The sequence below is a fragment of the Phascolarctobacterium faecium genome (genome assembly GCF_003945365.1).
Lineage (GTDB): Bacteria > Bacillota > Negativicutes > Acidaminococcales > Acidaminococcaceae > Phascolarctobacterium > Phascolarctobacterium faecium.
The window spans coordinates 2127501-2185171 of sequence record NZ_AP019004.1; the positions used below are offsets into that span (position 1 = coordinate 2127501).

At 40.6% G+C, this 57671-nt stretch carries 54 protein-coding genes and 1 riboswitch (2 of these 55 cut by a window edge); of the genes, 5 read left to right on the forward strand and 49 right to left on the reverse strand.

Annotated elements, in window-relative coordinates:
• From scfB to PFJ30894_RS10415, 29 genes are all read right to left on the reverse strand, one after another.
• A protein-coding gene (scfB, locus tag PFJ30894_RS10275; protein WP_125669757.1) for a thioether cross-link-forming SCIFF peptide maturase crosses the window boundary here: on the reverse strand, positions 1 to 1280 show its 5' portion. 127 nt of this gene lie to the left of the window's left edge; the window shows 1280 of its 1407 coding nt (coding positions 1-1280); its start codon is at positions 1278 to 1280; its stop codon lies off the left edge, out of view.
• Positions 1281 to 1372: 92 nt separating this feature from the next.
• The gene (scfA, locus tag PFJ30894_RS10280) at positions 1373 to 1516 is read right to left on the reverse strand and encodes a six-cysteine ranthipeptide SCIFF (RefSeq protein WP_113077846.1); all 144 of its coding nucleotides are present in this window, start codon (positions 1514 to 1516) and stop codon (positions 1373 to 1375) included.
• An 84-nt stretch (positions 1517 to 1600) separates the two neighbouring features.
• Positions 1601 to 2443: a polysaccharide deacetylase family protein gene (locus PFJ30894_RS10285; protein WP_125669758.1), complete on the reverse strand. Its 843-nt coding sequence runs from the start codon at positions 2441 to 2443 to the stop codon at positions 1601 to 1603.
• Positions 2436 to 3371, reverse strand: a complete 936-nt coding sequence (whiA, locus tag PFJ30894_RS10290; protein ID WP_021717911.1) for a DNA-binding protein WhiA — start codon at positions 3369 to 3371, stop codon at positions 2436 to 2438. Before whiA ends, PFJ30894_RS10285 begins: the two co-directional genes overlap by 8 nt.
• 34 nt (positions 3372 to 3405) lie before the next feature.
• Positions 3406 to 4764, reverse strand: coding sequence for a gluconeogenesis factor YvcK family protein (locus tag PFJ30894_RS10295; RefSeq protein WP_113077844.1), 1359 nt, complete (start codon positions 4762 to 4764; stop codon positions 3406 to 3408).
• 12 nt (positions 4765 to 4776) lie between these two features.
• Positions 4777 to 5643, reverse strand: coding sequence for an RNase adapter RapZ (gene rapZ / locus PFJ30894_RS10300; RefSeq protein WP_021717913.1), 867 nt, complete (start codon positions 5641 to 5643; stop codon positions 4777 to 4779).
• 167 nt (positions 5644 to 5810) lie between these two features.
• Positions 5811 to 7205: an adenosylmethionine--8-amino-7-oxononanoate transaminase gene (gene bioA, locus PFJ30894_RS10305; protein ID WP_125669759.1), complete on the reverse strand. Its 1395-nt coding sequence runs from the start codon at positions 7203 to 7205 to the stop codon at positions 5811 to 5813.
• Positions 7202 to 7939: a dethiobiotin synthase gene (gene bioD / locus PFJ30894_RS10310; RefSeq protein ID WP_125669760.1), complete on the reverse strand. Its 738-nt coding sequence runs from the start codon at positions 7937 to 7939 to the stop codon at positions 7202 to 7204. The genes bioA and bioD overlap by 4 nt, the downstream gene beginning before the upstream one ends.
• Positions 7940 to 7943: 4 nt before the next feature.
• On the reverse strand, positions 7944 to 9137 hold the full coding sequence (gene bioF, locus PFJ30894_RS10315; RefSeq protein ID WP_113077841.1) for an 8-amino-7-oxononanoate synthase: 1194 nt from the start codon (positions 9135 to 9137) through the stop codon (positions 7944 to 7946).
• 1 nt (position 9138) lies between these two features.
• A complete protein-coding gene (locus tag PFJ30894_RS10320; protein WP_125669761.1) occupies positions 9139 to 9900 on the reverse strand; it encodes a 6-carboxyhexanoate--CoA ligase in 762 nt (253 codons plus the stop codon).
• Positions 9901 to 9918: 18 nt separating this feature from the next.
• Positions 9919 to 10908: a biotin synthase BioB gene (gene bioB / locus PFJ30894_RS10325; RefSeq protein WP_113077839.1), complete on the reverse strand. Its 990-nt coding sequence runs from the start codon at positions 10906 to 10908 to the stop codon at positions 9919 to 9921.
• A gap of 162 nt (positions 10909 to 11070) precedes the next feature.
• Entirely contained in the window at positions 11071 to 11889 is an 819-nt protein-coding gene (locus PFJ30894_RS10330; protein ID WP_021717919.1) for a Cof-type HAD-IIB family hydrolase, read from the reverse strand.
• Positions 11889 to 12236: a hypothetical protein gene (locus tag PFJ30894_RS10335; RefSeq protein WP_021717920.1), complete on the reverse strand. Its 348-nt coding sequence runs from the start codon at positions 12234 to 12236 to the stop codon at positions 11889 to 11891. Before PFJ30894_RS10335 ends, PFJ30894_RS10330 begins: the two co-directional genes overlap by 1 nt.
• A gap of 133 nt (positions 12237 to 12369) precedes the next feature.
• The gene (gene rd / locus PFJ30894_RS10340; protein ID WP_021717921.1) at positions 12370 to 12528 is read right to left on the reverse strand and encodes a rubredoxin; all 159 of its coding nucleotides are present in this window, start codon (positions 12526 to 12528) and stop codon (positions 12370 to 12372) included.
• Positions 12529 to 12745: 217 nt separating this feature from the next.
• On the reverse strand, positions 12746 to 14569 hold the full coding sequence (uvrC, locus tag PFJ30894_RS10345; RefSeq protein ID WP_125669762.1) for an excinuclease ABC subunit UvrC: 1824 nt from the start codon (positions 14567 to 14569) through the stop codon (positions 12746 to 12748).
• Positions 14569 to 17412 (reverse strand): excinuclease ABC subunit UvrA, encoded by a 2844-nt coding sequence (gene uvrA / locus PFJ30894_RS10350; protein ID WP_113077835.1) that lies wholly within the window; start codon positions 17410 to 17412, stop codon positions 14569 to 14571. Before uvrA ends, uvrC begins: the two co-directional genes overlap by 1 nt.
• Complete coding sequence (gene uvrB, locus PFJ30894_RS10355) at positions 17412 to 19427, reverse strand: excinuclease ABC subunit UvrB (protein ID WP_113077834.1); 2016 nt, start codon at positions 19425 to 19427, stop codon at positions 17412 to 17414. Before uvrB ends, uvrA begins: the two co-directional genes overlap by 1 nt.
• A 28-nt stretch (positions 19428 to 19455) precedes the next feature.
• Positions 19456 to 20208 carry an exodeoxyribonuclease III gene (locus PFJ30894_RS10360; protein ID WP_125669763.1) on the reverse strand — a complete coding sequence of 251 codons (753 nt, stop codon included), beginning with the start codon at positions 20206 to 20208 and terminating at the stop codon, positions 19456 to 19458.
• A gap of 179 nt (positions 20209 to 20387) precedes the next feature.
• Positions 20388 to 20660 carry an anaerobic ribonucleoside-triphosphate reductase gene (locus PFJ30894_RS10365; RefSeq protein ID WP_125669764.1) on the reverse strand — a complete coding sequence of 91 codons (273 nt, stop codon included), beginning with the start codon at positions 20658 to 20660 and terminating at the stop codon, positions 20388 to 20390.
• A gap of 142 nt (positions 20661 to 20802) precedes the next feature.
• Complete coding sequence (locus PFJ30894_RS10370) at positions 20803 to 21378, reverse strand: hypothetical protein (protein WP_125669765.1); 576 nt, start codon at positions 21376 to 21378, stop codon at positions 20803 to 20805.
• A gap of 15 nt (positions 21379 to 21393) precedes the next feature.
• Positions 21394 to 22623, reverse strand: a complete 1230-nt coding sequence (locus PFJ30894_RS10375) for a phosphopentomutase (RefSeq protein WP_125669766.1) — start codon at positions 22621 to 22623, stop codon at positions 21394 to 21396.
• Between the two features lies 1 nt (position 22624).
• Entirely contained in the window at positions 22625 to 23401 is a 777-nt protein-coding gene (gene udp, locus PFJ30894_RS10380; protein ID WP_125669767.1) for a uridine phosphorylase, read from the reverse strand.
• A gap of 152 nt (positions 23402 to 23553) precedes the next feature.
• Positions 23554 to 24198, reverse strand: a complete 645-nt coding sequence (locus tag PFJ30894_RS10385) for a lactate utilization protein (protein ID WP_021717930.1) — start codon at positions 24196 to 24198, stop codon at positions 23554 to 23556.
• Positions 24199 to 24210: 12 nt separating this feature from the next.
• On the reverse strand, positions 24211 to 24765 hold the full coding sequence (pyrR, locus tag PFJ30894_RS10390) for a bifunctional pyr operon transcriptional regulator/uracil phosphoribosyltransferase PyrR (protein WP_021717931.1): 555 nt from the start codon (positions 24763 to 24765) through the stop codon (positions 24211 to 24213).
• 20 nt (positions 24766 to 24785) lie between these two features.
• Positions 24786 to 25730, reverse strand: a complete 945-nt coding sequence (locus tag PFJ30894_RS10395; protein ID WP_113077830.1) for an RluA family pseudouridine synthase — start codon at positions 25728 to 25730, stop codon at positions 24786 to 24788.
• Positions 25694 to 26137 (reverse strand): signal peptidase II, encoded by a 444-nt coding sequence (gene lspA / locus PFJ30894_RS10400; protein WP_021717933.1) that lies wholly within the window; start codon positions 26135 to 26137, stop codon positions 25694 to 25696. Before lspA ends, PFJ30894_RS10395 begins: the two co-directional genes overlap by 37 nt.
• A 214-nt stretch (positions 26138 to 26351) precedes the next feature.
• Complete coding sequence (locus PFJ30894_RS10405) at positions 26352 to 27491, reverse strand: acyl-CoA dehydrogenase family protein (protein ID WP_021717934.1); 1140 nt, start codon at positions 27489 to 27491, stop codon at positions 26352 to 26354.
• A gap of 62 nt (positions 27492 to 27553) precedes the next feature.
• Complete coding sequence (locus PFJ30894_RS10410; protein WP_125669768.1) at positions 27554 to 27994, reverse strand: hotdog family protein; 441 nt, start codon at positions 27992 to 27994, stop codon at positions 27554 to 27556.
• Between the two features lie 228 nt (positions 27995 to 28222).
• Positions 28223 to 29401 (reverse strand): phosphoribosylaminoimidazolecarboxamide formyltransferase, encoded by a 1179-nt coding sequence (locus PFJ30894_RS10415; RefSeq protein WP_346265874.1) that lies wholly within the window; start codon positions 29399 to 29401, stop codon positions 28223 to 28225.
• A gap of 39 nt (positions 29402 to 29440) precedes the next feature.
• Positions 29441 to 29517, reverse strand: a riboswitch (ZMP/ZTP riboswitch).
• 103 nt (positions 29518 to 29620) lie between these two features.
• On the opposite strand from PFJ30894_RS10415, the gene PFJ30894_RS10420 reads away from it, so the two are divergent.
• From PFJ30894_RS10420 to PFJ30894_RS10435, 4 genes are all read left to right on the forward strand, one after another.
• Positions 29621 to 30517: a 4Fe-4S cluster-binding domain-containing protein gene (locus PFJ30894_RS10420; RefSeq protein WP_125669769.1), complete on the forward strand. Its 897-nt coding sequence runs from the start codon at positions 29621 to 29623 to the stop codon at positions 30515 to 30517.
• Positions 30518 to 30790: 273 nt separating this feature from the next.
• Positions 30791 to 31576 (forward strand): ATP-binding cassette domain-containing protein, encoded by a 786-nt coding sequence (locus PFJ30894_RS10425; RefSeq protein ID WP_125669770.1) that lies wholly within the window; start codon positions 30791 to 30793, stop codon positions 31574 to 31576.
• 117 nt (positions 31577 to 31693) lie between these two features.
• The gene (locus PFJ30894_RS10430; protein WP_231997983.1) at positions 31694 to 32380 is read left to right on the forward strand and encodes an ATP-binding cassette domain-containing protein; all 687 of its coding nucleotides are present in this window, start codon (positions 31694 to 31696) and stop codon (positions 32378 to 32380) included.
• Between the two features lie 89 nt (positions 32381 to 32469).
• Complete coding sequence (locus PFJ30894_RS10435) at positions 32470 to 33342, forward strand: DMT family transporter (protein WP_125669772.1); 873 nt, start codon at positions 32470 to 32472, stop codon at positions 33340 to 33342.
• A gap of 26 nt (positions 33343 to 33368) precedes the next feature.
• Here PFJ30894_RS10435 and PFJ30894_RS10440 read toward each other — a convergent pair whose 3' ends face one another.
• The 13 genes from PFJ30894_RS10440 to argC all read right to left on the reverse strand — a co-directional run bounded on the left by PFJ30894_RS10440 (position 33369) and on the right by argC (position 49135).
• Positions 33369 to 33776: a DUF3783 domain-containing protein gene (locus tag PFJ30894_RS10440; RefSeq protein WP_021717939.1), complete on the reverse strand. Its 408-nt coding sequence runs from the start codon at positions 33774 to 33776 to the stop codon at positions 33369 to 33371.
• A gap of 137 nt (positions 33777 to 33913) precedes the next feature.
• Entirely contained in the window at positions 33914 to 35743 is a 1830-nt protein-coding gene (glmS, locus tag PFJ30894_RS10445) for a glutamine--fructose-6-phosphate transaminase (isomerizing) (protein ID WP_021717940.1), read from the reverse strand.
• 289 nt (positions 35744 to 36032) lie between these two features.
• Positions 36033 to 37373, reverse strand: a complete 1341-nt coding sequence (gene glmM, locus PFJ30894_RS10450) for a phosphoglucosamine mutase (protein WP_125669773.1) — start codon at positions 37371 to 37373, stop codon at positions 36033 to 36035.
• A 71-nt stretch (positions 37374 to 37444) separates the two neighbouring features.
• Positions 37445 to 39049 (reverse strand): NAD(P)/FAD-dependent oxidoreductase, encoded by a 1605-nt coding sequence (locus PFJ30894_RS10455; RefSeq protein WP_125669774.1) that lies wholly within the window; start codon positions 39047 to 39049, stop codon positions 37445 to 37447.
• Between the two features lie 13 nt (positions 39050 to 39062).
• Positions 39063 to 39977: a CdaR family protein gene (locus PFJ30894_RS10460; protein WP_113077819.1), complete on the reverse strand. Its 915-nt coding sequence runs from the start codon at positions 39975 to 39977 to the stop codon at positions 39063 to 39065.
• Positions 39974 to 40807: a diadenylate cyclase CdaA gene (gene cdaA / locus PFJ30894_RS10465; RefSeq protein WP_044491756.1), complete on the reverse strand. Its 834-nt coding sequence runs from the start codon at positions 40805 to 40807 to the stop codon at positions 39974 to 39976. Before cdaA ends, PFJ30894_RS10460 begins: the two co-directional genes overlap by 4 nt.
• 129 nt (positions 40808 to 40936) lie before the next feature.
• Positions 40937 to 42349: an argininosuccinate lyase gene (gene argH / locus PFJ30894_RS10470; RefSeq protein WP_125669775.1), complete on the reverse strand. Its 1413-nt coding sequence runs from the start codon at positions 42347 to 42349 to the stop codon at positions 40937 to 40939.
• Positions 42349 to 43569 carry an argininosuccinate synthase gene (locus tag PFJ30894_RS10475; protein WP_125669776.1) on the reverse strand — a complete coding sequence of 407 codons (1221 nt, stop codon included), beginning with the start codon at positions 43567 to 43569 and terminating at the stop codon, positions 42349 to 42351. Before PFJ30894_RS10475 ends, argH begins: the two co-directional genes overlap by 1 nt.
• A 128-nt stretch (positions 43570 to 43697) precedes the next feature.
• A complete protein-coding gene (gene argF / locus PFJ30894_RS10480; protein WP_021717947.1) occupies positions 43698 to 44639 on the reverse strand; it encodes an ornithine carbamoyltransferase in 942 nt (313 codons plus the stop codon).
• A 21-nt stretch (positions 44640 to 44660) separates the two neighbouring features.
• Positions 44661 to 45851 carry an acetylornithine transaminase gene (locus PFJ30894_RS10485; RefSeq protein WP_125669777.1) on the reverse strand — a complete coding sequence of 397 codons (1191 nt, stop codon included), beginning with the start codon at positions 45849 to 45851 and terminating at the stop codon, positions 44661 to 44663.
• A gap of 36 nt (positions 45852 to 45887) precedes the next feature.
• Positions 45888 to 46775 (reverse strand): acetylglutamate kinase, encoded by an 888-nt coding sequence (gene argB, locus PFJ30894_RS10490; protein ID WP_021717949.1) that lies wholly within the window; start codon positions 46773 to 46775, stop codon positions 45888 to 45890.
• Between the two features lie 106 nt (positions 46776 to 46881).
• Positions 46882 to 48087 (reverse strand): bifunctional glutamate N-acetyltransferase/amino-acid acetyltransferase ArgJ, encoded by a 1206-nt coding sequence (argJ, locus tag PFJ30894_RS10495; RefSeq protein WP_125669778.1) that lies wholly within the window; start codon positions 48085 to 48087, stop codon positions 46882 to 46884.
• A gap of 13 nt (positions 48088 to 48100) precedes the next feature.
• Positions 48101 to 49135, reverse strand: a complete 1035-nt coding sequence (gene argC, locus PFJ30894_RS10500; RefSeq protein ID WP_125669779.1) for an N-acetyl-gamma-glutamyl-phosphate reductase — start codon at positions 49133 to 49135, stop codon at positions 48101 to 48103.
• Positions 49136 to 49414: 279 nt separating this feature from the next.
• On the opposite strand from argC, the gene PFJ30894_RS10505 reads away from it, so the two are divergent.
• Positions 49415 to 50245 (forward strand): transglycosylase domain-containing protein, encoded by an 831-nt coding sequence (locus PFJ30894_RS10505; RefSeq protein WP_113077815.1) that lies wholly within the window; start codon positions 49415 to 49417, stop codon positions 50243 to 50245.
• A gap of 38 nt (positions 50246 to 50283) precedes the next feature.
• On the opposite strand, the gene PFJ30894_RS10510 is transcribed toward PFJ30894_RS10505, so the two are convergent.
• The 7 genes from PFJ30894_RS10510 to csaB all read right to left on the reverse strand — a co-directional run.
• Positions 50284 to 51168: a ComEC/Rec2 family competence protein gene (locus tag PFJ30894_RS10510; RefSeq protein ID WP_125669780.1), complete on the reverse strand. Its 885-nt coding sequence runs from the start codon at positions 51166 to 51168 to the stop codon at positions 50284 to 50286.
• Positions 51169 to 51218: 50 nt separating this feature from the next.
• Entirely contained in the window at positions 51219 to 52664 is a 1446-nt protein-coding gene (locus PFJ30894_RS10515) for a glucose-6-phosphate isomerase (protein ID WP_125669781.1), read from the reverse strand.
• Positions 52665 to 52763: 99 nt separating this feature from the next.
• On the reverse strand, positions 52764 to 53912 hold the full coding sequence (locus tag PFJ30894_RS10520; protein WP_125669782.1) for a S41 family peptidase: 1149 nt from the start codon (positions 53910 to 53912) through the stop codon (positions 52764 to 52766).
• Between the two features lie 30 nt (positions 53913 to 53942).
• Entirely contained in the window at positions 53943 to 55076 is a 1134-nt protein-coding gene (locus PFJ30894_RS10525) for a murein hydrolase activator EnvC family protein (RefSeq protein WP_125669783.1), read from the reverse strand.
• Positions 55077 to 55091: 15 nt separating this feature from the next.
• On the reverse strand, positions 55092 to 55979 hold the full coding sequence (ftsX, locus tag PFJ30894_RS10530) for a permease-like cell division protein FtsX (protein ID WP_021717957.1): 888 nt from the start codon (positions 55977 to 55979) through the stop codon (positions 55092 to 55094).
• Positions 55969 to 56655 (reverse strand): cell division ATP-binding protein FtsE, encoded by a 687-nt coding sequence (ftsE, locus tag PFJ30894_RS10535; RefSeq protein ID WP_021717958.1) that lies wholly within the window; start codon positions 56653 to 56655, stop codon positions 55969 to 55971. Before ftsE ends, ftsX begins: the two co-directional genes overlap by 11 nt.
• Before the next feature lie 69 nt (positions 56656 to 56724).
• A protein-coding gene (csaB, locus tag PFJ30894_RS10540) for a polysaccharide pyruvyl transferase CsaB (protein ID WP_021717959.1) crosses the window boundary here: on the reverse strand, positions 56725 to 57671 show its 3' portion. It continues 157 nt past the right edge of the window; only the last 947 of its 1104 coding nucleotides appear in the window; the start codon falls outside the window, past its right edge; the stop codon is at positions 56725 to 56727.

Sequence of the window (57671 nt, forward strand, 5' to 3'; positions counted from 1 at the left end):
CAGCCATATTGATATGGCTTGCTGATGTCACCATTGATAAGATCAGCATTAGCATGACAGCCTCCACTACAGAAAAATCTAGCCCAACAAGTACTGCATTCTGTCTTAGTCATCACATGAGTATGTCTGAATTTTTGTACCAGATCAGGTTTTACGACACCTGTTTCCAACGTTCCTAATTTGTATTCTTCTCTGCCTACAAACTGATGACATGGATAAATGTCGCCTTCGGGCGTTATGGCAAAATATTCATGCCCAGCACCGCAGCCTGCTAAACGTTTAGCCACACAAGGTCCGTTATCAAGAGCGACATTAAAATGGAAAAAATCAAAAGCATCGCCTTCACGGCGCTTTTGCAGATAAGCCCTTGCCAGTTTATCATATTCTTCATATAGTACAGGCAGATCAGCTTCGGTAAGTACATAAGGTTCGTCAATTCCTACAACAGGTTCTACAGAAAGTTCTTTCCCGATCTTTGTCATATCGAGAGTATCTTCAGCAAAATGCGGATTAAAATGAGTATAAGTACCACGCAGATAATAATTTTTTCCATTCCGGCTTTCAATAACTTTTTTAAACCCGCGAACAGCTGCATCATAACTGCCCGTTTTATTTGGGAACGGCCTCATATTATCATGAGTTTCTTTTTTGCCATCCAAACTAAGAACAAGCATGACACGATTATCATTTAAAAATTGAATAATATCATCATTCAAAAGTGTTCCGTTAGTAGTGAGTGTCAATTTGATATTTTTGCCGGTTTCAAATTCACGACGACGCACATAGTTTATGACATGTTTGACAACCTCAGGATTCATCAGCGGTTCACCGCCAAATAGATCCAGCTCTAAGTTATGACGCATTTTACTGCCAGCTATAGCAAACTCCACAGCCTTTTCAGCTGTTTCTTTGCTCATCATTGCACGATATCCTCCAAAATCACCTGTCCCTGCAAAGCAATATCCACAGCGCAGATTGCAGTCATGAGCTATATGCAGACATAACGATTTTAGTATTGGTGTTTCTGCAAAAGTCTGGGGCACTTCAAATTCAGGAGAAAAAAGTAATCCTTCTGCCTGTAACTGATGAAGTTCTTCTAAAGCTTCACGCAAATCTTTTTCCGGATAGCTTGTTTGTAAGGCCGCAATGGCTTCATCATCATTAGTTCCATCAAAAACATCAAGCAAATCATAGATGACATCGTCTACCAGATGCACAGCTCCACTGTTAACGTCAAGTACAGCCATATATTCATCAAGACGCATTTTATGAATAAGCATGTATTTCCACCTTTCATAGTAAAACAGCCCCCTGTAAAACAGGGAGCTGCAAATTAAACAAATATACTAGTTAAATAAAGCCACAGCCTGAATTATTTTTGCTCACAAACCTGATTGCCAACAGTGCAGGAAGTTTTGCAGGCAGATTGGCAGGAAGCAGGACATTCGCCGCAGCCGCCGGTTTTTAAAGTTTTGTTCAGAATTGCTTTATTCACGGTTTTAATGTGTTTTCTCATTTTAAGATACCCCCAATATGTTTTGCTTACTGATTTATTTTACCGTTTTTTGCAGATTTCTGCAAGTGTTCTCCTGATATTTTCTTATAAGCTCTTGAAAAAATGTATGTTAATGCCTCGTTCTTTCAAGTATCCAACCCAATAAGAATAACGCAATCTTTCTTTAAAAGTATTGATATTTGAATCGTCAATATAAATACGTCCTAATTCCAACGGCTTTTGTTCCATAGTTTTTTTACTGACAGTGCCGGCATTCCCAGTAACAGCCCAGTAATAACCGTATTCTTTTACCGCCGCTAAAATTTTTGAATTATACATACCATTAGGATATGAAAGTGAACGAACTACATAACCATTATAATCTTTTTTCAGAAAATACCGCGAAGTAGCAAGCTCCCAACTCAAATACTGAGAATCTATATCCGTAAGTATCTGATGATTGATTGTATGAGAACCAATTTCCATCCCATTATCTATCAAAGACTGTATCTGATCGTGTGTCATATATCTGTAATGCCCTATTTTACTATGAACAACAAAAAAGGTCGCTGTAGCGTTATATTTTTTTAAAAGCGGCAGAACATTAGTATAGTTATCAAGATAGCCATCATCGAAGGTCATAACAATTGTTTTTTCTGTAGATTCACCATTGGCAAACATCTCTGCCATTTTTTTCACTGATACCATTTTATAACCATTGTCATGCAAATATTGCAAATGCGTTTCAAAAGTTTCTTTAGAAACAAACAGTTCTTCCATCCAGCCATCTGCCGACCCGATGCCATGATATTCCAATATCGGCACAGCCTCTTCACAATACTGTTGATAGTCATACCTTACATAAAAAGCTGTTAAAGCAAGTAATACTATTATACTAATACCAACGGCAGCCATATATTTTTTATACTTTTTCCAAAGATCACTCATTCTTTATCATCCCTAGTTCTTCAGCTAAATGCTGTATTTTTTTCAAGCGGTGATTAATTCCTGATTTTCCTATTTTCCCTTCGGATAGATCAGCTAATTCATTTAGAGAAGCGTCGGGATGATTTAAGCGTAATTCTGCCGTTTCACGTAATGTCAGCGGCAATTTTCCCAATCCCAGATGTTTTTCTATATAACGTATGCTTTCAAGCTGTTGTACAGCCGCCTGCACAACTTTATTAAGGTTTGCCGTCTCACAGTTAACTACTCGATTAACATTATTGCGCATTTCTTTAACAATACGTACATTTTCAAATTCCAACAAAGCATTATGTGCTCCGATAACTGATAAAAACGAGGTGATACCATTTCCTTCTTTCAAATAAACGATATAATCATTTTTTCTGTCTGTTATTTTTACAGGCAATGAAAATCCTTGCATAGTTTTCATGATCATTTTCGCAAAATCCTGGTTCTCAGTTACCATTTCCAAATGGTAATCACTGGCAGGTCTGCTGATCGAGCCACCCGCTAGAAAAGCTCCGCGCAGAAAAGATTTGCGGCAGCAAGGAGTTGTTAATAAAGATGTTTTGCCTCCTTCATTTTCTGCCGGCAAAAGCTGTAATTCTTCCAAAGCTTTACCAGCCTCTGGTGAAGGTACTACTTTTACCTGATAGCGATTGTTTTTTTTAAGGCGACGTGATCTTGTTATTACTACTTCTGTTTTAACATCGTAGTTATTTTTAAACAACTGAAGCACACGCCTGGCTAAAGCAGCATTTTCGGTCGAAAAATGAATACCCATATTTCGGCCTCTTAAAATAATAGCACCACTCATTCTCAGCAAACCAAACAGTTCGGCTTTTTCACAGCACTGTTTACCGTTTTCAAGCCGGGCTAATTCGTTTTTCACTTCGTTAGAAAAAGACACCGGTCATTCTCCTTCTATAAAATAATTGATATATCTATTTTTTCTTTAATTCACGCATGCTTTGCCGCATAAAGAAGTAATCAAAAAATTGTATACCTTTGCCAAATAAACGTAAACGATAAACTAAAGAAATAATAACCTGCGCCAGTTTCTGCGGATTATGCCGCACTAAATCTTTATTACTGATAAGACGCGTGGGAATAACCTGGATCCCAAGCCGTTCTATTTTTTTGATATCGGGCGTAACAGGCATAGAACCTTTTTCGTTATATTGCGCTAATTGCGCCGCTGTAACCCGCTGGTCATTAACAATAACATAATCTAGAAACTGGGTTCCAGCCTGCTGAATAAGTGCCTGTACATGTTCAAAAGCCCCATAACCATCTGTTTCTCCGGGCTGCGTCATTACATTGCATATATAGATTTTCACAGCTTCTGATTTGATAACGGCATCACGAATACCTGTTACCAATAGATTAGGTATGACACTGGTATAAAGACTGCCCGGACCAAAAATCAGGATATCAGCATTTAGAATAGCCTGCACTGCACTGGCAGTTGCCGGTGCATCGGCTGGTTCCATAGCCATCGTTCTGATTCTTTTATGTGCTTTTGGTATCTCCGATTCACCGTTAATAATACTGCCATCCGTCATTTCTGCTTTCAGTCTGATATCACGCAGCGTTGACGGAACAACTTTACCGCGCACATTCAAAATCTGACTCGTGGCAGCAAGGCCTGCTTCCATACCGCCTTCAGCTTCAGCCATGGCAGCAATAAACAGATTGCCAAAACTGTGTCCCGCCAGCGGCGAATCGCCTTTAAAACGGTACTGCATGATCCGTTCCATCAAAGGTTCGCGATCCGCCAAGGCAACCAGGCAGTTGCGCAGATCACCGGGCGGTAAAATCCCCATTTCTTTCCGCAGCCTTCCTGAAGATCCGCCGTCGTCACCTACAGTGACAACAGCAGTACAGTTATTCGTAATATATTTCATACCGCGCAGCAGAGTTGAAAGTCCAGTGCCACCACCAACAACAGTAATTGCCGGACCGCGTGTCAGCTTGCGCTGCGTAAAGATTATTTCCATCAGCGACGCATTATTATCTGGCATAACAGCCTCAACTACAGAACGAATAATTTTACGAGTTGCATAATACATAATAAATAATCCAGCACATAGGGAAATAAAACCTGTCAACATCGAGACGGTATTAGAATATTTACCAGTAGTAAGATATGACATACGAAAAAGCATTTCTTCAACAAAACCCATAAATTGGTAATTGAAAAATAGTGCCAGCCCAATAGCACAGCACAGCACGCCCCCTGCAAAAAGCAGCAACCAGCGTTTCAGGTTTATTCCCGGACATAACCAACTGATCCAGCCCATAGGAACCTCCTCTTATTTGTTTTTCCGCTGCAGATCACGATGAGTAAGCTGTACGGCATAGCCCTGTGTACGCAAAAATTCATACAATCGATTTGCTATAAATACCGAACGATGCTGTCCCCCGGTACAGCCTACACTTATAACAAGCTGGCTTTTGCCTTCGGAAATGTACTGTGGCAACAAAAATTCAAGCATTTCTTCTTCTTTTTTCAGAAACTGAAACGTTTGAGGGAAACGACAAATAAAATCGGCAACCGGCTGGTCATTGCCAGTTAAACGCTTTAAATCTTCTTCATAAAACGGATTGGGCAAAAACCTGACATCTAAGACCATATCACTATCTAATGGCAGTCCGTGTTTAAAACCAAAGGACTGTACTAAAACAATCATGCGCTCTACACCGCCATTGCCTGAATACAACTTCCAAATTTTTTCTTTCAGCTCTGCTGTAGGCATATCAGTAGTATCGATAATGTGTGTAGCCCTGTTGCGTACTTCAGTCAATCTCTCACGCTCTACAGCAATATTTTCACTGAGGCTTTTACCCTGCCCGAGCGGATGACGGCGACGTGTTTCTTTATACCGCCTGATCAAGCTATCATCCGATGCATCAAGATACAACAATTCATATTCATGTCCCATAGCTTTCATTTCGTCCAATATTTCTATCAACTCGTCAAAAAAACGACCACCGCGTACATCTACTACCAGAGCAGTATTACGGGCCTGCGTTTGACGACATAATTCGGCAAACTTAGGAATAAGTGCCGGTGGCAAATTATCAATACAGAAAAAATTCATATCCTCCAACGTCCGCACAACTTGTGTTTTACCTGCACCGGACATCCCTGTAATGATCAGAAACTTTGATTCTTCCATAAGCTCACCTCCATATATACTAAAACCATAATAAATGACCCTATAAGGTTTATTATACCACAAGGGTATATATTCTCAACAGAATCGAAAATACCTCGTCAAGTTATCATATTATATCACAGTAATCAAAAAAGACGCCCATTTCAGGGCGTCTTAATCAGCAAAACTTAAAATGCGCAGGGATCAGAAAATTTAATGTTACTATGCAGATCGAGTTTCTCAAAAACTTCCTGCATTGCTTGTTCCAGTATACTCAGCATTTCTTCTATCTGCTGTACCGTACTTACCAGCGGCGGCATAAAAATAATAACATCACCAATATTCCTTACAATAAGGCCATATTTCCTGGCTGTCTGGCAAATTCCCCCTGCCATCAAAAGAGTTGAGTCAAAGGGTATTTTTAAATTTTTATCATGCATCAGCTCAATACCGGCAAGCATACCGCATTGGCGCGCATTACCAACATATTTCATAGTATTCATCTTCTGTATATGTTCTGCAATAACTGCCATTTTGGGCGGCAGATTTTCAATAACATCGTCTTTTTCAAAAAGCTCCAACCCGGCAACACCAGCTGCACAAGCCAAAGGATTACCGGTATATGAATGTCCGTGGTAAAAAGTTTTATATTCGGCTGCTTCACCTAAAAAAGTATTGTATATCTCATCAGTCACCATTGTAGCACCTAATGCCATATAACCTGCGGTAATACCTTTGGACAAGCACATCATATCCGGACAGATACCTTCATTCTCACAGGCAAATAATTTCCCGGTACGGCCAAATCCAGTCGCAACCTCATCAATTATCAGAAGCACATTATATTTTTTGGTAAGTTCACGTACACCTTTGATATACCCCTTAGGCTGCATCAACATTCCTGCAGCTGCCTGTACAAGAGGTTCTATAATCATTGCAGCAACTTTATCACTGTTTTCTTTCAAATAATCTTCCAACTCCTGCAGCAAAAAATCCCGGAATTCTATTTCACTGTTTATCCCCTCTATACTGCTGTGGTAAAACGACGGGCAAGTCATTTTTTTAGTATTAAAAAGCAAAGGTTTGTAGACTTTATGAAAAACATCTATATTACCAACGCTAACCGCACCTACCGTATCTCCATGATAAGAATCTCCCAAATTGATAAATTGCTGTTTTTCAGGCAAACCTTTATGCTGCCAGTATTGAAAAGCTATTTTTACTGCCGCTTCCACAGCTGTAGATCCGTCATCTGAATAAAAAACTTTATTCAATCCTTTAGGCGTTACCTCAACTAATTTTTTCGCCAATTCAGCAGAAGGCTTATTAATAAGACCAAGCAAAGTAGTATGGGCTATTTTATCAAGCTGTTTTTTTACAGCTTCATCAATTTCCCGACGGCGATGTCCATGTATATTAACCCATAAACTGGAAATACCGTCATAATAAGCGTTTCCTTCAACATCATACAATTTGACTCCTTCGCCATGATCAATTACCAGCTGCTTATTTTCGTTCCATCCTTTCATTTGTGTAAAAGGATGCCAGATATATTCTTTATCCATAAATTCCCATTGATTCATTTTACAGTACCTCCTGCTAATGATAATATTCTATCAATATCAATGTTCGCCTCTGTAATTTCAGCTAATTCACGACTATTAAATTCATCAAGCAAATGCTGAGATAGGACTGGCAATTTTCCTAAAATTGGTAAACCGGTTAATTTCTCATAATAATAAAGATTGCTTTGCTCCAAGGCACCAGCTTTTTTTCTGTCCCAACCATTAACTATCAATCCCACTACTTTCAAACCATGTATCCTTGCATATTCAGCCGTCAATACAGCATGATTAACATTACCTAGAACAGCTTTAACCACTATAACCAAAGGCAGCTTCAGTTCACTGAAAAAATCTTTAACCAAATATTCATCAGTCAAAGGCGCGGAGATTCCTCCTACGCCTTCAACTATACTGATTTGACTGCCCAAAAGCATCTCCCTTGCTCCTGCCAGCATTACACACGGATCTATTTTTATACCAGCAAGACGGCTGGCTTCAGCAGGAGCCAAGGCAGCCTCCAATACATATGGTACGACCTGATCATGTTTTTCCACATTTAGCCCCGCGCAGTGCAGTAAAAACTCGGCATCTGTAGAAATCAACTTCCCGTCACTATTCTTAACACATCCTGAAGCAGCAGGTTTGTAAACGCCAGTTTTATAACCGCGGTGCCGCATAGCTGCCGCCAAGGCTCCACTTACTACTGTTTTACCTATTTCAGTATCCGTTGCCGTAACGCCTATTCCCAACATTTATTCAGCCTTCTTTCTTTTCACCATGTTTTAGTTCCTGCCAAAGCGCAGTAATTATTTGAGCCGCCTGACGCAACTGCTCTTCGCAATGAGCAGCTGTAACCGTTATCCGAAGGCGGCTTTCGCCACGAGGGACTGTCGGCGGGCGAATACCTGACACTAAAATACCTTTCGACTTCAACCTGTCAGCAAATTGCATCGTAAGCCCAGCCTCCCCAATGACAACTGGTATAATCGGAGTAATACCTTCAACAACATTCAATCCACCTTCCAATAAAAGCCGGCGCATTAGTCTTGAGTTTGCCCGTAAAGAATCAAGGTATTTTGAAGCCTGAGTTTGTAAAAGTAACAACGCTGCATTAGCTGCCGCTAAAGTAGCAGGAGCTAATGCTGTTGAAAAAATAAACGGTCGTGACCTGTTAATAAGATAGTCAATAAGTATTTTTTTACCAGCTACATAACCTCCTTCTGCTGCCAACGCCTTGCTCAATGTTCCTACCTGCAGATCTATTACATCCGTTAAACCGTAATGAGACGCCGTTCCGCTGCCATCATTTCCAATTACGCCCACTCCATGCGCATCATCAACTATAAGGAAGGCATTGAATTGTTTTTTCAGCACCGCCAAAGAAGGCAGATCAGCAATATCACCATCCATACTGAAAACTCCATCTGTAACGATAAATCGCTGACCAGTAACAATTTCCGTCTCTAAAAGCCGCTGTAAATCTGCCATATCATTATGTTTATAAACAACCACTTTGCAACGGCTAATACGGCAGCCGTCAATAATACTTGCGTGATTAAGTTCATCACTGAAAACAACATCACCAGTTTGCAGCAAACCATACAAGACTCCCAAATTGGTCATATAGCCTGTATTAAAAACCAAAGCACTTTCACTATGCTTAAAATCTGCCAGTCGCTTTTCCAGTTCACTTGCTATGAAGGTCCCTCCAGTAGTCAGTCGTGAACCACTGGAACCAGTACCAAATTTTAAAGCCGCTTGGGAAGCTGCTTCAATAACTTCCGGAGCATGAGTAAAACCAAGATAATTATTACTTGCCAATACCAAGTAAGTCTTACCGGTTCGATCCTGTGCCTGAGCTGGATTTACAAAATACAGCTCAGTAATTCTACGCGCCAGCCCTGCTTGACTGATATAAGCCAACTCTTTTGCGATCCTTGTCTCAAGCATCTTATTTATCCTCCGGTCTGATCAATACTACCTGATCCTGTAAATAGGTGATAAGTTTCTGAACATCAGTTCCCTGCTCTACAAAAAAAACTCTGCCACCAATCGGGTTGCCATATTCTTTCAATACAGGAATACGTTTATATCCATATTTTGCCGAAGCTACATAACCAGTCACATATTCAGGATCATCCGACCAGCATAATTCAGCGACAACCCCAACAGCACTGGCCACTTTAGATGCCAATACCAAAGCCTCACGGACATGATCCCCCAAAAGCCCTTTTTCTAAAAGTCTCGCCTCATATCTTTCTGAATTGTCACAATCCATTTTACTGACTCTCACACCACGTTCACCTAAAGAGTCCACTCTTAGCCCTGTATCCGCATCCAAAAGCATCGCTCCGCGCATACTGTCCCGCAGATTGATTATACGGGAAATCCCAGCCGCTACAGCTTCAGTACTCACTCCGGCTTTAACAAGTTCCTCCACAGCCGCTTTCCTGCCTGCCATAACACAATCTGCCTGACAGCTTGAAAGCGGCAGCAACGGACGATAAAAAATATCTGCAGTTTTTACCGCTTCTACTTTTAAGCTTATAAAATCCGCCATTCCACGCTGATGCTTTTGTGCCCTATGCAGCATTGCAACAATCGCCTGTTCTATTTTTTCTTCACTTAAAATACGTTCGGCACCAGAAATATGGCGTCCGCCTTGTTCATGCGGACCTCCTTGCGCAGAACGCATTTTGACACTGTAAAGCATATTCTCACCTTCTTGGACTTACAGTACCGGAACAGTAACTTTACGTCCCAAATCTTTAATCATCTGTTTATCAGCATCTGTACTGCGTCCGCCCGTAGTCAGATAACCGCCTATCATAATTCCGTTAAGGCCGCCGTTAAGTGCCAAAGCCTGCAAATCACGTAAATTTACTTCGCGTCCTCCGGCTGTTCTAATCAGTGCTTTAGGCAAAATGAACCGAAACACTGCATAAGCACGCAATATTTCTAAAGGAGTTAAAGTTTTATTATCGGCAAAAGGAGTACCGGGGATGGGAGTAAGTAAATTAAGCGGCACTGAATCTATTCCCAGTCTCTTCAATTCGAAAGCCATTTCAACACGCTGTTTTGCTGTTTCATTAAGTCCAAAAATACCGCCGCTGCAAACTCTTAATCCTGCTTTCTGAGCATTCCGGATCGTAAACATTTTATCTTCATAAGTATGAGTACTGCAGATATCCGGAAAATGGCTGGGTGCAGTTTCAATATTAGAATGATATCTGGTGACACCTATTTTTTTTAATTCAAAAGCCTGTGCTTCTGTTAATATTCCTAACGACGCACAAATTTCAATACCAACTTCCTCTCTAATTCGAATAAGCGTTTTACAAATATTATCAAAATCGTCTGCTTTACTTTGTCCGCGTCCACTGGTAACTATGGAAAACCTTACAGCACCTGCAGCTTTAGCCTTTTTTGCCGCATCAACTATCTCATCTTCCGCTAGCAATGAATATTCTTCAACACCAGTATTATAATGGGCTGACTGAGCACAAAATTTACAATTTTCAGGGCAGCGGCCGCTGCGGCCATTGATGATAGCACAACAATCTACAGCATCCCCTGTAAACTTTTGTCTGATTCTATCTGCCATAGCTAAAAGCAGCATCGTATCATCATCGCTAACATCAATAAGCTGTTCAGCTTCTTGACAGGTTATTGATCCACCCTGAAGAACTCTATCCGCTAAGCTTAAAATTAAATTTTTCATTTCTCTAGCTCCTTCGTAAACCTTTATTTTTTTTTAGTTAACAATCAAATTATAGCTCGTCAACGCTTTTTAGTCAACTAGTTAACTTAAGATGGTTAACGTATAATAAAAGGCACCGCTGTAAAAACAGCGGTGCCTTTTATTATTTTTCTGTAAATTATCTTATTGTAAATTTATCTCAGCCTGCCTGGTAAGTATATTTTCGATAGCCAATGCCACGCCATCATTATCATTACTAGCAGTAATCAATTTTGCCGCCTGCTGGACCTGAGGTTTTGCGTTAGCAACAGCAACTCCGATACCAGCATTGGCAATCATCGAAATATCATTATTTGAGTCGCCTATACACATGATTTCATCCGGTTTAATACCAAAACTTTCCGCCAATTCTTTAACAGCAACCCATTTATTAACCGCAGGCTCCATCAGCTCCAAAAAATTGTCCTTAGAACTGGTTACGTCAATACGTCTATCAAAACGATTCGCCACATCTTGCCAAGCCGCTGCAAAATCACTGCTTTCAGTCATCAGTAATAATTTATACGGAGCTTTGGTTATATGATATACAGCTTCACCAACAGCAGTCGTAGGAACACCGGAAATACGGCTATACATACGAGAATATTCATTTTCTTCCTTTACAAGCAGTTCATCATCTATATATACCTGAACATAATAGTCTTTTTCTTTGCAATAGGACAGAGCATCTAAAGCTGTTTGCAGCTGCATTGGTTTCCGAGCGTATACTTTTTCTGAAAGCGCACCCTTTACCAATGCTCCATTATAAGCGATCAAAGGAACATCCAATTGTAATTGTTCAGCAAAGGGCTTGATAGATCTGTACATTCTGCCCGTTGCAAGAGTAAAAACAATTCCTGCAGCTAATGCTCTTTTAATAGCAGCAAGGTTACGCGGAGATATTTTCCGCTCATTATTGAGCAATGTATCATCCATATCACTGGCAATCATTTTGATTTTCATTATTTGATCTCCTTTTTAACTGTTAGTTCAGTAACACCTAATACCATCAGACAAAATACCGCCAGCAAAACTAACGCACCAAATTTATCAGTCACTGTGTAACCTGGCAGCAAACGCATAATATCCATAGTTAGACAGCTGCTGCCCACAAACAGCAAAGCCCGCTTCCGTAAGATAGAACCACCAAGTTTCCATACTAAAATCTGGACTAAGGCACTGCCAATACCAGCAATACATGCCCCTGCTATCAGACCGCCCAATGTGACGACCTCCATAACATCAGTCCAGTAAATCAAACAAAAATAAAGCACGCTCAAAGTTACGGCGCGCAGAAAAAATGCATACATACCATCACCCGAGATATATTATACCACAAGGGTACGTATTCTCAACAGACTAGAAAGCACCTCGTCAAGTTTTTACACAGTACTATAAAATAAAAAGAAGTTTCGCTATGCGAAACTTCTTTGATATTATTATTTATTGTTTACTGAACTGGTCTTTGCCAACACCGCACAAGGGACAAACCCAATCTTCCGGTAAATCTGCAAAAGCAGTGCCTGCCGCTATCCCATTATCAGGATCTCCTATTTCCGGATCATAAATATACCCACAAACATCACATACCCATTTTTCCATTTGTTTCAACTCCTTAAATTGATATTTTCAACTACATCAGCGACCTGCTGTAAAACAAAACCTTATTTTTTCAAGCTCTGTTAATTAAGCATTAACTACGACATCAAAAAGCAAGTCCTGTTTTACCACAAAATTACCGCTAATTGTTCTTTAATAATATTATACCATCAATACAGCAAAAGTCATCAAACAAAATTTACATAAATGACGATTTAATTTATTTAAGCACTTCTCGCTTTTCTGGCAAATCTAAACGAAAAAAATCATAAATACGCTGTGCTGTTGGATAATTCATACCTTCTACTTCTGCTAATTCTTCTACACTGGCAGCTTTCATCGCATCCAGCGACTGAAAGCGTTTCCATAAAGCCTGACGTCTTTTCGTGCCAATACCTTCAATATGATCAAGTACCGAAACCAAATTCCGCTTACTACGCAATTTACGATGATATGTTATGGCAAAACGGTGTGCTTCATCTCGAATCCGCTGTATCAAATGAAGAGAAGCAGAATCTCGATCCAACAAGATACTTTCAGACGAACCCTCTGTAAATATTTCTTCTTCCCGTTTAGCCAAGCCAATAACAGGAAGTTCATGCAGACCTAAGCCACGAATAACTTCCAGCGCTGAACTCAGCTGTCCTTTACCACCGTCGATAATGACAAGACTTGGCAGTTCCTCATAATCTTTATAGCGTCGGTAAACGACTTCCTGCATTGATTTAAAATCATCTGGTTTCCCTTCTGTAGATTCAATTTTATAACGGCGGTAATCTTTTTTACAGGGTTTCCCATTACGAAAAACCACCATTGAAGCTACCGTTTCTGTTCCCTGAGTATGCGAAATATCAAAACAATCTATTCTTTCTAATGCATTTGGCAATTGCAGAGCTTTCTGTAATTCTTCTGCCGCCTGTTCCTCTGTTTTCAGCGAAACCTGACCTTTGCGCAGCCTCTCTTCAAGAAGTTTGGCTGCATTTTCAACCGCAAGATGCAATAATTCACGTTTAGTTCCCCTCCGGGGCTGTAAAAACTCAACTTTACGCCCGGCTCTTGCTGTCAGCCACTCTTCCAGAACGAACAACTCATCCGCCGCAGGAAGAACTGGCAAAAGTATTTCCCGCGGAACAAAAGATACCTCGTTATAATATTGTTTAATAAAAGCAGTCAAAATTTCCTGATCGCTGTCATCATCATTTTGTAAAAAGAAATTATCACGACCAATCAACTTGCCGCCACGAACAAAAAATATCTGCAAACAAGTTCCGGTACTATCTTTGGCAAGACCTACTACATCAAGATCACCACCGCTTGTTACAGCCTTCTGCTGTTCGTTCAGTCTTATTACAGCCTGCAGTTGGTCACGTACCCGGGCAGCTTCTTCAAAAGCATAATTTTCAGCGGCCTGCTGCATCTGCAACTTTAGTTCACGTTCAAGTTCAGACGTACGCCCATCTAACAGTAAACACACGGCTCTGATCATTTTTCCATAATCTTCTCGGGAAACATACCCCGCACATGGAGCAAGGCAACGTTTAATATGATATTGCAGGCAGGGCCTATCGGTATTCATTTTTCGGCAATTGCGCAAAGGAAACATTGACCGCAGCAGTTTAACAGTAGCGTGCATTGCCCCAGCATCTGCATAAGGACCATAATATTTAGCACCGTCACGAAGCTGTTTGCGCGTAACATAAATACGCGGGAAATCTTCCTGCATCGTTACCTTCAAATAAGGATAAGTTTTATCATCCTTAAGCATAATATTATAGCGCGGACGGTGCTTTTTTATTAAATTGCATTCTAAAATAAGCGCTTCAACTTCGCTGTCTGTAACAATGGTTTCTATTTCAGCAACTTTTGCGACTAATGCTTTAACTTTTACAGTATGTGATGCCAGATTACGAAAATAACTGCGTACACGATTTTTTAATACTACCGCCTTTCCGACATAGATAATTTTCCCATGTTCGTCACGCATTATATAAACGCCAGATTTATCCGGCAGTACAGCTAAAGTTTTAGCAATAGATTCATTCATTACTGATACCACCCATGTTTTTTAGCCTGAGCCAAAGCTTGTTTAATATATTGACCTGTATATGATTTCTTGTTTTTAGCTACTTCTTCAGGAGTACCACAGGCAAGCAGAGTACCTCCCTTGTCACCGCCCTCAGGACCCAAATCGATAATATAATCGGCAGTTTTGATAACGTCAAGATTATGCTCAATAACAACGACGGAATCACCTGCTCCGACCAGTCTTTGTAATACCTCTAATAATTTATGTACATCTGCTATATGCAGGCCGGTTGTAGGTTCATCTAAAATATACAGAGTTTTCCCTGTGCTGCGCCGTGATAATTCTGTTGCCAGTTTCACGCGCTGCGCCTCACCACCGGAAAGTGTTGTTGCAGCCTGCCCTAACCTAATATAACCTAAACCAACATCTTCAAGAACCTCAAGCTTACGATAAATACGTGGCAGATTTTTAAAAAATTCACAGGCTTCCGTTACAGTCATGTCTAAAACTTCGGCAATAGTTTTTCCTTTGTAATGTACCTCCAGGGTATCACGATTATAGCGGGCACCATGACATACCTCGCAGGGAACGTATACGTCAGGCAGAAAATGCATCTCTATTTTATTCATACCATCGCCGCGGCAAGCTTCACAGCGTCCGCCTTTAACATTAAAGCTGAAGCGCCCTGGCTTATAACCGCGCAGTTTTGCTTCATTTGTCTGGCTGAACAGTTCACGAATAAAATCAAAAACTCCGGTATAAGTAGCCGGATTTGAACGAGGGGTCCTTCCAATAGGAGACTGATCAATATTAATAACCTTATCGATCTCACTCAATCCCAAAATTTCTTTATGGTCTGCTGGCCGCAGACGTGCCCCATGCAGTTTCGCAGCCAATGCGTTATAAAGAATATCGTTAATCAGCGTTGACTTGCCACTACCGGAAACACCAGTCACAACAGAGAAAACACCTAAAGGAATTTTTACATCGATGTTCTTAAGATTATTTGCCTTGGCTCCTTTAATTTCAATAAAACGACCGTCATTACTTCTGCGTTTTTTCGGTACAGGAATAAATTTGCGTCCGCTAAGATACTGACCGGTAATTGATTGCTCTGACTGCTTGACGACTTCAGCAGTTCCCTGTGCTACTACATTACCGCCATGCTCACCGGCTCCAGGACCAATGTCAATAATCTGATCAGCAGCATACATTGTCTCTTCATCGTGTTCAACTACCAGCAGCGTATTTCCCAGATCACGCAAATGCTTCAATGTCTCAAGTAATTTACTGTTATCACGCTGATGCAGCCCAATACTTGGTTCGTCTAAAATATATAATACGCCTACCAAACCAGAACCAATCTGTGTTGCCAGACGAATACGCTGTGCCTCACCGCCAGAAAGCGTTCCGGCAGCACGATCCAAAGTAAGATAATCCAGTCCGACATCATTCAGAAATTTTAGCCGGGCCAGAATTTCTTTTAGGACTTGTTTTGCTATAATCTGCTGTCGTTCAGTAAGTTTCAACGCATTAAAAAATTCTATTGCATCACGTACGGTCAACGCTGTGACCTGACAAATATTTTTACCGCCAACAAGAATGGCAAGAACCTCTTTTTTCAACCTGGCACCATGACACACAGGGCAAGGAGTACTTGTCATAAACCCTTCAATATCCAAACGCATCCGTTCGGAAAAAGCTTCTCGATGGCGACGGCGCAGCATAGGAATAATACCCTCAAAAGCAGTAGTATGTTTTTTTACTTCTCCCTGCATATTTTCATAGACAAAAGAAAATTTTTCTTCACCGCTGCCATACCAGAGCAAGTCTTTTATTTTTTCCGGTAAATCGTTCCAAACCGTACCAAAATCATATCCATAAGCCTTCAGAACCGCTCCCAGCTGTTTCATATGATAAGCTTCCATATTCGTGCTGAGTGCTGCAATTGCACCTTCCGCAAAGGGTTTAGCGCCATCTGGAATAATCAGCTCTTTATCCAATTCCATATTCATGCCCAACCCAGTACATTCAGGACAAGCACCATAAGGGTTATTGAAGGAAAAGAGACGCGGCTCGATTTCAGGCAAACTTATACCACAATCACTGCAGGCAAAATGTTCGCTGTACAATTGCGTTTCACCATTAATAACATTTATTTCCACCAAACCATCAGCCAACTTTAAAGCCGTCTCTATAGAATCTGATAACCTCTGAGCGATACCATCACGTACAGCCAAACGATCAACTATCACGGATAAGTCGTGCTTTCTTTTCTTATCCAGAGATATTTCTTCATCTAATGTGCGCACCTCACCATCAATATACATTCTGGCGTAACCAGCTTTGCGCATAGAATCTAAAATTTTCTGATGTTCACCCTTACGGCCGCGCACCAAAGGTGCCATAACCATAAATTTAGTATTTTCAGATAGTTCCAGAACATGATCGACAATCTGCTCAACTGTCTGCCGTTCAATAATTTTTCCGCAATTTGGGCAATGAGGTTCTCCAATACGGGCAAACAACAAGCGCATATAATCATATATTTCAGTTACTGTGCCCACTGTTGAACGCGGATTACGACTGGTAGTCTTCTGGTCGATGGAAATGGCAGGGCTGAGCCCTTCAATATAATCCACATCCGGCTTATCCATCTGTCCTAAAAATTGACGCGCATAAGCGGACAGCGATTCGACATAACGACGCTGCCCTTCCGCATAGATAGTATCAAATGCCAAAGAAGATTTACCGCTGCCAGATAAACCGGTAACTACAACCAGCTCATCACGCGGTATCTCAACTGTGATATTTTTCAGGTTATGCTGCCTGGCACCTTTTACAATTAATTGTTCTTTCATTACTTACTCCTGTTTTTAGGTTTAGGCGACAATTTCTGGCCTAACTGTCCTTTAATTACGATCAAACGGTCCCTTAATTCTGCAGCAAGCTCAAAGTTAAGTTCCTTGGCAGCAACAGCCATACGTTTTTCAAGTTCTTTCGCCATTTTCTGCAATTCTTTTTCCGACCGTTTTTTTATCGCATTATCACTGTAATCTTCCGTCCCGTCATCCTCGGCAATCTTCGTCAGTTTTATCAGCTGACGTTGTTCTTTATAGATAGTTTTTGGTGTAATCTGATGCTCTTTATTATAATCTTCCTGCAGTTCCCGGCGGCGGTTTGTTTCATCAATGGCACGCCGCATTGAATCCGTAATACGGTCAGCATACATTATAACCCGTCCGTGCTCATTACGGGCAGCTCTGCCAATGGTCTGGATCATAGCAGTATCACTGCGTAGAAAACCTTCTTTATCGGCATCTAAGATAGCAATCAGAGAAACCTCGGGTAAATCCAGGCCTTCCCGCAGCAGATTTATTCCAACCAGTACATCAAACTTACCATTACGCAGATCATCAATAATTTCAGCACGCTCAATAGTAGCAATCTCAGAATGCAAATAACGGACTTTTACCCCAGCTTGTTTCAAATATTCAGTCAGATCCTCAGACATCCGCTTAGTCAGAGTTGTAACTAAAGTACGTTCTCCTGCTTCAGTAACTTTATGTATTTCATTCAGCAAATCATCAATCTGACCTTTGATTGGCCTGATTTCTACCTGCGGATCTAATAAACCAGTAGGTCTGATAATCTGCTCTACCACCTGCTGCGTCTGCTCCATTTCATATTTTGCAGGAGTTGCGGAAACATAAATCACCTGATTTATCTGCTGCTGAAATTCATCAAAGGTAAAAGGCCTATTATCAAAAGCAGAAGGCAGCCTGAATCCATGTTCTACAAGCATCTCTTTACGCGAACGGTCACCAGCGTACATCGCCCTGATCTGTGGTAATGTCACATGTGATTCATCAATTACTAATAGGAAATCCTTGGGAAAATAATTAACTAAAGTAAATGGAGGTTCTCCTGCCTTACGATTAGCTAAATGCCGTGAATAATTTTCGATTCCGGAGCAGTACCCCATTTCATTCATCATTTCCAGATCATAGTTAGTACGTTGTTCCAGACGTTGTGCTTCCAGCAATTTATTATGTGAATTAAGATATTCAAGTCGTTCTGCCAATTCTACTTTAATGTCTTCCATTGCCCGATCCAGGTTTTCACGAGAGGTTACATAGTGAGAAGCAGGGAAAATAGCAACATGGCTGCGTTTAGCCAAAATTTCTCCAGTCAGTACATCAACTTCCAATATCCGCTCAACTTCGTCATCAAACATCTCAATGCGTACTGCTTTTTCATTATAGCCAGCAGGAATAACTTCGATAACATCTCCGCGAACACGGAAAGTACCACGTTGAAACGCAATATCATTACGATCATATTGAATCTCGACTAATTTGCGTAAAATAGCTTGTCTGTCAATCTTCTGTCCTACACGCAGAGACAGCACCATATCATAATATTCCTGTGGCGCACCCAATCCATAAATACAAGATACACTGGCCACAATAATTACGTCACGGCGTTCAAATAAAGCGCTAGTAGCAGAATGTCGGAGTTTATCTATTTCATCATTGATCGATGCATCTTTTTCAATATAGGTATCAGATTGTGGAATATAAGCCTCCGGTTGATAATAATCGTAATAACTTACAAAATATTCCACTGAATTTTCAGGAAAAAAAGCTTTAAACTCACTTGCTAACTGTGCCGCCAATGTTTTATTATGCGCAATAACCAATGTTGGTTTATTCACTTTATTAATAACCTGCGCAATAGTATAGGTTTTCCCAGTTCCGGTAGCCCCGAGCAAGACCTGTGTCCGCAGTCCTCTTTCTATACCTTCTGCCAACTTCTCAATAGCCTGAGGCTGATCTCCATCCGGCTCAAAAGGTGCTGTTATTTTAAAATCCATATTTTGACCTCTTGTCATTACTAAAAATTTATTTCAAAACTAATCCGACTGGGCAATGGTCACTGCCCGTGATATCAGCATAAATCACGCTGTCTTCTATTCTGTCAGCCCATCTGTCAGAAACAAGCCAATAATCAATACGCCATCCCGCATTCTTTTCGCGCGCTTTAAACATATACGACCACCAGGTATAAGCACCTTCTTTTTCGGGATAGAGATGGCGAAACGAGTCAGTAAACCCCGCCGTTAACAACTCCGTCATTTTTGCTCTCTCTTCATCAGTAAACCCAGCATTATTACGATTAGTTTTCCAGTTTTTCAAATCTATCTCACGATGAGCAACATTAAGATCTCCGCAAACAAGCACCGGTTTAATTTGGTCAAGCTTCAACAGATAATCACGAAATGCATCTTCCCATATCTGTCTGTAATCCAACCGTTCCAGCCCGCGCTGTGAATTAGGCGTATATACATTTACCAGATAAAACTCCTTATATTCGGCAGTAATAACACGCCCTTCTTTATCATGTTCTTCAATTCCCAAACCATAGGTGACAGTAAGAGGCTTGACTTTAGAAAAAACAGCCGTACCGGAATACCCCTTTTTTTCAGCGCTGTTCCAGTACTCCTCATATCCAGGAAAAACAAACTCCGCCTGCTCACGCTGCATTTTTGTTTCCTGAACGCAAAAAACATCTGCGTCGACGCTGTCCATAAATTCTTTAAAGCCTTTATTCATACAGGCCCGCAGCCCATTTACATTCCAAGAAATAAATTTCATCTCAACACTTCCCATCTGCAGTTTTTTTGACTAAAAAAATTCTTTAATAGTAATATTTTATCATTTATCATAGCTTTTTTAAAGAGACTTCACCGAACAGGATTTGACAATTCTGCAAACAAACGTACACCCAAATAAAAAACCTCGACCATATCAGGTCGAGGCATTAAAACTTAATTTCATTGAATATGAGAAACTCTATCAGCGGCTTCTTTTTTCTTAGCATCGTTAAAACGCGGCAAAGTACTGAGATAACCGGTAATACGGCGTACACGCACTATGGTGTCATAATGTGGTTTAACAACTACATTATTACCGTCAAGCCCTAAATCCAAAGACAACAATGTTTTATGCGGCATTACCTGTAATTGATTATTGAGATAAATGGCGGCTTCTTCTTGCGAGATCCCATCCGCGCAATTAATTTTTATACCATGCAGTTCATAGGTCATGTTAACCAGCTCCTTAGATAAAATTCCATGACCTAATTATAAATCAATAATAATTATTTGTAAAGCCCTTTCTACAATATTTTGTGTTTATTTCACTTATTAACTTTTCCATATACAATATTTAGTACATCATTTTATGACTTCAATTAATAACAGGACGATTTTCCATGATATTTACCTGTTTGCTGATTGCCCATTTCATAGTTTCTTCCGGAGCAGTCTGATTCCCCAATTCTTTTATCTCATTTTCCCTAATCCGTTTTTTAGAGAATCTATCACCATCTTTTCGGTAAACATAGATATCAGCATTTAAAACCGTTCTTACATAGGTTGAACCGTCTTCATTACGCCATATCATTCCCTGCACCATCTGCTCGTACATGTCGTGCACAATGACCAAAACTAACGCTTCCGCTGGTATTTCTTCTGCTATCTTCCTCGTAACAGATTGGTCGACAACGCTTTTTCCATGTCCCGTAAAAATATTTTCTGCAGTCACCTTTTTAGTCCGATCTGTATCAACCAGCTTAAAATCAGGGAAATGATACGCCCAACGTACAGGCTCACGCCACATTTTATAAACCTGCTGCGTTACGTTACCACTGTTATCAAAAACTACAAAGGCTACAGGCTGATCAGCAAAAGCGGCAGCCGTATTAGGAACAATTGCCACTATTGTTAATAAAACAGCCAACAACAGCCCGTTAAATTTTTTCATTAATACTCCCTCCTATCAGCGTAATTCAGCAGCTTTACCATTGGCAAGCCGCTCTATACCTAAATGAACAGCTATTGTCTGACCGATATCAGAAAACGTCCGCATGGGTAGTAAAGCCTTACTAACAATATTTTTACCAAAAAACAAGACCGGAATTTTTTCACGTGTATGGTCACTGCCACTCCAGGTTGGATCACATCCATGATCTGCAGTAACCAGCAACAGGTCATCTTGCTTTAATAACCTAAGCAGTTCAGGCAAACGATCATCAAAATATTCCAATCCTTCCCCATAGCCTTCAACATCACGCCGATGCCCGAAGGAAGAATCAAAATCCACAAAATTTACAAAAACCAGGCTATTATCAGGAGCTTCTTGCACAGCCTGCAATGCAGCGGCAAATAATTTATCAAGACCACTGGCAGGATAATGCTTCGTAATTCCGCGGTGAGCAAAAATATCAGCAATTTTACCCACCGCATAGACACTGCCGCCTGCGGCTACCAGTTTGTCCAGCAACGTATCAGCAGGAGCAGGCACAGCATAATCATGCCTGTTGCCAGTCCGCACAAAATCTTCTGCACGAGTGCCCACAAAAGGACGCGCTATAACGCGCGCTATATGGTAAGGCTTAACTAGTTCATAGCAAATCTTACATAATTCATATAATCGTTCAAGACCAAACACTTCTTCATGCGCCGCAATTTGCAAAACACTGTCTGCGCTGGTGTAAATAATTGGCTTGCCAGTCTTTAGATGTTCTTCACCCAGTTCTTTTATTATTTCAGTTCCAGATGCATGCTTTTCCCCCAATACCCCCGGCAAATTTCCCTGTTTAATAATTTTCTCAACTAATTCCTTTGGAAAACATTTTAGCTGCTGCGGAAAATACCCCCAGTCAAAAAGTACCGGGACGCCTGTAATCTCCCAGTGCCCGCTCAGAGTATCTTTACCATGGCTTATTTCCTCTGCATAAGTATAAGCAGCATCGATTTTACTATCGTCACTGCTTAGAGGATACGCCAGCTTTTGACCACGGCTGAGCTCTGCCGCACCTGCCAGTCCTAACCTTGCCAGATTAGGCAGATGTAAATACCTGGGACTTCCATCCGCACTTTTGCGGTTTGCAGCCATCCACTCACAAATATGCCCTAATGTATCTGCACCGCTGTCACCAAACTTTTCAGCGTCATGGGCATAGCCAATACCAAAAGAATCCAATAATAAAATAATACTTCTTGCCATGTTATTTACCTGCCTTTATTAAATCCTGCAAAGTCTTTTTTACTACTGCCTGAAATCTTTGCGAAGCCAATTCGTAAAGATCCGGCGGCGCAACCAGTTCGCTGTCAGTCCTTTTAGCAACGACGCCGCAAATTGAAGCCGCTTGCAAACCAAAACTCTGAGCAACTATAAACAGCGCCGCAGTTTCCATCTCATAATTTAAAGCTCCTAATGCCTGCCACTCTTGTAGACTCCCCTGCAATGATTTTCTCACATAGCCTGTATAGCTGTCATAACGTTCCTGACCAGGCCAAAAAGTATCACTGGAAACAGAAATACCAGTATGATATGGAATTGACAGACTTTCTGCTGCCTGCTGCAGGGCCAGAGTTAACTCAAATGAAGCCACTGCAGGAAAATTCAAAGGCGCATAGTGCTGTGACGTTCCGTCTAAACGTACTGCCGCTTTATTGATAACAAGATCACCAAGTTCTACATCTTTCTGAATAGAACCAGTTGTTCCGACACGAATAAAATTCTTTATGCCAAGACGTGCCAATTCTTCCATTCCTATGGCGACAGAAGGTCCTCCCATGCCTGTAGAACAAACCAATACCGATGTTCCTTCAACATCCGCCAGCCAGCTTGTATATTCACGATGACAACCGACAGGCTCAGCGGTGCCAAGAGCTCTGGCCAACGCTTCTACACGCCCTGGATCTCCAGGCAGCAAAGCATACTCTGCTCCTTTAATCATTTCTGCTGAAATACCAATATGATAAAGAACTTCATTAGGCATTACTTTATTCCCCACGCTACTGCCTCGCTTTCTTAAAATTATACTTCTACTTAATCTATATATTCGCCATTTTCATACTTGCTCCTGCTAAAAGATATTACAGCAATGTGAAATAAAAAACTGCCGCAGCAAATGCTGAGACAGTAATATTTTTAATAACCCAAACTCTCGCCAACTAAAATCACTTTGATTTTTCCTTTAGGTTTACAGCGTCTGGTAGTCAATATATAATTGCAAATACAGTCAGGTGCGTTACAATCTGCACAAAGCCCTGTTTCCATACAAGGAGTTTTTAACTGAGGAAAACGCTGAACATTAATAGGCGCCGCCAACATTCTCACACGTGCCAAAGCATCATCCTGGGTTTTGACGATTTTATTGATCCCTGCAATAACAATTACACTTTTAGGACCATACACCATAGCTGCCACACGATTTCCAGTACCATCAATATTTACCAGCTGTCCATCTTCACTAACAGCATTACTGCTCATTAAAAAAGTATCACACAACAGTGCTTTACGCATCAGCTCCGTTCTCTGCGCAGGTGTTTCTGCCGTGTCACGGTCAATAACCTTATAGCGTCCGCTTCGCATTACATCTAACAGTCCAATTTCCTGTATGGTAACGGAACCGCCCCAGGATACAACGTCGTCTTCAGATATAAGTTCTAATGCTTTGTCTAAAGCCGCAGGCTTATCCGAACAATAAAAAGCTTCAAAACCACGTCTTTCCAAATTTTTCAAAACTGTTTTACATGCAGCTTCACTGCGTAATTGAGTAGGAGTTTTTGCCATTCTGCTCACCTCTTATTCTGCAACTACTTCCCCTATGAATACTTCATCAGTTTCATCATGTTCTTTTAAAGTAACTTCAATAGTTTCCTTATGAGCAGTTGGTACGTTTTTACCAACAAAATCAGCGCGAATAGGCAATTCCTTATGTCCTCGATCAATAAGCACTGCTAATTGGATAGACCGTGGGCGTCCCATGTCAATGACAGCATCCAGCGCGGCTCTAATCGTACGACCAGTATAGAGAACATCATCTACTAAAACGATATTCTTCCCATTCAGATCAAAATCAATATCAGTTCCATGTACGATCGGATTATACCCCAAGGTAGAAAGGTCATCACGATATAAGGTAATATCAAGCATACCCACTTTTACTTTTACGCCTTCAATAATTTCAATTTCCTGTGCAATCCGTTGTGCCAACGGCACTCCTCTGGTTCGAATACCAACAAGCACAACATTATTGACACCCTTGTTCTTTTCGATGATTTCATGTGCGATACGTACCAACGCACGACGCATTGCATCACTGTCCATAATAACATTTTTCTTAACTACTTTACTCATACAGCTCACCTCAAAATATTTTAGAATTGTCCGTTACGTAAACGGGTAATAATTTTCTGCATATCTTCCGGCAGCCCCGCCTCAAACCGCAGCCGTTCTCCTGTACGCGGATGTGTAAACTCCAGTTCCTGTGAATGAAGTGCCTGCCCATGAATCGCAAATGGAACCTTCATCGGAGAATATTTAGGATCTCCTACTAAGGGATATCCCAAATAGTCCATATGGACACGTATCTGATGTGTTCGACCTGTTCTCAAACGGCAGCGTACAATAGTAAAACGTCCAAAACGCTCAAGCACTTCATAATCAGTTACTGCGGTACGCCCACCCTCTTGTACTACCGTCATCTTTTTACGGTCATTTTTATCACGAGCTATCTTCGCCGAAATTGTCCCGGTATCCTCTTTTATATTGCCCCTGACAATAGCAATATATGAACGTTTGGCAGTTTTGTTTTGAATCTGTTCCGATAAAGATATATGTGCAGCATCATTCTTAGCTACAATCATGATGCCTGAAGTATCCTTATCCAAACGGTGCACAATCCCCGGCCTGATTACATTATTTATCCCTGATAAATTTTGGCAATGATGAAGCAGTGCATTAACAAGAGTACCGGTATAATGGCCTGGTGCTGGATGCACCACCATCCCACGACTTTTATTAACAACAACTACATCTTCATCTTCAAAAATAACATCCAAGGGAATAGCCTCAGAACGAATTTCTAAAAGTTCCGGCTCTGGCAGCATAACTGTGAACACATCGCCGGCCTTAACTTTATAGTTGGCTTTAAACACTTTTGCTCCACGAAATACACGCCCTTCCTCCAAAAGTTTTTGCATATTGGAGCGCGACACCTCTAGTTTTGCAGCCAGATAAATATCGAGTCTTTGACCAACATCATTTTCTGCAGCAGCAATATTTTCTACTTCTTCAGTATTTCTGTCTGTATTAAATTCCATATAATAAAACCCACCCCTACACAAATAGCAATATCTGCCACATTAAAAATAGGCCAGATACGAAAATCAAAAAAATCTACAACCATACCATTTTCAGCTCTGTCTATCAGATTACCGACAGCCCCACCAATAAAAAGTGCTGTTCCGGCCCGCACACACAAAGGTTCTGCTAAGATTTCTTTTCTAAACCACCAAACTATGACCAGCACCAGCAAAGCTACACAAATAAAAAAAGTTCTGTTATGAGCAAACATTCCAAAGGCAGCCCCTGGATTCAAAATATAAGTTAAATGGAAAATGTTAGGAATGATGGGAATACTTTGTCCTTCAGCCATCATAGCTACAACTATATTTTTTGTCAATTGGTCAAGCAAAACGACTAACGCCGCCAGCCAAATCAAAATCATAAGTTACTCCTATATTTATAAAAATTACTCTTATTATTATACCTGTAAAATTATCTTTTTTCAATGCTTCTTTGCCATAGTGTAATGAGAATCACTTGAGTAATCAGTCTTAATAATTAAAGTATATATTTTTTTACATTTATGCATAAATAATTTTGACAGTCCTATATAAAAAACCCGGCACCAAATAGTACCGGGTTTTATAAATAAACTATTAGTACAGAATTTTATTAGCTATAACCAAACGTTGAATTTGGTTTGTGCCTTCATAAATCTGCATGATCTTAGCATCACGCATCATTTTTTCAACCGGATATTCACGGGAATAACCATAACCGCCCATTACCTGAACAGCATCAGTAGTCACCTGCATAGCCACATCAGCAGCATAACATTTAGCCATAGCCGCCTCTTTGGAAAATTCCAGCCCCTGGTCACGCATCCAGCATGCTTTCAGTACCATCAATCTTGCCGTTTCAACCTTCATAGCCATATCAGCAATCATGGACTGGATCATTTGGAAAGAAGCAATCGGCTGGCCGAATTGTTTTCTTTCTTTAGCATATTTTACAGCACAATCTAAAGCAGCCTGAGCCAGACCAACGGATACTGCTCCAACAAAAGGACGTGCAGAATCCAAAGTATTCATTGCTATACGGAAGCCCTCGCCTTCACGGCCAACACGGTTAGCTTCTGGAATCACGACATCCTGTAAAATCAATTCACAGGTATTAGAGGGGCGGATGCCCATTTTATCCTCTTTTTTACCAACAGTAAAGCCAGGTGTTCCTTTAGGTACGATAAATGCAGTCAAACCACGGATACCACCGGATTTGCGGGTATTAGCAAATACAAGATAAGTATCTGCAATTCCACCATTAGTAATAAACGCTTTAGTACCATTAAGAGTATAAGTTCCGGCTTCCTTGTTTTTTACAGCTGAAGTAGCGACACCACCGGCATCTGAACCTGCACCAGGTTCAGTTAATGCAAACGCAGCCAGTTTACCATCATTAAGTAAATCACAATGCGCTTGTTTCTGTTCTTCAGTGCCGGCAATCAAAATAGGATAAGACGCCAGGGAGTTCGCAGCCATTGAGGTAGCAACACCTGCACAGCCTTTGCCCAGTTCTTCATAAATAACGGCAACTGTAACGCTGTCCAGTCCAGGTCCGCCATATTCTTCTGGAACAATAACATTCAAAAGCCCCATATCAGCAGCTTTTTCAAGCAGCCCGGGCATAGATTGATTATTTCTGTCCATTTCGGCAGCGTAAGGGGTAATTTCTTTTTCTACAAAATCCCTCACCATTTCCTGTAATTCAAGTTGTTCTTCATTAAGTGCAAAATCCATTTTGTCCTCCTTGTGTTAAGGCTTAAGCCAAATTGCTTGTTAAGGCGACTTGCCGTCAGCCTTTACCATTTACGGGGTATATCCTTAATTGTTTCCACAACAAACAAAGTCGTCAGTACCGTTGCCAACAGAGTATCATTTTCATCATATACCTCAGCTTCGGCCACAAGAGTCATTCGTCCGCAATGGCAAATCTTACAGACAGCATAAAGTTTTTCAGCTGCTGTGTATTTTACAATGTTACAACAAAAATTTAATGTTTCAGCTTCGACACCAACGCTGACAGCGCTGATTTGCAATACAGATTCAAGAAGACGATAAATAACGCTGCTACGGACCTTACCACGATGATCAAGGTCAATACCGGCCGTCAGAGAAAAACTTATCCGTATCTGGCCGCAGTTTAACTGTTCTATACTCAGCGCCGGATCATCTAAAAAGCGCCTTTCCAGACAAGCCGATTGCACTAAGAAAAGTATTCCCGATACATTTTCAGTACTCACGAACTACTCATCTCCTACTTGCCATAATCTTACTAAAACATAAACATATTTTGGACATTATACCTTGTGTATTTTACCACAAAAAATTTACTAACTCAATAGTTTTCAGACAATTTTATGCGATTTATGTAAAAAAAATACCACAACAGCTTCCAACGCCCACAAAACTGACTTGTCAGTCATTTTTGTTCAAAAAAATCCGCCAAAGTTTTCTTTGGCGGAAAGTTATTAATGATGGAACAAACGTAAACCAGTAAATGCCATTGCGATATTATATTTATCACATGTTTCAATAACATTATCATCTCTGATACTTCCGCCTGCCTGAGCAATATAATCTACACCGCTGCGGTGAGCGCGTTCAATATTATCACCAAACGGGAAAAAAGCATCACTGCCAAGAGAAACTCCGTGCAGCTTATGAAGCCATACTTTTTTCTCTTCACGTGTCAGCGGAGCTGGTTTTTCGGTAAAGAACTGTTCCCAAATTCCATCTGCAAGTATATCTTCATAATCGTCAGAAATATACACATCAATAGTATTGTCCCGATCAGGACGTCGAATACTGTCCTTAAAAGGCAGTTCTAAAACACTGGGGTTCTGGCGCAGCCACCAGTTATCAGCTTTATTTCCGGCAAGCCTTGTACAATGAACACGAGACTGTTGCCCCGCACCAATACCAATCGCCTGTCCATCTTTAACATAGCAGACGGAATTCGATTGCGTGTATTTCAAAGTAATCAACGCAATCAGAAGATCACGTACTGCATCCTCAGGAATTTCTTTATTGACAGTCGGACGATTTACCAGCAGCTCTGACGTAATTTTAGCCTCATTACGGTCCTGTTCAAAAGTTATACCAAATACATCTTTCGTTTCCTGTATCTCTGGAATATAAGACGGATCAATTTTTATAATATTATAAGTGCCCTTACGTTTAGTTTTTAAAATTTCCAAAGCTTCCTCTGTATAGCCGGGGGCAATAACGCCATCTGAAACTTCTCGAGCCAGCATAGCTGCAGTCTCCTTGTCACAGATATCTGATAAAGCGACAAAGTCTCCGTAAGATGACATACGGTCAGCACCACGAGCCCTGGCATAAGCAGTAGCCAACGGAGTCAGAGCTAGATCGTCAACATAATATATTTTTTTCAGTACATCGCTCATCGGCAATCCAACGGCAGCACCGGCTGGACTTACATGTTTAAAAGATGCTGCTGCAGGCAGGCCGGTAGCTTCCTTTAATTCTTTTACTAACTGCCAGCTGTTAAAGGCATCCAGAAAATTAATATAACCAGGGCGGCCGTTCAAAACCTCAATTGGCAGTTCACCTATTTTACTATAAATACGCGCCTTACTTTGATTTGGATTACAGCCATACTTCAATAGCAGCTCTTTCACGACTATTCCTCCTTAAAAATATATAAAAAAACCGACACTTCTGGGGTAAAACGCCCAGACGGTCGGCAACACCGGTCATACTCCACGTGGTTAATCCACTTCCGTCAGTTATATGACCTACTTCTGCTTTAGATTATACTTTTTACCGCTCTTTTTGTCAATTATCCTTTTATCTCTTGTCCAACTATGCTACAATTTAGAAAATACTCCAAAGGAGATGTTTTAATGACTTACTGTTACGTCTGCCCACACCGCTGCGGAGTTGACAGGGCAGAAACAATGAACAGTCCAAATGGTATTTTCGGTTCCTGCGGCTGCGGTATGCAGCCAATAGTTGCCCGTGCGGCACTGCATATGTGGGAAGAGCCATGCATAAGCGGCACCAAAGGTTCAGGCACTGTTTTTTTTAGTGGCTGCAATTTACATTGTGCATTCTGCCAAAATTACGAAATCAGCTGTTTAAATAAAGGACAGGAAATATCCGTTGAAAGATTAAAAGAAATTTATTTTGACTTAATTAAACAAGGAGCCCATAATATCAATTTAGTTACAGCAACACATTTTACTGAGGCTATTATCGCAAGCTTACAGGAACCATTGCCAGTCCCTGTAATTTATAATACCAGTGGTTTTGAAACTGTCGATACAATACACAGATTGAAAAATAAAATACAAATATGGCTTCCCGATCTAAAATATAGTGACGATTTAGCCGCAATAAAGTACAGTAATGCGCCTAATTATTTTAATACTGCTACAACGGCCATAAAAACCATGTACAAACAAGTCGGGCCCTACCAAATCGATGAAAATGGTTTATTAAAAAGTGGTGTAATTATCAGGCATCTGCTGTTACCGAATATGTTAGAAAATACACTAAGAGTAATAGACTGGATCGCTGACAATTTTGAACCGGGGCAAGTCCTGTTTAGTCTGATGCATCAATATATTCCATGCGGCCGAGCCGCTGAATACCCTGAAATAAACCGTGTTGTTACTGCAGAAGAATATCAAAAAGTTGAGCAGTACCTTTTCAATTCCGGTATTGAAGACGGCTTTATTCAGGAAGATACCGCTGCCAGCGCTGATTTTATTCCCATCTTTGATGGGACTGGAGTTTAGTTGACAAAGATTTTATAATCCTATATTATAAAAATATAATTATGAATATTGAAAGGACACTTGAACGAATGAAAAACTGATCCAATTTCGCACCTTATCTGAAAAAGACACAAAAACAGCTTAAAACCAAAAGCTTTGTTAAGTGTTGTCTTTTATCAGTAAGTCAGAATGGATCATTTTCTGCGATTTGAGGCTAAGTCTACCTTTACACCTCCCATTCTGTCTTGAATCGGGAGGTTTTTATTGTCTTCGAAAGTTAGGAGTTGAAATTATATGTACATCCTCGAAACCAATTCATTTAAATATTATTTAGGCGAAAGACTATTATTCAAACTGCCTGCTTTAAAACTACATACAAAAAGCCGTATAGGCCTGATCGGGCTGAACGGAAGTGGAAAAACAACTTTATTAGAGTTATTAGCAGGTATAAGACCAATTCCTGCAGCCGCAAAAATCATTTGCAAAACAACAATGACTATACTACCGCAATTAAAAGAAAGACTCTCCAAAAGCGGTGGCGAAACGACTCAAACCTACATCCTGCAGGCGCTCAAACAACAATCCGGTTTGCTGCTGGCAGACGAACCAACTAATAATCTTGATATGGACCATTTGTTATGGCTTGAAAAGGAACTTCGGCATTACTCAGGAGCCTTAATATTAGTTTCCCACGATCGTGATTTTTTAGATGCATTATGCAATGAAATCTGGGCTTTGGACGATAAACAACTTCAAATATATCAAGGTAATTACAGTAATTATCAGCAGCAAAAGATAATTTCTGAAAAAACTCATGATCAAGCTTATCGTAAATATATTATGCAAAAAACTCATTTAGAAACAGCTTTTTCTGCCAAACAGCAGCAAGCGCAAAAAGCTGTTAAAACCACGAAGATATCTTTATCAGAAGCCAGGATTACCGGAGCTAAACCCTACTTTGCTAAAAAACAGAAAAAGTTACAGCAAACAGGTCAATCCATACTGACGAGGTTAGACAAACTTAAACAGATAGAAAAAAGACAATCCTTACCAATAATAAAAATGAATTTACTGTCTTAAAAACTATGGCAGGGACAAATTTTAGTAAGAGCACATAACTGGTCTTATATTATTGATAAAAAACCGCTCTGGCAAACAGCAAGTTTTTCAGTAAAATCCGGCGACAAACTTGCCATCATCGGACCAAACGGCTGCGGGAAAACAACTTTACTCAAACAATTTTTAAAAGCACACAACAAACACTTGCCAAATGTGCAAATAGCCTGCGGAGCAAAAATAGGTTACTTCAGTCAGGATATTGATATTCTTGATCCTGATAAAAACCTGCTCCGTAACCTACAGTCAACGTCTTCACAAAGCGAAGCTTTATTACGTACTGTTTTAATAAGACTTCGTTTCAAACGCGAAGATTTTTTTAAACCAATACAGCTTTTAAGCGGCGGTGAAAAAGTCAAAGCTGCTTTAGCAAAAATATTAGTCAGTGACTGTAATGTACTTATGCTAGACGAACCAACCAATCACTTGGATCTGGATGCTGTAACTGCTTTAGAAGAATTATTATGCAATTATCCAGGAACTTTGATTTTTACAACCCATGACCGCCGCCTGCTTAAAGCCATTGCTAAAAATTTATTAGTCTTTGATGGAACAAAACTGAACTTTTTCCCTGGGCCATATGACGACTACTCAAATAAACAAATAAGCACTGAGTATATTGAAGCAACAGCAGATATTTTACTTATAGAAAATAAACTGGCTGAAATTATCAGTCACCTTAGCCTCAATCCAACTGAAAAATTAGAAGCAGAGTTTCAATCATTACTGGCAAAAAAACGCCTTTTATTGTCAAAGCAATCATCTTGATTTACAAAATAGTTTGCATTAGTCGAATTTAGCTGTTAAAATATAACTCACAATGTATTTTATTTTGCAATTTGTATTCAAGGAGAAAGATGATAAACAATTCACATAATAAATATATCATTTTCATATTGTTGCAAAGTTTTCTATACGGCTTAGGTAATCCACTCACTAAAATTGCTTTTGCCAGTATCACACCTTTATGGTGTCTGGCCTTTCGTTTTGGTCTGGCTTTTTCTCTCTTCGCAATTTTCTTTGCAACACGCTTAAGGAAACAGCTGCAGGCACTTTCTGCAAGCCAATATCTGCCAGCAGGATTATGTATGGCTTCAGCTTATATTTCATGTAATCTGGCATTAGAAGGAACTACGGCAACGAATGTTGGCTTTATTATGTCCTTATCAGTAATTTTCGCACCGCTTTTGTCAATAATAGTCTTACAGCGACCTTATAAACTTTCACATCTTCCTATACAACTATTGGTCATTCTCGGTATGTATCTACTCTGTAGTAATGGAGGAACGTTTTCTTTTAACCAGGGAGATTTATGGGCATTGCTTACAGCAGTCAGCGTCGCAGGAGCACTGGTCTTTGGAGAAAAATCTCTGAAAGCAACAGATGCTATCACTATTTCTGCTATTCAAACCTTTATTACGGCAGTTATCAGCATCGCAGGAGCTTTATTATTCGACGATATTAGCACTATCACTAAAATTCAACCAGAAGCCTGGGCTGTTGTTATCTATCTGGCTATTACATGTACCTGCCTGGCTTATTTTCTGCAAAACGCTGCCTTGAAATTCTTATCTTCCTCCTTAGTATCAATGCTGCAATGTACTCAACCTATTTTAACTGCTGCAGCCTCATACTTTTTACTTAATGAAAAATTAACTTTTACAGGTATGAGCGGAGCTGTAATAATTTTAGCTTGTATAATTTCTGAAAATATTTTAGAAAAAAAGTAAAACCGCGGTAAACCGCGGTTTTACTTTTACTTTTGTACTTTATTACGTCTTTCAGCTTCCATCTTCTTAAAAGCTTCTCTTTCCTGGCAAAGTTCCTCATATAAAGCCAGGCCATTCCAACTTTTATTATTTTCCGTAATCATCGCTTTTAACTCTATTCTTCCTACCCCTACACGCTGCAAAGCAATTAAAAATTTTTGTAACTTGCTGCCGTCAAATCCATGCAGCACCAACATTTCTTCCTGAAATTCTTCTCCCTGATAAACTTCTCCGTGATTTTCTATTCCAGAAATTCCCAATAAAGCTCCCAGCGGCTGCTCATACTCTGCTCTTGCAACCTCTTTAAACCTCACCTGCATCATCATACAGACCATTTTAATCATTTTTAACTTTTCTTCATTGAAATTATATAATAAAGCAACAGAATTGTTCATACAATACTCCTTTTCGATAATAATTATTGTTACCACTATTATAGCATATTTTTCGCACTATTAGCTAACTCTACCAAAATAACTTTCAAGACGGACACAAAAAGACGCCTGCCAAAAAATTCCGGCAGGCGTTATTTTTATTCAACTGTTACTGATTTAGCAAGATTCCTAGGCTTATCAACATCACAGCCACGAGTTAAAGCAGCATAATAAGCTAACAGCTGCAAAGGTAGGACAGCAAGCAACGGAGCTAGATATTTATCTGTTCTGGGAATGAAAATAACATGATCAGCATATTTTGCAATACTGTCATCCCCTTCAAAAGCAATTGCAATGACCATCGCTTCACGCGCTTTTACTTCCTGCAGATTGCTGACTGTTTTATCATAAACATCAGGCTGTGTAGCTAAAACGATTACCGGCACACCTTCAACAATCAAAGCCAAAGTACCATGTTTCAGTTCTCCCGCTGCATAAGCCTCGGCATGGATATAAGATATTTCTTTAAGCTTCAAAGCACCTTCCAGCGCAACAGCATAATCAAGGCTGCGGCCCAGGAAAAATGCATCTTCACTGCTGCCATAACGGGTTGCAAAAACTTTAATCTGATCTACATTTTCCAGTAGCTTATGAATCTGCTCAGGGATATCGTGTAACCCTTCCACAAGCTTATGCGCTTTGGCAATATCTAAAGTACCGCGCAAACGTCCAACATAAATAGCCAGCATCAGCATTACTAAAAGTTGTGTAGTATAAGCTTTAGTAGAAGCTACAGCAATTTCTGGGCCAGCATAGGTATAAACAACCTGATCAGCTTCTCTGGAAATAGAAGAACCTACGACATTTGTAACCGCCAAAGTACGGGAACCAAGGCGCTTAGCCTCTTTCAAAGCAGCCAAAGTATCGCTGGTTTCACCTGACTGACTGATAACTATCGTCAAACTGTTGCCATCAACTAAAGGACTGCGATAACGGAATTCACTGGCAATATCGACTTCTACCGGAATCCGTGCCAGCTGTTCCAAATAGTATTTTCCAACAATACCTGCATGATAAGCAGTGCCACAGGCAACAATAAAAATCTTATTGATACCTGCCATTTCTTCTTCTGTCCAGCCAAGTTCAGTAAATTCAATTCCGTGAGAATCTTTCGGTACGCGCCCAGTCATTGTATCACGGATAGATTTTGGTTGTTCGTAAATTTCTTTAAGCATAAAATGTTCAAAACCGCCTTTTTCAGCAGCCTCTGCATTCCAATTTACTTCAAAAACCTTTTTACTGATCGGTGTTCCATTTATATCCTGTACCCAGACACTGTCTTTAGTGACAGTAGCAATTTCACCATCACTCATAATAAACGTACGGCGTGTCTTAGCAATAATAGCCGGTATATCGGAAGCAATAAAATTTTCGCCTTCACCAAGTCCAATAACCAAAGGATTATCTTTTTTTGTGCAAATTATTTTCTCCGGTTCTTTGGCACACATAAACACCAGCGAATAGGATCCCTCAATAACACGCAAAACTCTTTTTACAGTTTCTTCAAAGTCTCCATCATAATATGCAGCCATTAAATGTGCCACAACTTCAGTATCTGTTTCAGAAACAAATTTGTGCCCTTTGGCAATCAAATCTTCCTTCAGAACCAGATAATTTTCAATAATACCATTATGCACAACAACAAACTCCCCGCTGGCATCAGTGTGCGGATGAGAATTACGGTCGGACGGACGTCCATGCGTAGCCCAACGGGTATGTCCTATACCCATGGTGCCTTCAGGCATATGACCATCCAATTTTTGACGCAAAGAATCAAGACGGCCTACACATTTCTCAACAGTGATCTTACCTTTTTCATAAACAGCGATACCAGCGGAATCATAACCGCGGTACTCAAGCTTGCTCATGCCGTCCAGTAAAAACGGCGCTGCTTGATTATTACCAATATAACCAACGATACCACACATAGTTGTATCCTCCTAAATGTATATTGCCAATTCTGCCACAGACATTTTGTCACCGTCGTTACCGCCGGAATTTGTAGTCTGCTTACGGCCTGCAGCTAGCCGAGAGGTACCCGCTGACTGATCGATAAACCTCTCCCTCGTCTGCCGCCAAAGGCGGCACTTGCGCTTATAGTAACAAGTGTATGCTGAGCACACAACATGCCGCGCAGGCTTGGCTTGTCCCACGCGGCACGTCCTTGTAACCATTGTTATTGTACTATATTTTGACTCTTAGGTCAATGCTGACCAGTTATCCCAGTTCGCTGTTGACAACTTCGGCAATAGCACTTGCTATCTCTTCTAAGCGTTCTTGCTGTGGTCCTTCAGCCATAATACGGATCAAAGGTTCGGTTCCAGATGCCCGTACCAAAATCTGGCCGTTGTCACCAAGCTCTTCCTGATATTTTTTTATAATATTCTTTATAGATTCTTTTTCTTCCCAGCCATGCTTGTCAGCAACACGTACATTAAGCAGAATCTGAGGATATTTTGTCATCATCGCCCCCATTTCTGAGAGTCGTTTGTTATTTTGAACCAACGCCCCGAGAAGCTGTACGGCGGTTAAAATGCCATCACCAGTTTTTGCAAAGCTTGAAAAAATAATGTGCCCGGACTGTTCCCCGCCCAAACTATATCCATTTTTCAACATTTCTTCTAACACATAACGATCACCAACAGCTGTTTTTACACAGGAACCGCCATATTTTTTCATAGCTTGATGCAACCCGACATTACTCATAACAGTTGTAACGAGCACATTATCTTTCAGCTGTTTCTTTTTCATCAGTTCCAGTGCGCAAATCAACATCATTTGGTCACCGTCAAGAGCTTCCCCCTTTTCATCTACAACCAAACAACGGTCTGCATCACCATCGTTGGCAATACCAACATCAGCACCAACCTCAACTACTTTAGCCTGTAATGCTTCAAGATGCGTTGATCCACAGCCATTATTGATGTTAATGCCGTTAGGCTGATTAAAAATCGTTACAACCTCAACCCCTAAAGAGCGTAAAATAACCGGAGCAATGACACTGTTGGCACCGTTAGAGCAATCCATCACAACCTTCAGTCCATTAAGTTTACATGGAGCAGCTGCAATAACATGATCTATATACAGCTTATCAAGGCCTTCTTCCACAATAACCTGCCCAACAGAAGAACCGCGGGGATTCTTACTGCATTCTACAGGCAGGCTTACCAGTTCAGCAATCTCATCCTCTACTGCATCCGGCAGCTTATGTCCAGTTTTAGAGAAAAATTTAATGCCATTATCTTCAAAAGGATTATGCGAAGCAGAAATAACTACTCCAGCATTGGCCTTCACTTCCGGTGTCAGAAACGATACTGCCGGAGTAGGCATAACGCCTAAAAGATGCGCGTTACCACCAGCAGAGCAAATACCAGCTGCTAAAGCAGCTTCCAGCATCGTACCTGATAAACGCGTATCACGACCAATAATGATTTTCGGTGTAGTAGTTTCCCTTCCAAAATAAGTTGCCGCAGCGCGCCCTAATTTAAAAGCGAGTTCCGGCGTTAATTCAACATTAGCGACTCCACGCACACCATCAGTACCAAACAAACGAGCCATTTCAAGACCTCCGAACAAAGGATTTTTATTATCAGCTTATTATAAACTTTTTATCACCAAGTGACAAGCCTTTAAAAAAATGGTGTAAATTTTGCCATTACAGCCCTGGCGACATGATAACCATCTAAGGATGCACTCATAATTCCCCCCGCATAGCCGGCACCTTCACCACACGGATATAATCCGTTATGAGTAATTGATACTTTAGTATCATTATTACGCATAATTCTTACCGGCGCAGAAGTCCTTGTTTCGATACCTGTAAGCAAAGCGCCGCCATCCGCAAAACCTTGAATTTTTTTGTCAAAAGCAAGTATTCCCGAACGTAAAGTATCTGCAACAAAGTCAGGAAGAACGCTGTCTAACGCACAAGCGGTCAATCCAGGTCTGTAAGTAGCTTTAATATTACACCGTAAATCAGGCTGCAAATATTTCAAAAAGCTTGCAACATTCTGTGCCGGCGCATTATAACAACTTCCGCCAGCCTTAAACGCCAGCTTTTCATAATACCGCTGAAACTCCATCCCGGCAAGCGGATCCGTACCAAAATCCTGAGGACCTACATTTACAACAAGTGCACTGTTGGCAATCCCGGAATCACGCTGATACATACTCATACCATTTACTACTACACCACCTGCTTCAGATGCTGCCGCAACGACCATACCACCAGGGCACATACAAAAAGAATATGCAGTTCTACTCTTATCCGGAGTATGATGGACTAATGCGTAATCTGCTGCCCCCAGACGTGGATGTCCTGCAAAATCACCATACTGTGCCTTATCTATAAGTTCCTGCGGATGCTCAATCCGTACCCCTATGGCAAATGGTTTTGCTTCAATACCAATTCCAAGCTGCAGCAATCTGGAATAAGTATCACGCGCACTGTGACCACATGCTAGAATAACCGCATTGCTCATGATTTTTTCACCGTCAGAAAGAATTACTCCGCTCAAACTATTTTCTTTAACTATAAAATCAACGACATGGGCATTATAACGTATTTCACCGCCAAAGGCACGTATTTCATTTGTCAAGCCCATAACCATCACACGTAATTGATCTGTGCCCACATGCGGCTTATGTTCGTATAAAATTTCCTTAGGAGCACCCGCCTGCACAAAATCTTTTAAAATTCTTCCCATCACCGGATCATTGACACGAGTGGTCAATTTACCATCGGAAAAAGTACCGGCGCCTCCCTCACCAAACTGGACATTAGAATCTGGATCAAATTTTCCGTCTTTCCAAAAACGCTGCACATCATCCACTCTTTGTGCTACAGGTTTACCACGTTCCAGTATCAAGGGCCTATAACCATACCGAGCTAACTCCAATGCAGCTAACAAACCAGCCGGCCCCGCTCCAATAACCAACGGCCGTCCAACTATTTTTTCCACACCCAAATCAGGTTCAACAAGACTTTCTTCTGCCAATAAAGTGACATCTTTATCCTTAACCAATCTACCTAACTGCTTAGAAGATATTTCTAAATCAATCAAAACATGGTAATTTAAGGAAATATTATTTTTACGGCGGGCATCAACTGCCCGCCGTACTATTTGCAAATTATCAATATCCTGTTTTTTTAATCCCAGTTTTTTAGCGGCTGCCTCTTTAACAGATGTTTCCTCCAAAAGCGAAACCCTGACATTATTCACCTTTAACCTCATTAGTAATCCTTTCTCATTCCGCCTCAATATGTACCTTTACCGTATGAGTATCAGCCATTGTTTTTTCAGGCAACAAAAGTACTGCTTCTACATTGCCATTAGCACTGAATTTACCTAAATCTACTGGCTGTGTCTTTACTTCTGTTATACTTTGCAAAATGGAAGGTTCGGCTGTCAATTTCACTGTTGCAGGTTCACAGACTGCACGTTTCATGGTCATTCCGCCAGTTAATGCTCCAGTAGTTTCTACAACTACCGGTACTTCAACTGTAATCATCTGACGTACTAATGAAGCTTTTACCTGTGCTTTAGCAGGTGAAATCTGCAAATCAGGCATTTCCAAACCATTAGCGCTCATAGCTATCAATGTACTTTCAACTTGAAAATCATTTTCTCGCTCACTGACATCAACAGGTGCCACAACTCTAGCCATCTCATTGATACGATGCGTAGCACCTTTTACAGTTACACTGTCAGGAATGACCTCTCGTTTACTTAAAGTAAAATCAGAAGCAGGTATACCGATAACACGCGTATCAACCTCCATTACCTTTTCTGTAACAGAATCAAGATAAGCATAAATATTATTGGGATATACTTCCAACACGGTCCCCTGATTAAACTGTGCTTTAACAGGCAAGGCCTGCTGTCCTATATTTTTGTCAGCAAAATCAACATAGGCCGTAACTTCTTTTTCCGTTATATCACCTAAAACCGTTCTTTGAGCCTGAACCTTAACACGCACTTTATCAGGAGTATTAAGTACAATCATACCTTCCGGGACATTACGCAGTTCCAAATTAACCACATAATTACGTTCTACAAGTGGGTTCTGTTCATTCATAACATACATCCATAACGCACAGGCAATAAGAAACGCGATGACCCGTGCCAACATATTTTCACGATCAAAGAAATTCCCCATCATTTGCCACCCCGAATCTCTTTGATTTTATCATTGATAACCTGTTTCCAATTCAGAGAAGGCTGTACTACAGCAGCTCTTAATAAGCTTTTAATATCTTCGCCGGTCAGATAGCGATGCAATTCACCGTTACGGGCCAGAGAAATCGTGCCGGTCTCTTCGCTGACGACTAAAACCAGAGCATCTGACTGTTCGGAAATACCGATAGCAGAACGATGGCGCGTTCCCAACTCCTGGCTCAGATTACGTGCTTCTGTTAAAGGAAGCAGGCAGCTTGCTGCTACGATACGATTACCGCGTATAACAACAGCGCCATCATGTAAGGGTGTATCCGGTTCAAAAATATTGAGCAGCAAACTATCTGAAATCAAACCGTCAATCGGCACGCCGGTTTCAATTCTCTCTTCCAAACCTGTCTCCCGTTCAAAAACCATCAATGCGCCTATTTTTCTACGACTCATAATTTCCGTAGCATTAGTAACGGCATTCAGCATATCTTCCAGTTCTTTTTCATCAAGTTCGTTATGCTTATGAAATAAACGCCCGCGACCAATCTGCTCAAGCGCACGACGCAGTTCCGGCTGAAAAACTACAGGCAGCGCGACCATGACTACTGTCATACTTTTTTCCAAAAGCCAGGTAATAACATGCAGATTCAGCCATTTACTGATAAATAAAATAACAGCTAAGACCAAAAGACCTTTGACTAAAGTTGCGGCCCGAGTGTTTTTTAACATTAAGTATATACGGAAAAGGAAATAAGCAACAACTAAAATATCCAAAACATCTAAAATGCTTATCGTTTTTAATAATCCCTGCAGCTGCAATAACAAACTCTTCACCTGTTTCCTAAGTATTTTTTAGACAACAATATTCTAATATATATTATAACAAAAAACTCGTGTACTTCGCTATGCGAAATGCACGAGTTTAATATATTTTGCAAAAATTTCTTAAATTAATTATATTCTTGCTTTTAAATCATCTAATACTACCTGCTGTTCTGCCAACAGTACGTCTCCGCGTGAAAATTGTTTAGCATTTTCAGAAAAAGCAGGTCCGCCATAAGAAGTTCTTGCCGCAACACAGTTTTCCGGCTGCAAAGCCTCTAGTAGATCTTCTTCAAACAACGCTGAAAAAGTTTTATATTCTTCAAGCGAAATCTCCGGCAAGAATTTTCCCTGATGGATAGCATAAGCCACACACTTACCTACAACTTCATGGGCCTGTCGGAAAGGTAACCCCTTCCGAACGAGGTAATCAGCAAGATCAGTAGCATTAGAGAAATCTTTGCTGACAGCCTGCTCCATTTTTTCTACATTGACAGTCATCGTAGAAATCATATCGCTGTATACTGCCAGACTGAATTTAACAGTATCGACCGCATCAAAAAAACCTTCTTTATCCTCCTGCAAATCCTTATTATAAGTCAGCGGCAAACCTTTTGCTGTAACCAGCATCGCTTGCAGATGCCCATAAACACGACCTGTTTTACCACGCACAAGCTCGGCAATATCCGGATTTTTTTTCTGCGGCATCATCGATGAACCTGTAGCAAATGCATCATCCAGTTCTATAAACCCGAATTCTGTACTTGACCACAGACAAATCTCTTCACTCAAACGGCTCATATGCATCATCAAAACGGAAGCAAATGACAAAAATTCGATAATATAATCGCGATCGCTGACAGCATCCATGCTGTTGGCATAAACACTGCCGAAATTCAGCTGCTCAGCCACATCAAAACGATCAATAGGGAATGTAGTTCCAGCAATGGCTCCTGCACCAAGAGGCATCATATCAGCGCCAGACCACACCCCCTGCAACCTGCGAAAATCACGCTGCAGCATATTAAAATAGGCCAGCAGATGATGTGCAAAGGTTATAGGCTGAGCACGCTGCAGATGTGTGTAACCAGGCATCAGCGTTCTGTCATGTTTTTGGGCAACTGCCAAAAGCGCCTTCTCAAACTGCAGCAGCAATTCACCGATCTCTACAATCTCACGTTTCATATACATGTGCATGTCTAAAGCAACCTGGTCATTACGGCTGCGGGCAGTATGCAAACGTGCCCCAGCAACGCCAATCCGCTCAGTAAGGCGTGCCTCAATGTTCATATGAATATCTTCTAAAGCCACTTCAAAACTAAAATTACCGGCTTCGATATCAGCAAGAATAGTTTCCAAGCCGGCTACAATCTTTTCCACATCTTCAGCAGGAATAATACCGCATTTGCCCAGCATTTGCGCATGGGCAATACTGCCTCGGATATCTTCATGATACAGCCGTTTATCAAACTCAATAGATGCATTAAATGCATCTACGAGTTCATTGGTATTTTTACTAAATCTGCCGCCCCAAAGCTTAGCCATTATTTCAGTTTTCCTTGTTTCATCAATGCACGTACAGTCAAAGGCAAGCCAAACAGGTTAATAAAGCCGCTGGCATCTGCCTGATTATAGACTTCATCAGCACCAAAAGTTACATATTCCTGGCTGTATAAGGAATACGGAGATTTAGCGCCTGCAGAAATGATATTGCCTTTATACAGTTTCAAACGTACTGTACCTGTAACAGTTTTTTGTGTTTCATCAACAAAAGCTGCCAAAGCTTCGCGCAGCGGAGAGAACCACATACCGTCATAAACGAGTTCAGAATATTTAATGCCTACCATTTGTTTATAGCTCATAGTAGCACGATCAAGGCAAAGATTTTCCAGTTCATTATGAGCATAATAAATAATAGACCCACCAGGAGTTTCATAAACACCACGGGATTTCATACCAACCAGACGATTTTCAACCATATCACAAATACCAACACCGTTACGGATACCAATCTCATTAAGATTTTCAACGATAGTGGCCGGACTCATTTTTGTACCGTTAACAGCAACCGGCACACCCTGTTCAAATTCCAGTTCTACATACTCAGCTTTGTCCGGCGCAGTTTCAGGAGTATTAGTTACAATAAAAAGTGCGTCCTTAGGAGCATTCCAGGGATCTTCGAGATCTGAACCTTCATGGCTCAAATGCCACATATTACGGTCCATAGAATAATCATGTTCCTTGGTAACAGGAATAGGAATATTATGTGCTTCCGCAAAGTCAATGGCATCTTCACGGGAACGGATGCTCCATTCGCGCCAGGGAGCAATAATTGCCAGCTGCGGAGCCAGTGCTTTTACAGAAAGTTCAAAGCGAACCTGGTCATTACCTTTGCCCGTAGCACCATGAGCAACAGCATCAGCACCTTCTTTTTCAGCGATCTCTACTAATCTTTTAGCGATCAGAGGACGTGCAAAAGAAGTACCAAGTAAATATTTCTTTTCATAAACTGCGCCGGCTTTGACAACAGGCCAAACATAATCAGCAATAAATTCTTCCTTCAAATCTAAAATATAACATTTGCTGGCACCTGATTTAAGTGCTTTATCATGTACGGGATCAAGTTCGTCACCTTGACCAAGATCTGCCGTAACTGCTATAACTTCACAGTTATTATAGTTTTCTTTGAGCCAGGGAATAATTACCGAGGTATCCAAACCACCAGAATAAGCAAGCACGACTTTTTTAATGTCTTCTTTTTTCATTGTAGATACAGCCTCCTAAGATGTTTAAATATGTAAGATTTCATGCATAAACTTGTAACGACGAATATGATTATACCACATTTTCCAGAAAATGGAAGAGTTTTTATGAATGTATACCGTATTTTTACTTATAACACTTCATCACTCATCAAAAGTGCCATAATCGCTTTTTGTACATGCAGACGATTTTCTGCCTGATCAAAAATTTTTGATTGCGGTCCTTCCAAAACATCCTCAGTTATTTCCTCCCCGCGATGTGCAGGCAAACAATGCAAAACCATAGCGTCAGGCCGGGCCACTGCCAGCAATTCTTTATTGATCTGATATTCACCCAAAGCTTCCTGACGGATAGATTGTTCTGACTCTTGACCCATACTCGCCCAAACGTCAGTATAAAGTACATCAGCACCTTTCGAGGCTCTGAACAGATCATCGTCAACCTCAATCGTACAGCCTGTATGGACTGCATCTTCCTGGGCTGTCTTAACGATAACAGGATCTGGCTGATATCCCTGCGGACAAGCACAGACCATATTCATACCAACTTTTGCACAGGCATACATCAGTGAATGAGCCATATTATTACCATCACCTACATAAACAAGTTTCCTGCCTTTCAGGACCTCTTTATACTCCATAATAGTAAATAAATCAGTCAAAGCCTGACAGGGATGCAGCATATCCGTTAAACCGTTAATGACCGGAATACTTGCATATTTAGCCAATTCTAAAACAGATTCATGTGAAAAGGTACGAATCATGATCCCGTCAACAAAACGTGATAAGACTCTTGCCGTATCACGTACTGGTTCACCACGGCCAATCTGAGAAGCAGAATCGTTCAAATAAATCGGGTGACCGCCAAGCTGCCAGAAACCAACCTCAAAAGAAACACGTGTACGTGTTGATGCCTTGGAAAAAATCATCCCAAGAGTTTTGCCTTTAAGATATTGATGCGGCTCGCCATTTTTTTGTTTACGCTTTAACTTTTTAGCGACATCTAAAATAGTCGCAACTTCACCCACCGATAAATCGTGAATAGAAATCAAATCTTTATTTCTTAAACCCATTCTCCACCCTCACAAACTTGGTTAAAATTCAGCCAATGCCGCATCTAAAGCAGCTACTGCCTGATCTATTTCTTCTTTTGTAACGATCAAAGGAGGAACTAAACGAATAACGTTACCAGCCGTACAATTAACAATGACCTGGCGCTTAAGACAAGCTTCGACAACCTCTTTGCCATCTTTAGCCAACTCCATGCCTAAAATCAAGCCGCAGCCGCGTATTTCAATAACCTTATCTGGATACTTAGCCATCAGAAATTCCAGTTTCTTTTTGAAATAAGCTCCTTTTTCCGCCGTCTGTTCTACAATATTTTCATTTTTTATTGTAGTTAAGGTCGCATAAATAGCCGCGCATGCTAAAGCATTACCGCCAAAAGTACCACCATGATCACCAGGCTTAAAAACATGCGCCAACCTTTCTGTGACGACAAAACCACCAACAGGAAAACCACCGCCTATCCCTTTGGCAAAAGTCATAATGTCAGGTTTTACACCACTATGCATATACGCAAACCATTTTCCTGTACGCGCGACACCTGTTTGAATTTCATCAAAAACAAGCAGTGCGTCATATTTATCGCACAATAATCTTGCCTCACGCAAGTATGTATCACTGGGAACATGAACGCCGCCTTCCCCCTGAATAGGCTCGAGCAAAACACAGCAAACATCTTCATCCATTGCTTCACGCAACGCTTCCAAGTCACCATAAGGAACATAATCAAAACCTGCAGGCAACGGCTCATATCCTTGCTGATATTTAGGCTGACCTGTGGCAGTAACAGTCATCATAGTCCGACCATGAAAGGAATGTACAGCCGTTATAATACGATATTTCCCCTCATTTTTTTGATGACCGTATTTACGCGCAAGTTTTATGGCGCCTTCATTAGCTTCAGCACCGCTATTTGCTAAAAACACCCTGTCAAAACCTGTAGTTTCAATGATTTCTTTAACAGCTTTTGCCTGAATATCAGTATAGTAAATATTAGAACAGTGCATAAGTTTCGCAGCCTGTTCACTAATAGCTTTTACCAGTGCAGGGTGTGCGTGTCCCAAAGAATTAACTGCTATCCCTGCTAAAAAATCCAGATATTCATTACCGTCAGCATCATAAAGCTTACAGCCTTTACCATGGGTAAGTGCCAGCTGATATCGACCAAAGACCGGCAAATAATATTTTTCTGTTTGGTCGATAATTGTTTTTGCGTCCATTGCGATCCCCTCTAATCCTTTTATTCTCAGCAGCCTTTACAGCTCTTTTACTACTTCTGTCCCCACGCCTTCATCACTGAATATCTCCATTAAGATTGTATGCTCAGCACGTCCATCAATAATATGCGTTTTTTTCGCACCGCCGGAAAGCGCCGTGATGCAGGCCTTCACTTTTGGAATCATACCTCCGTCGATGTTGCCGCGGATGATCAGTTCCTGTGCTTTTTCAAAGCTCAGCGTCGAAATAAAGCTTGCTTCATCACGATAATCCGCATAAATACCTTTAACATCAGTTAGAACCAGTAATTTTTCAGCTTTCAGTGCACCTGCGATCTCACCGGCAACACTGTCTGCATTAATATTATAAGTTTCTCCATTAGCACCCACTCCAGTCGGTGCAATAACCGGTATAAAATCATTATCAAGCAGTACTTCTAAAAGCTCTGTATTGATTTTTTCGACATTGCCGACATAGCCAATATCAACTAAATTTACCTCACCATTTTCATAAACATCTGCCAAATGCTTTTTAGCACGGATAAGTCCGGCATCCTTACCATTCAAACCAACTGCGCGGCCACCCAGAACATTTAAACGGGCAACAAGGTCAGTATTGATCTTACCAACAAGGGCCATTTCAGCTATCCCGACGGATTCTGCGTCAGTAACGCGCAAACCACTGACAAATTGTGTTTTTTTGCCAGCCTTGCCAAGCATAGCAGTGATTTCAGGACCGCCTCCATGTACAACTACAGGACGTAATCCGGCGCATTGCAGGAAAACAATATCCTGCAGCACTTTAGTCTTAATATCATCATTAAGCATAGCGTTACCGCCATATTTTACTACTACAGTTTTTCCTTTAAAATCGCGCAGATATGGCAGCGCTTCCACTAAAGTTTTAATTTCTTCGTTACGTAACATTGACAGTTCCTCCTGTTTTTACGGCAGTACCGGGCCCTGGACTGCCTTTTGTTATTTTTATAAATTTGAGGCGGCCAAAGCTCCCGACTCAGTACGTCAACAAATCTCAGGTATGGTATTCACCATTAATTTTGACATATTCATAGCTGAAATCACAGGTCCAGACTGTAGCACACTCATTCCCTGCCGCCATATCAATGGTCATTGTGATATCATGTTCACTCATGATATCAGTCAAGCTTGTCAGCGGTATATTACAGTTCATACCATTTTCAACTAAACGTACGCCGCCGATTGACAAATTAACTTTATCTGCATTCATTACTGCACCACTATAACCTGCGGCGCAAACAATGCGTCCCCAGTTCGGGTCTTCGCCAAAAAAAGCAGTTTTAACAAGCGGCGATTTGGCAATTGCCATAGCCGCTGCTTTGGCATCTTTCCATGTAGCCGCACCAACAACATTAACTTCCAAAAATTTTGTAGCTCCTTCACCGTCTCTGGCAATCAACTTAGCGAGATCCTGTGCACAAGTTACCAAAGCTTCAAAAAAAGCCGGATAATCTGGATGTTCCTCTGAAAATATAATTTCATTTTCAGCCAATCCGTTGGCCAGTACGATCATACTGTCATTGGTACTGGTATCTCCATCAACGACTACCATATTAAAAGATTTATCAGCAGCAGCCTTAACAGCTCTTTTTAAAACATCTGGAGCGATTGCCGCATCAGTAGTTAAAAAGGTGAGCATTGTCGCCATGTTAGGATGGATCATCCCTGCACCTTTAGCAATTCCAGCAATCCTTGAAGTCTTCCCTCCAACCTCAAATTCATAAGCAGCACGCTTAATAAACGTATCAGTTGTCTGAATTGCCATAGCACAGCTTTCACCTTCGTTTTCATCCATAACATCGACAGCATCGGCTAAACCATTTTTTATTTTATCCATAGGCAAAAAATGACCTATAACACCAGTACTGCAAACATAAACATTCTGCGGTTCAATACCAAGTAAATCAGCTGCAAAAGCCTGCATTTCTCTGGCATCAAGTAAGCCCTGTTCACCTGTACAGGCATTCGCACAACCGCTGTTGACTATAATAGCCTGAGCCACAGCCTCTTGTGCAACTTCTCTGCTTACTAAAACAGGAGCCGCACACATTTTGTTTTGAGTAAATACAGCACCGGTAGCTGCCGGAACTGTACTGTAAATAACAGCCACATCATGATTGCCACTAGCTTTAATACCGGCTTTAACCCCGGCAGCAAGAAAACCCTGAGGCGCTGTTACCCAGCCATCAATTTTCTTCATTCTTCACGCCTCCTCATGGATAGATAGGTAATTGAGTCAAACCAGTATTTTCCGGTATCCCAAACATCACATTCATATTCTGCACAGCCTGACCTGCCGCACCCTTCACTAAATTGTCCAGCACACTCATAACGATGATACGTCCAGTACGCTTATCAATCTGCCAGCCAATATCCACATAATTAGATGCTCTGACATTTTTTATTTCCGGGCAAGCACCCTGACCGCGCAAACGAATAAAATACTCATCAGCATACATTTCTGCAAAAGCTTCCTGAACCTGAGCTTCGCTGACGTCATTTTTAAGAGAGGCATAGCAAGTCGCTAAAATACCACGATCAACAGGCAACAAATGTGGTGTAAATTGAATCACAACATCTTTTCCGGCATATTCACTATAAACCTGCTCGATCTCAGGAGTATGCCTGTGATCAGCAACACCATAAGCGTGAAAATTTTCATTCACAGAGCAATAGAGACTACCCAGCTTCAAACCCCGTCCTGCACCCGTTGTTCCAGATTTCGCATCTATAATAATTCCCTGGGTTTCAATCAAGCCTGCTTTCAGTAAAGGTACCAAGGCTAAAATACTGCAAGTTGTATAACATCCTGGGTTCGCTAAAATTTTAGCATCCTTTACCTGTCCCCTATATAATTCGGTCAGGCCATAGACTGCCTTAGTTTCTGGATCTTCGTGCTTTACTTTATACCATTCTTCAAAAACTCGTATATCCTTAAATCTATAGTCTCCGCCCAAGTCTATTATCTTTGTATCGTGCATTTTCAACTGCCTGCCGATCTTCATCGCATGACCATGCGGCAAAGCAATAAAAATAACATCGCTTTTATCAGCAATTTGCTCAATATCCTGTAAACTGCCCAATGCAGTTTCAATTCGTACAGACAGATGAGGATACATAGCAGCAATATTCTCACCGGTACTGCTTTCAGATGTTATCGCAGCAAGTTCTACTTCCGGATGTCCATCCAATAATCTCAACAGCTCGGCTCCGGCAAAACCTGTAGCTCCAATGACACTTGCTTTCATATCCAGCCTCCCTAAAACTTATGATTTGTAATTATACAACTTTATCGCATAAACACGCAAGTATTTCTCTGAAAAAATTTTTTAAATATCCTACTAAAAAAAAATCTGTCTATTATTATAAACACTAACCCTATTATATTTAATATTGTACTACTTTAGAGGCCTTTTTTCAAAACATTTTTCAATTTTTTATTCATTGGTAAGTGTTTTTTATTTTATTATTTCTAAAATCTCTGATACAATATAATCAATAATTATAATAATTTAAAGAGGTACCTTATGTTCAAAATATTCGTTATCATCATTATAGCTGTAGGTATCTTTTTTTGGTATCCTACCAGTGGTGACCCCATCAAAAAAGAGATTCTATCGCCAACTACACAGCATTCTGTGCAACTGCCGCCTGCTGAACACAGTAAGGCAACCGTTTTTTTACTTTCTATCTTACCTCCAAAACAAACTTGGCCAGATCCGATACAAAAAATCTGGCTAAGCCTAAATATTGAAGAAGCTGTCCAAGAACGCACTAACGATATTGAGTGGGTTCCTATCACAGATATCCCTATTGAAATGCAGCAAGCCTTACTGGCCATTGAAGATCACAATTTTTACAATCATGGCGCCATAGATGTTGACGGTATCCTGCGTGCTACATTAGTAAATATTACTGCCGGAGAAGTAGTTCAAGGCGGCAGTACAATTACGCAACAGCTCACAAAAAACCTTTTTCTGTCACAAGAGCAGACTTTGATCCGTAAAACTGAAGAAGCGCTGCTTTCTCTGGTTATGGAACAGCATTACAGTAAAGACCAGCTTTTAGAGATTTATTTTAATACAACTTATTTTGGTGCCGGTGCCACTGGCATCAAGTCTGCAGCACTTACCTATTTTGATAAATTACCTCAGGAAATGCAGCTTGCCGAATGTGCTATTATTGCGGCTCTTCCTTATGCACCATCTGCACTCAATCCACTAGAAAATCCTGAAGGCTGTAAAAAAAGACAGCGTTTAGTTTTGCAGACAATGGTAAAACGAGGTTATATTGGCACAACTTTAGCAGAAAAAACCTCTGCCGAACCAGTATTCCTTGCAAATGGAGCAACATTCTAAATAACAAAAACGTCATCTTAAATTTAAGATGACGTTTTTTATTTATCTGTCATAATCTGATATTTTTCTCCGTCAGTCCTCAAAGTAATTTCACCATTTTGACTGGTGACTTTAACAGGAATCTGTAAATACTCAAATGTTCCCAATACCTTTTTATTAGGATGATTATATTTTTCTTTATCGCCACAGCTTATCAGTGCCAGCTGTGGCTGTACCGCTTTTAAAAAATTATAAGTGGAAGACGTACTGCTTCCGTGATGTGCTACCTTCAAAACAGTGCTCTGCAGTTTTTTTCCATATCTACTTACCAAATCATTTTCGGTCTTTGCTTCAATATCTCCTGTAAAAAGCATTGAAAATTCACCATACTGCAATTTAAAAACCAAACTATTATTATTTAAATCTTTTTCAGGGAAACCATTTTTACTAGCAGGTGCTAAAAACTTTAAATTTATATTGTCTGCAAACTCCAGTTTTTGCCCAGCACTTAATATTTGGCGGCTTAAAATTCCGTTAAGAATCAATTTCTCTACATCTTTAGAAATTTCACTTTGAGGATTTACAATACCGTTGTCATAAAAATTTTTAACATCAAAATTATTTAATATTTTTATTACTCCTCCTAAATGGTCTAAATGATGATGTGTAATAATCAAAGCATCCAGTTTTCTAACCCCTAAAGTCTTCAATCTGCGAACAAGTATATCACTATTTTTATAATCACCTGTATCCACAAGTATTGCAACAGCCTGATTTCTCAATAAAATTGCATCCCCCTGCCCAACATCCAACAATTTTACCTCAAGCTGGCCTTGCAAAAGTGAAATAGCTTCATGAGCTTCTGACCCAAAATCATAAGCTTCATAGCCATACGCTGCGACTGTTATGATAATCGTTAAAATAAATTTCCAAAACTTTTTCATATTTCCTCACAAAAACAAAACGTGCCGTAAAATATCGGCACGTTAAAATTCTACTGGTGGGACATTTTCTGCTTCATGATTTGCTTATAAGTTTCAACACCCGGTTGATCGTAGGCGTCAACATCAGCCAACTCACCTTCATATGCTACGGAAAGCATCAGAAAATAAAGCAGCTGTCCTAAATAATATTCGTCTATCCGAGGCAAAATATATTTCGCATTTAACCGCCCGTCGCTATTCAAAGCCTCTTCATTAGCAGCAAGTGCAATTTTCAGAGCATGGTCAACAGACAAGCCGTCATATTTTTTTAATGAGCTGATATGAGTAAAGGGATTGTTTAAAACAATCTGCTGCTCACGTTCCAATATTTCAACAAACTGTATTACTTTATCTTTTTTTCCATCCTGATGCTGTTGTGTTTGAGCATGCATATCAGTGGAACCAACAGCTGAAACCGGAGTACGTCCATAATAAACAACATTGCCTTCACGATCTTTACGCTTCCCAAGAGATTCAGCCAAAAGCTGTACATACCATTCACCAACAGATTTCATTTTCGCCGCATATGGCATAAAAACTTCAATATCAACGCCTTTTTCGGCTGCTGCATACTTCAAGACTGCGTTCAAGAGCGCCGGGTTTTCTCCAAGCGAAGCTGACTGACATGCATTTTCCATATCCCTTGCTCCACATAAAAAGGCATCTATATCCATTCCTATAGCGGCAGCAGTAATTAATCCTGGATCGCTGAAAATACAAAATCGGCCGCCAATACCTTCTTTGATATCAAAACACTGCCATACATTCTCCTTGGCCAAGTTATATAAAGGAGATATATCTTCATCAAGATCGGTTACAACCGCAACCTCCATTTGCAATAACGAAGACTTTTGACACTGCTCATAAAAATAAGAAAACGCTGCTAAAGTTTCTAAAGTCGTACCAGATTTGGAAATAGGAACAAGCAATACTCTGAATTGCTCATTTTTCCCCAGCCTGTGCGTGGCAAGATACTCCACTTCATCCACAACTTCACTATACTGATCTACATCTAAATTATTTCCCGAGAAATATACCCTAGGATAACCATGCCTGCTTTTTTCACAGCCTACATTCCAGCCGGAACCGGCAAAAATATCAAACAGAACTTTATTGCCAAGATAAGATCCCCCTACTCCTAAAAAAACAACAGCATCTATCTCCTGCTGCAGATAACTTCCAAACTGCTTCAATTTAGCAATAGACTCCGGCGTATTAGGATTGCCATTCTTAACGAAAGGCAGTTTCGTAAAAAGCACATGCTCCGGCGTACCATCTTTAGATAAATGTGCCTTTGCCATACCTTGCTCACGTATTAACAGTAAAGCATCTGCAGCATCTTTAGCCTTACTCTCCAAAGTTTCAATAACTGCAGGTGTTATTGTATCAGTATTTATCATATTGCTATAATCAAAAATAAAACCACTTGCTAATGCTATTTCTCCAGATAATTTCATAATATCACCATATCAATTATTTATATACTTAAATATTTTATCATAAAAATATAACAAAAGCAAAAGAACCAATGCTTGAGGGCATTGGTTCTTAAATTATTATTTCTGCAGATTACGTAAATAGTTCTCTGCCGTTTCCAGCTGTATATCCTTTGTGGGCTGTTCGGGCAGTTCCACAACTTCATCAGGCGTAATACCCGTACCATTAATAGATCTTCCAGAAGGAGTATAATATTTAGCCGTAGTTAGCTTTAACCCAGTATTCTGAGGTAGCCTATATACAGTTTGTACCGACCCCTTACCAAAGGTCCGAGTACCAAAAAGCTTCCCGGACTTAGTGTCCTGCACAGCTCCTGCAACGATTTCAGAAGCACTTGCACTGCCATGATCAACTAATACGGCAAGTGGATACTTCACTTGCTCCAAATAAGATTCTTCCGTATATTTGCGACCTTCCCTGTCGATAACGGATACGATCGGTCCCTTAGGAACTAAATATTGTGCAACACGTACAGACTCTCCTAAAATTCCTCCAGGATTCTGCCTTAAATCCAACAGCAGTGCCTGCATCCCCTGCTCTTCCAGTTCCTGATATTTCTTCGCAAACTCTCCCGATGTATTCTCGTTAAAAATAGCAATCCTGATATAGCCAATCTTGCTATCTGGCAGCATTTCTCCTGCAACTGACTTGATCTTAATATCGCCACGTACAACTCTTACCGTACGTTCGTTACCTTTATTATCGTCCAAGACCAGCTCGACTTCTGTTCCCTGCGTGCCTCTAATCATTGCAACAACATCTTCAAGCTGCATCCCAGCCGTCTTTTTTCCATCGACCTGAACTATTTTGTCGCCGGCTTTGATACCGGCTTTTTCTCCAGGCGTTCCCTCTAAAGGTGCAACTACAACAAAATTATTCTCCTTTTTACCGACTACTACGCCGATACCGCCAAAAAAACCTTCTGTTACATTACTGATATCTTTAAAACTCTGCTGATCCAAATACACAGAATACGGATCATCTAACGCTTTTACCAAACCTGTAGCTGCGCCATCAAATAATTTTCCATCACTTGGCTGTTCTACAAATTTTTCCCGGACCAAAACTAACGTCTTGAGAAATTTCAAACTTCCCAAAGCATCACCGGTAATGCGCTCCATACTGTAAAATATAGCTCCAAGCGTAACAACTATAGCGCAAAGGCAGGCTACAAGCACTGTCATCATACTAAAACGTTTTTTAAACATAACTTCCCGCCTCGCTTATCTTCCCTTAAATCAAGGTAAATAATCCAACGGTTCAGTTACCTCGCCGTGGATACGTACTTCAAAATGACAGTGCGGGCCAGTAGACCAGCCAGTACTGCCGGCATACGAAATTACCTGACCCTTATTTACATATTGTCCTTCGCTGACGGCAAGTTCCTGATTATGGCCGTACAAAGAAACAAGTCCTCCGCCATGATCAATCATCACTGCATAACCATAACCGCCCATCCAGCCAGAATAAATTACTGTACCAGAGTCAGCCGCTACAATCGGTGTACCATAATCACAGGCAATATCCATACCGGAATGATATCTTGTTGTGCCAAATACAGGATGTGTACGCCAACCATAATAAGAAGTTATCTCACCTGTTACTGGCCAGATAAACTTACCGGTTCCACCGCCCGTAGGCATAGAAGAACTACGTTCCAAGCTTCTCAACATACTCGCAATATTCTCAGAAATGGCAAGTAAGCGGTCATAATCTTCATCAGCCTGGCGACTTTCTTCTTCAGCCCTATAAAGCAGCTGAGCACGCTCTTCCTTGCTGGCTTCAGCCTTCTGCTGCTTTTCATCAAGATCACTGCGCATTTTTTCAATATCAGCCATCTGCGCATCCAATTCTTTCTGACGCGCTTCAATTTCAGCAGTTTCCTTCATGATTGTATCCATCATTGCCAAATCGCGGCTGATAATTTTTTGCAACAAAAACATTCTTGAAGAAAAATCTGAAAAATCTTTTGCACCTAACAATACATCAAGATAATTGATTTGTCCATTGATATAAATATCGCGCAGACGCTGGCGATAAATCTTCATACGGCCTTCCATTTTAGCTTTCTTTTCAGTTAAAACTTCTTGGTTTTCGTCAATCAGTGGCTGTAATTTATCACGTTTGGCTTCGATCTCTTTAATCTCTGCCTGCAGACGATTCAATTCAGCAACAATCTCTTCCATTCTGTCACTGGCAGCTTCTGCTTCACGACGAGCACGTTCTTTAGCTATTTCCATTTGCTGCATTTTTTGCTGTACGTCATCATATTCCGCTTGCTTATCTTCCAGCTCATTTGCAAAAGCCGGCAAAATTTGCATAACAGCGAATATCAACGCCAATACAGCCATTAAAACTTTCTTTTTTGGCATAATCGGCCTCCGCTGTTAAACTTTTAAAAACTTGCGCAAGGAAATATAACTTCCTGCAGCACCAATTGCCGTTCCGGCTAAAATAATAGAAATATCGACATAGGTGAGCATTGGATATGCCGGAACCATTGGTAAAAAAGCCAGTGTCGCATAAATACGAGACAAAAGCGCCGCATAGGTACCGTTAATAACAAAATTAGCAATCAACGCCCCAAAAAAACCAAGCGTCATACCTTCCAGAATAAAAGGCCACCTGATAAACCAGTCGGTAGCGCCAACATATTTCATAATATTGACCTCTTTTCTCCTGGCAAAAACAGTTAACCTAATAGTATTAGCAATAATAAACAATGTTGCAAGAGCCAGTAAAATTACCAGAACAACACCGCCAATACGCAGTATTTTCGTCATCTGAAAAATATGTTCTACTATTTCCTGACCGAATTTAGCTGTTTCTACGCCTTCCATTTCGTGTATCTGCGGCGCCAGTTCATTAATTCTATCAGGTCTGTCTACCTGCACTTCAAATGAATTAGGAAAAGGATTATCAGTTCCTAATGAATGCAGCAACTTTTCCTGCTGCCCCAACCGTTCCTTAAATCTGGAAAGAGCTTCTTGCTTACTGACCTCTGTCACGCTTAGAACACCGGGCAAATTCTCCAGTGTCTGCTTCATATCGCTTAGCCCAGGGGCTTCAACAGAATCTTCCATATAAACAGTAATCTGCACTTGACTTTCGAGATATTGCGCTAAATTATTGGTATTGATAAAAATCAGCAGAAACATACCTAAAACAAGTAATGAAAGTGCCACAGTAGACACCGAAGCAAGGCTCATCAAGCCGTTACGTTTGATAGATTTATAGGTTTCCCGGATAAAATATTCTTTTGTACTAAGACTCATAACCGTATACCCCTTTTAAATCATCACGAACAATCGACCCTTTTTCAATGGCAATAACTCGTTTTTCCATATTATCAACGATTTCTTTATCATGTGTCGCCATCACGATAGTAGTTCCACTTTCATTGATTTCACTGAAAATACGCATTATATCCCAGCTTGTTTCCGGATCAAGGTTACCTGTCGGCTCATCAGCAATTACAAGCAGCGGATCATTAACAATCGCACGTGCGATCGCTACACGCTGCTGTTCGCCACCTGATAATTCCGTTGGATAAGAATTGGCCCGTTTACGCAATCCAACTAAATCCAGCACACTCATCACGCGGCGCTTGATTTTACGATAGGGAGTCTCTATAACCTGCATAGCAAAAGCAACATTGTCATAAACAGTGCGATCAGGAAGTAACCTGTAATCTTGAAAAATAATCCCTAACTGTCTGCGCAAATAAGGAATTTCCTTTTCTTTAAGCTCCAATAGATCCACACCATTTACATATATATTGCCAGTAGTTGGTATTACCTCACGAAAAAGCATCTTAATAAAAGTGGATTTTCCGGCACCGCTCGGCCCGACAACAAAAACAAATTCGCCAGGCTGGATATGGATATTGACATCACGCAAAGCTACTGAACCGCTTGGATATGTTTTACTGACATCGGTCATTAAAAGCATGGTGAAAGCTCCCTTCTCTTCAACACTCAAACAATTACGTCAGTCTTTATCATCACGACAAATCCCAATTCATCGTTTTTCTTCAACCTTTTTTAGCAAAGCAAAAGCTTTATCAGAGTTGATCTGCGCTTTATGCCGCAAAATTTCAATATTCTTATTTTGTTCAAGCGGAGTTTTCTGCCAACCAGCTACAGCAGCCTGAACAATCGTATCTCTATCAATTTTTTCAACCGTTCCAATAGGTTTTTCACCAATAGCGTTTACAAAGCTATCTACTTTAGGGTCATAAGATATTGCCAGCAGCGGCGTTTGCATTACAGCAGCAAAAACCAGTGCATGCAGCCGCATTCCAATCAAAAGGTCAAAATTTCCTATGATAGAAAGAAATTCCTCAGTATTATATTTTTCATTCAATAAAAATATATCCTTTTGGCAAACCAAAGCTTTACGCAGTTTCTCACAGGCTTTTACATCAACAGAATACTGCAGCGGCAACAAAATCAGCTGCGCCCCATAGCTCTGCTGCAATTTGGAAGCAGCTTCAGCCAAAACCTGAAAACATTGACTGTCACCAGACCAAGGACGTACAGAAATACCTATGACGGGCTTGGTTAAATCTACACCAGCCTCCTGCAGCAGGTACTGCCCGCATTCTTTAGTTACGGGATTAAGCGAAAGTACTGAATCAGCCGTAACCGTTATCTTCTCGGGTTTTACGCCCATTTCAATAAGTTCCGCTGCAGACTCACTATCTCTTACTGTAATCAAATCTGCCTCATTGCAAACCAAACTTGTCAATTTTCGAGCCCATTTGGCTCTAATAGGTCCAATGCCTTGAGCAAAAAGCATTACTTTTTTCCCAAAAAATTTTCCCAATCCAATAATGCTAAGATAATATAATAAACTTCGTTTACTGGTCACGTCCTGAAGCAGGCTTCCGCCTCCTGAAATAATCAATTCAGAATCTTTCATCGCCCGAATAATCCCTAATGGATTGAAGCGATATACACTGCAAA

Bases quoted from the DNA above. Each gene is read 5' to 3' on its own strand.
- rd (WP_021717921.1), bottom strand. From the start codon at position 12,528: ATGGAAAAATGGGTATGTGATGTTTGTGGGTATATTTATGATCCGGAA.
- bioA (WP_125669759.1), bottom strand. From the start codon at position 7,205: ATGAATCAATGGGAATTTATGGATAAAGAATATATCTGGCATCCTTTT.
- argH (WP_125669775.1), bottom strand. From the start codon at position 42,349: ATGGCTAAGCTTTGGGGCGGCAGATTTAGTAAAAATACCAATGAACTC.
- ftsE (WP_021717958.1), bottom strand. From the start codon at position 56,655: ATGCTTTTAATGACCGATGTCAGTAAAACATATCCAAGCGGTTCAGTA.
- uvrB (WP_113077834.1), bottom strand. From the start codon at position 19,427: ATGGATTTTAAAATAACAGCACCTTTTGAGCCGGATGGAGATCAGCCT.
- PFJ30894_RS10505 (WP_113077815.1), top strand. From the start codon at position 49,415: ATGTTCAAAATATTCGTTATCATCATTATAGCTGTAGGTATCTTTTTT.
- scfA (WP_113077846.1), bottom strand. From the start codon at position 1,516: ATGAGAAAACACATTAAAACCGTGAATAAAGCAATTCTGAACAAAACT.
- PFJ30894_RS10375 (WP_125669766.1), bottom strand. From the start codon at position 22,623: ATGGCAAGAAGTATTATTTTATTATTGGATTCTTTTGGTATTGGCTAT.
- PFJ30894_RS10460 (WP_113077819.1), bottom strand. From the start codon at position 39,977: ATGATGGGGAATTTCTTTGATCGTGAAAATATGTTGGCACGGGTCATC.
- PFJ30894_RS10475 (WP_125669776.1), bottom strand. From the start codon at position 43,569: ATGAAAAAAGAAGACATTAAAAAAGTCGTGCTTGCTTATTCTGGTGGT.
- lspA (WP_021717933.1), bottom strand. From the start codon at position 26,137: ATGATTTTGATTTGGCTGGCGGCGTTAGTCGTTTTGCTTGACCAATTG.
- pyrR (WP_021717931.1), bottom strand. From the start codon at position 24,765: ATGAGTAAAGTAGTTAAGAAAAATGTTATTATGGACAGTGATGCAATG.
- glmM (WP_125669773.1), bottom strand. From the start codon at position 37,373: ATGGCTCGTTTGTTTGGTACTGATGGTGTGCGTGGAGTCGCTAATGTT.
- argC (WP_125669779.1), bottom strand. From the start codon at position 49,135: ATGAAAGCAAGTGTCATTGGAGCTACAGGTTTTGCCGGAGCCGAGCTG.
- bioD (WP_125669760.1), bottom strand. From the start codon at position 7,939: ATGTTGGGAATAGGCGTTACGGCAACGGATACTGAAATAGGTAAAACA.
- ftsX (WP_021717957.1), bottom strand. From the start codon at position 55,979: ATGAGTCTTAGTACAAAAGAATATTTTATCCGGGAAACCTATAAATCT.
- PFJ30894_RS10440 (WP_021717939.1), bottom strand. From the start codon at position 33,776: ATGAACAATTCTGTTGCTTTATTATATAATTTCAATGAAGAAAAGTTA.
- PFJ30894_RS10485 (WP_125669777.1), bottom strand. From the start codon at position 45,851: ATGGACGCAAAAACAATTATCGACCAAACAGAAAAATATTATTTGCCG.
- argJ (WP_125669778.1), bottom strand. From the start codon at position 48,087: ATGAAGAAAATTGATGGCTGGGTAACAGCGCCTCAGGGTTTTCTTGCT.
- PFJ30894_RS10515 (WP_125669781.1), bottom strand. From the start codon at position 52,664: ATGAAATTATCTGGAGAAATAGCATTAGCAAGTGGTTTTATTTTTGAT.
- udp (WP_125669767.1), bottom strand. From the start codon at position 23,401: ATGCCTAATGAAGTTCTTTATCATATTGGTATTTCAGCAGAAATGATT.
- PFJ30894_RS10285 (WP_125669758.1), bottom strand. From the start codon at position 2,443: ATGAGTGATCTTTGGAAAAAGTATAAAAAATATATGGCTGCCGTTGGT.
- PFJ30894_RS10395 (WP_113077830.1), bottom strand. From the start codon at position 25,730: ATGGAATTTAATACAGACAGAAATACTGAAGAAGTAGAAAATATTGCT.
- PFJ30894_RS10360 (WP_125669763.1), bottom strand. From the start codon at position 20,208: ATGAAATTTATTTCTTGGAATGTAAATGGGCTGCGGGCCTGTATGAAT.
- PFJ30894_RS10455 (WP_125669774.1), bottom strand. From the start codon at position 39,049: ATGAGGTTAAAGGTGAATAATGTCAGGGTTTCGCTTTTGGAGGAAACA.
- rapZ (WP_021717913.1), bottom strand. From the start codon at position 5,643: ATGGAAGAATCAAAGTTTCTGATCATTACAGGGATGTCCGGTGCAGGT.
- PFJ30894_RS10365 (WP_125669764.1), bottom strand. From the start codon at position 20,660: ATGACCTATGAACTGCATGGTATAAAAATTAATTGCGCGGATGGGATC.
- bioF (WP_113077841.1), bottom strand. From the start codon at position 9,137: ATGCTTGAGACAAGGATCGCAAAAGAGTTGGCTTATATCAGTCAAGCA.
- PFJ30894_RS10425 (WP_125669770.1), top strand. From the start codon at position 30,791: ATGTACATCCTCGAAACCAATTCATTTAAATATTATTTAGGCGAAAGA.
- bioB (WP_113077839.1), bottom strand. From the start codon at position 10,908: ATGAAAAATTTAATTTTAAGCTTAGCGGATAGAGTTCTTCAGGGTGGA.
- PFJ30894_RS10335 (WP_021717920.1), bottom strand. From the start codon at position 12,236: ATGTATGCATTTTTTCTGCGCGCCGTAACTTTGAGCGTGCTTTATTTT.
- argF (WP_021717947.1), bottom strand. From the start codon at position 44,639: ATGGGTTTAAGAAATAAAGATTTGATTTCTATTCACGATTTATCGGTG.
- uvrA (WP_113077835.1), bottom strand. From the start codon at position 17,412: ATGAAAGAACAATTAATTGTAAAAGGTGCCAGGCAGCATAACCTGAAA.
- glmS (WP_021717940.1), bottom strand. From the start codon at position 35,743: ATGTGTGGTATCGTTGGTTATATTGGTAATAATCAAGCAGCGCCGTTT.
- argB (WP_021717949.1), bottom strand. From the start codon at position 46,775: ATGTTACGTAACGAAGAAATTAAAACTTTAGTGGAAGCGCTGCCATAT.
- PFJ30894_RS10420 (WP_125669769.1), top strand. From the start codon at position 29,621: ATGACTTACTGTTACGTCTGCCCACACCGCTGCGGAGTTGACAGGGCA.
- PFJ30894_RS10405 (WP_021717934.1), bottom strand. From the start codon at position 27,491: ATGGATTTTGCACTTAATGAAGAACAACTTGAATTACAGGAAATGGTG.
- PFJ30894_RS10525 (WP_125669783.1), bottom strand. From the start codon at position 55,076: ATGCCAAAAAAGAAAGTTTTAATGGCTGTATTGGCGTTGATATTCGCT.
- PFJ30894_RS10370 (WP_125669765.1), bottom strand. From the start codon at position 21,378: ATGAAAAAATTTAACGGGCTGTTGTTGGCTGTTTTATTAACAATAGTG.
- PFJ30894_RS10385 (WP_021717930.1), bottom strand. From the start codon at position 24,198: ATGGCAAAAACTCCTACTCAATTACGCAGTGAAGCTGCATGTAAAACA.
- PFJ30894_RS10510 (WP_125669780.1), bottom strand. From the start codon at position 51,168: ATGAAAAAGTTTTGGAAATTTATTTTAACGATTATCATAACAGTCGCA.
- PFJ30894_RS10435 (WP_125669772.1), top strand. From the start codon at position 32,470: ATGATAAACAATTCACATAATAAATATATCATTTTCATATTGTTGCAA.
- uvrC (WP_125669762.1), bottom strand. From the start codon at position 14,569: ATGAATGAATCTATTGCTAAAACTTTAGCTGTACTGCCGGATAAATCT.
- PFJ30894_RS10330 (WP_021717919.1), bottom strand. From the start codon at position 11,889: ATGAAAATCAAAATGATTGCCAGTGATATGGATGATACATTGCTCAAT.
- PFJ30894_RS10320 (WP_125669761.1), bottom strand. From the start codon at position 9,900: ATGCTTTACAGTGTCAAAATGCGTTCTGCGCAAGGAGGTCCGCATGAA.
- PFJ30894_RS10520 (WP_125669782.1), bottom strand. From the start codon at position 53,912: ATGTTTAAAAAACGTTTTAGTATGATGACAGTGCTTGTAGCCTGCCTT.
- PFJ30894_RS10295 (WP_113077844.1), bottom strand. From the start codon at position 4,764: ATGGGCTGGATCAGTTGGTTATGTCCGGGAATAAACCTGAAACGCTGG.